This is a genomic window from Demequina maris (assembly GCF_000971155.1).
In the GTDB taxonomy this organism is placed as follows: Bacteria; Actinomycetota; Actinomycetes; order Actinomycetales; family Demequinaceae; genus Demequina; species Demequina maris.
The window spans coordinates 1-57,671 of sequence record NZ_BBLX01000011.1 but is presented as its reverse complement, the minus strand read 5'-3'; the positions used below and the strand labels follow the sequence as shown (position 1 = coordinate 57,671).

Here is a 57,671-nt window from a genome sequence, read left to right as displayed (position 1 = left end):
TGGAGCCCAGGACGCTCTGCTCGGCCTCGAGGTTCTGCGGGGGCAGACGGTCGAAGCTGTTGCGGGGTCCCGGATCCGAGCCGTATGCGGCCTCGAGCTCGTCGACGGACATGTAGCGCCTCTCCCTCCGGTCCCACCCAGTGTCGCGCCGACCTCAGACAGCCGGCTCAGACACGCGAATGTAGGGCCAGGCCGCGAGGCCGACAAATCGGCGCGAAGCCGTCCCGTGGATGAGCCGTGGACAACCTGGGGACAACCGTGGATGACCGGCGTCGACCCGTGGACAACCATGCGTGGCGAATGTGGACAAGGGTGTGGATGACTCGCGAGATTTCCACGTTGTGGGCGACATACCTGCCGATTTGAACGGGGCTTTGCTGTGGACAACTTTCGGCCGGAAGTCCCCGGCGTGTCGTGTCCCGGCGTGTCGCGCCGCTCCGTGCCGGAATGTCCGGGCGTGTCCGTTACGCGGCGGCGGGGCGGCGGTCGCGGCGGGCCACGACCCCGATGTCGGAGTGTTCTCGATGTGGTCCGACATGCGGGTCGGGACTAGCACGGCTGACGGATCGTCTCCGGATCGGTCCGCCATCGGGGTCGGAGATGCGACGAGGCCCGGGCCTCCCGAAGGGGAGACCCGGGCCTCGTGCGACCTGCCGGAGCAGGGTTACTTGGCGGCGACCACCTTGACGGTGACGTTCGCGGCCACGTCCTGGTGAAGGGAGACCTGCACCTGGTACTCGCCGAGCGCCTTAATGGGCTGGGCGACGTGGATGCGACGCTTGTCGACCGTGGCGCGGGCGCCGATCGCGTTCGCGATGTCGGCGGGCGACACGGCGCCGAAGAGACGACCGGACTCGCCGGCCTTCACCTCGACGACGACGGGGGCCGACTGCAGCGCGTCGCGCGCAGCCTGGGCACCCTCGATGGTCGCGATCTCCTTGGCGCGGCGCGCCTTGCGGAGACCCTCGATCTGCTTCTCGGCGCCGGCCGACCACGGGGTGGCGAGCTTGCGCGGAACCAGGTAGTTGCGGGCGTAACCGTCCTTGACGTCGACGACGTCGCCGGCGATGCCGAGGCCGGAGACCTCGTGGGTCAGGATGACCTTAGCCATGTGGATTCCCCCCGATCAGCGGCCGGAGCCGGAGTAGGGGAGGAGCGCCATCTCGCGCGCGACCTTGATCGCACGCGCGATCTCGCGCTGCTCCTGGACGGTGACACCGGTGACGCGGCGCGAACGGATCTTGCCGCGGTCGGAGATGAACTTGCGAAGCAGCGCGGTGTCCTTGTAGTCGATCCGCTCGACCTTGGCGGCCTTGAGCGGGTTGACCTTCTTGCGCGGCTTGCGGATGTCGTGCTTAGCCATGTTGAAGACTCCTGAGTGAAAAGTACCGATCAGAACGGCGGCTCGTCCGACGCCGGGGCGGTCGCCCACGGGTCGTTCGAGGAGCCGCCGGCCGGCGAGCTGCTGTAGCCACCGCCGGAGTTGCCGCCGCCGAAGCCGCCGCCACCACCGCCACCGCTGAAGCCGCCACCCTGGCCACCGCGCTGCGTGCGCGTGACCTTGGCGGTGGCGTAGCGGAGCGAGGGGCCGACCTCGTCGACCTGCATCTCCATGACGGAGCGCTTCTCGCCGTTCGCCTCCCACGAGCGGGACACGAGACGGCCGGTGACGATCACGCGCATGCCCTTGGTGAGGGACTCTGCGACGTTCTCGGCGGCCTCACGCCAGAGGGAGCAACGCATGAACAGGGTCTCGCCGTCCTTCCACTCGTTCGACTGACGGTCGAACGTGCGGGGGGTGGACGCCACCGTGAAGTTGACGACGGCCGCGCCGGAGGAGATGAAGCGAAGCTCCGGGTCTCCGGTGAGGTTGCCGACCACGGTGATCTGGGTGTCGCCTGCCATGTGTGTTCCCCTTGGTTTCGTGTATTCGCTGGTGAGAGTCGGGAGAGGCCCGGACCCTTAGTGGGCGTCCGGGCGGAGCAGCTTGGTGCGGAGGATGGTCTCGTTGAGACCCAGCTGGCGCTCCAGCTCCTTCGCGGTAGCGGACTCCGACGTGAAGTTCACGACGGCGTAGATGCCGTCGTTCTTCTTCTTGATCGGGTAGGCCAGGCGGCGACGGCCCCACACGTCGAGCTTGTCGACGGTGCCGGAGTCGCCGGTGATGACCTGAAGGTACTTGTCGAGCGACGGGGTGACCGTGCGCTCGTCGATCTCAGGGTCGAGGATGATCATCATCTCGTACTGACGCATCTATACCCACCTCCTCTGGACTCATGCGGCCACGGACGTTCCGTGGCAGGAGGGTGATGCAGTCGCGGACGTCCTCACCAGGTGGTCAGGGCTATCCGCGACATCACAGGATACCGTCCGCCAGGGACGATGCGCCAGTAGCAGGTCCCGGGGGTGGGGAGGGACGATGCGCGGGTCACCCGCGCGCGGCCCTGGACCGCGGCCCGGGGCGGGCCGGGCGAGGCGCCCTAGACTGGACCGGGCGAACCGGGAGGTATGTGTGGAGCAGGTGCTGGTCGTGGGCCTCGGCGGCGACATCGGGACGTACGCGTTCCAGCGGGCCGCGCACGAGCGGTTCGGCTGGGAGTCGATCGTGCTCGGGCCGCGGGTCACCACCTTCGGCCGCCACTCGACGCTCGCGCGCTGGATCGTCGAGCCCGACGTCTTCACCCCGGAGACGCTGCTGCGCCGCCTCGACGAGATCGCGGCCGCCCACCCGGACCACCAGCTCGTGCTCTTCACGAACCTCGACTTCCACGTGCGCCTGCTCGCCGAGCACCGCGACCGCCTGGACCCGCGCTGGCGCCTGCCGCTGCCGGACCTCGCGATGTTCGACGCGGTGTCGTCGAAGGTCGCGTTCGCCGAGGCGTGCGACGCGGTCGGGATCCGGACGCCGCTCACCATCGCGGTCGGCTTCACCCCCGAGGCGCTCGCCGCGGGCGCGGTCGCGCCGGCCGAGGCGATGGAGCGTCTACGCGGGTCGGGGCTCGACTACCCCGTGATCGGCAAGCCCGCCGACAGCGCCGACTGGTTCGAGGTGGACTTCCCGGGCAAGCAGAAGATCGACCACTTCACGTCCGAGGAGCAGATCGAGACCGTCCTCGGCCACCTCGCGGAGCGCGCGTACCCGAGCGAGTTCCTGCTGCAGGAGTTCGTGCCCGGCGACGAGACCTGCATGCGCTCGCTCACCGCGTACCGCGACTCGGACGGCTCCGTCACGCTGGTCGCCGGCGGCCAGGTGCTGCTCGAGGAGCACACCCCGGGCACGCTCGGCATCCCCGCCGCGATCCTCACGCACGTCGACCAGGAGGCCTTCGACGCCGCGGCCCGCCTGCTCGACCACGCCGGCTACTTCGGCTTCGCGAACTTCGACTACAAGGTGTCGAGCCGCACCGGGGAGAACGTCTTCTTCGAGGTCAACCCGCGCATCGGCCGCAACAACTTCTACGTCACCGCGGCCGGCGTCAACGTCGCCGAGATGGTGGCACGCGACCTGCTGCCCGGCCACGTGGACGGCGACGCGCCCGCCGCGCCCCAGGTGCCGCAGGACCAGGTGCTGTACTCGGTGGTGCCGTACCGCTTCCTGCTGCGCTACCTGCTGGACCCGGCGCTCAAGGCGAAGGTGAAGGCCGCGAAGCGCCGCCACGGCGTCCAGCACCCGCTGCGCTACCGGGGCGACGCGAGCCTCAAGCGCCGGCTATGGGTGCGGGCGCTCGACGTGCGCCTGGTGCAGAAGTACCGCCAGCACTACCCGCGGCCCACCGAGAGCGGGTTCTAGCCACGGCGCACGCGCCACGGTGATCATCGGGTGCGGAGGCGAGCCCGAGAAGTCGCACCAGGCGATCAACCGGGGCACGACGGACGAGCGCCGCGACCCCGCCGATAGGCTCGTGGCCATGACGATCCCCACGCCCCTCCGCGTCGAGGAGGTCTCCGACGAGCGGTTCCTCGAGCTCGCCCGCGGCGCCGACCACCCGGTCCCCATCGAGCAGGCCCCCGCGTGGGACGCCTACGACGCGGCCGTGCCCGGCCGCGAGCACCTGGTGCGCCTCGCCGTCCTGGGCGGGGACGATGCGCCGGTGGCCGTGGTCTCGCTGTCCCGCTACGAGGTGCGCGGCTTCCCGTACGTGTGGGCCAAGCACGGGCCCGTCCCGCTCGTGGAGCGCACCGCGGAGCACGAGAAGGCGATCCGGGACGCGCTCACGTCGGACATCAAGGAGCGCTTCCCGTGGGCGGTGTTCCTGCGGATGCACGCCCGCCACGCGGCGCCCGAGCTGCAGGAGCTCCTGCAGACCGTCACGTTCGACCACACGGTGTACATCGACCTGACGCCCGAGCCCGACGCGATCATGGCGACGTTCTCCAAGCGCGGCCGCTACAAGATCCGCAGAACCCTCAAGGACGAGGCGATGACGGTGACCGAGGAGACCGGCCTCAGCGCCGAGGCCTTCGGGGAGCTCTACGACATCTACCGCGAGACCGCCGAGGGCGCCGGCTTCGGGATCTTCCCCGCCGAGATGTACCTCACGATGCTCGAGGCGCTCGCGCCGCATGCCCGCGTCTGGGTCGCGCGCCGCCACGACACCGGCCCCGACGGCGACCTCGCGCCCGGCCGGGCCGTCGCCTGGGTCATCGCGGTGGTCCACGAGGACGGCGGCACCGACTACTACGCGGGCAACAACCTTGAGGCCCGCGACACCAACGCCGCGCTGCGCATCAAGTGGGAGATCCTCATGACGCTCAAGGAGGAGGGCGTGCGGGAGTACGACCTCTTCGGCGTGGGCTCGGACCGCGCCCCGCAGCTCATGGGCGTGCGGGAGTTCAAGCAGCAGTTCGGCGAGATCGTCGAGTGCGACGGCGCGTGGGACGTGCCGCTCAAGCCGCTGCGCTACCGCGCGCTGGTCACGGCGCTGCGGCTGAAGCGAGCCGTACGGGGCTGACACGCCGGCGTCGCACCGCCAGCACGACCACCGCGACCGCCGCCAGCACGGCCGCGCGGCACCCGGCCGCGAGCGCATCGTGCTCCGCTCGCCAGGCCCGCAGCGTGGCCCGCGCGGCCAGGCCGAGCGCGACCCCGACGGCCGCGAGTGCCACCGCCGTCAGCGCCGGGGTCGTGACCACGAACCACAGCGACGCGAGGGGCGCGTAGGGCGCGTAGGCGATCGGGCCGAGCGCGACCAGCGCGAGCGCGGCCGCCCACCAGGGCAGCGCGCGCCGCGAGCCCGCGACAGTCCCGAGCGCGAGGGCGGCCAGCGTCACGACAGCGGAGAGCGCCCCGACGCTCACCCGCCCGCGTTCCCGTTGCCGTTGCCCAGTCCGGCGCCGGGCAGCGGCGTCGCGGTGGGCTCCGGGGTGGGCTCAGCGGTCGCCGTCGGCGTGGGCTCCGGGGTGGGCGTGGTGACCGGCTCGGACGTCTCCGTCGGCTTGGGAGTGCTCGTCTTGGTCGGCTTGGGCTTGCTCGTCTCGGACGGCTCCGGCGACGGCGACGCGGTGGCCGTCGGCGACGGGCTCGAGTTCACGGCCTTGCCGACGTCCGCGCGCGGCGGGAAGTCCACCACGTCCATGCGGTCGAGGATCGGTCCCATCATGGACACCCAGATGTCGGTGGGCACGGTCGCGCCGGTGATCTCGGAGTAGCCGCCGAACGGGGTGATCGACTCGACCGAGCCGTCCTCGCCCACCTGGTACATCGACACGATGCCGACGATCTGCGGCGTGAAGCCCGCGAACCAGGCCGAGTTGTTGTCGTTCGAGGTACCGGTCTTGCCCGCGATCGGGCGCCCGAGGGCGCTCGCCTTGACGGCGGACCCGCGCTCGACCACCTGCTGCATCGCGTACGTGGTGTCCGCGATGACGTCCTTGGAGAACACGCGGTCCGCCTCGGTCTCGTGCTTGAAGGCGATCTCGCCGTCGGGGCCGACGATCTTCTGCACCATGTACGTGGGCTTCCGCAGGCCGCCGTCCGCGATGGTCGAGTACGCCTGCGCCATCTGCATCGCGGTGGGCGAGGCCGTGCCGAGCACGTTCGCGGCGTTCGCGTCGAGGCCCACCGTGTCCTCGGGCAGGCCCGCCTCGATCGCGGTCTCCATGGTCACGTCGGGGCCGACGGCCTCGTTGAGCTGCACGTAGTACGTGTTCACCGAGTTCGCGGTGGCCTCGACCATGTCGATCCAGCCGAAGTTCACGCCGGCGTAGTTGCGCACGGGGTTCTCGAAGCCCGGCAGGGTCATCGAGTCGTTGGACAGGTACTCGGTCTCGAGCGAGAAGCCGGTGGACAGGCCCGCGATCATCGCGAAGGGCTTGAACGTCGAGCCCGCCTGCGCGATGTCCTGCGTGACCGCGTTGCGCTGGATCTCGAGGTAGTCGGGACCGCCGTACATGCCGGTGACGGCGCCGGTCGCGGCGTCCACCGTGGTCGCCGCGACCTTGAGGTTGTCGGCGTGGTCCTTGGGCATCTGCTTGACGGCCTTGACGACGTTGGCCTGGTCCTTCTTCTTGAAGGTTGTGACCACCTGGTAGCCGCCCATCTCGAGCTCCTCCTGCGTGAGGTCGAGCGTGGCGATGGCCTCGTCGAGCGCCGCCCGGATGAGGTAGCCGTTGGTGCCGCCGAACGTGTCGGAGGTCGCGTACTCCACGGTCTCGGGGAGCTCCTGGGCGTCGCGCTCGGCCTGCGACAGGAACTCCGCCTCGACCATGCCGTCGAGCACGTAGTTCCAGCGCCGCTCGGCGTCCGACGGGCTGACCCGCGGGTCCCACGCGCTCGGCGCGGGGATGACGCCCGCGATCAGCGCGGCCTCGGACACCGTGAGCTCCTCGGCGGGCTTGCCGAAGTACGCCTGCGCGGCCGCCTCGATGCCGTACGCGCCGCGGCCGAGGTAGATGGTGTTCATGTAGTTGCAGAGGACCTCGTCCTTGGTCTGCTCCGAGTCGACCTTGAGCGCGAGCAGCGCCTCCTTGATCTTGCCCGGGATGTCCGTGGTGGTCTCGCCCACGTAGTAGCGCTCGACGTACTGCTGCGTGATGGTCGAGCCGCCCTGGGTCTTGCCCAGGACGATGGTGTTGTACAGCGCGCGGGCCGTGGCGGTGAAGTCGATGCCGGCGTTCGTGTAGAAGCTGCGGTCCTCCGCGGCGACGATCGCGTGCGGCACGTGGTCGGGCAGCGCCGAGCAGTCGATGATCTCGCGGTCGACCTCGCCCACCTTGGCCATCTCCTGCTTGCCGCCGGCCCAGTACACGGTCGAGGACTGCGCGAGCGCGACGTCGGACGCCGCGGGCACCTCGAGCCGCGAGTAGATGACCATGAGGCCGATCGCCCCGACGGCGACAGCCACCAGGAACGCGATCAGCGCGGTGATGCCGGTGATCTTGAGGATCCTCTTCCAGCGCGGCTGGTCGCCCTTGCCCTTGCCGTCCTTGCCCTTCGTGCCCTTGCCGCCGCCGTTCCCGCCGTTCCCGCCGCCCGTCGGCGCGGGGGACGATGCGGCGGTCGGCTGCACGCCCGTGCTCGCCCACGCTGCGCCGCCGTTCTGCGCGGTCCGGGTGCTGCGCCGGGTGGGCGCCTGGCCGGAGCGCGAGGGCTGGGCGGGGGTCGACGAGGTGCCGCGTGTGGAGACGCGCTGAGGGCTGCTGGGGCGTTCGGTCACGTGACCACCTTACGGATCGCTGGTTGGACGGCTGCGGACGCGGGCCGCGCCCGGGGGGCGTCGCCGCGACTGCGATCGCCGCATCGTCCAACGCGCGAACGTCGGCCGATGTCCCCGCGGCGCGGCGGATTCGCGCATCGGTGCGTCCTACTGTACGGTCTGCGATGTATCGGTGCGATACAACTGGTCGTGATATCGGCCCGCTGGTGCGGGCCCCGAGGAGAGAGGAGCCGCGCGTGGCCAAGACCGACGTCCTGACGCTCGCGATCCTCGGCATCCTCCAGGACCAGCCGCTGCACGGCTACCAGATCCGCAAGCGTCTGGGTGCCGAGCTGGGCCCGTTCCGGGCCCTCAGCTACGGGTCGCTGTACCCGTGCCTGCGCCGCATGGTCGAGGCGGACCTCATCGTGGCCACGGGCGAGGAGCCCGCGGTCGCGTCGCCCGCATCGTCCCGCCGCGCGCGCATCGCGTACAGCCTCACCGACGCGGGTCGCGCCCGCCTGGCGGAGGAGCTGGCCAGCGCCGGCGCGTCGTCGTGGGACGACGACGCGTTCGACGTGCGCTTCTCTCTCTTCGCCCACACCGACGCCGCCACGCGGCTGCGGATCCTCGAGGGGCGGCGCAGCCGCCTCTCCGAGCGGCTCGAGGAGGTCGCCGAGGGGCTCAAGCGGATGCATGAGCGCCACGACGCCTACACGGCCGAGCTCCAGCGCCACGGCCTCGAGCAGGTCGAGCGCGAGGTCGAGTGGCTCGACCGGCTCATCGAGAATGAACGATCCGCCCCCGGCGGTGACAACCCAGGCCCCACCCCCACGGGCCACTAGTCAAGGAGACAACAACCATGGCCAAGCTTCGTGCCGCCATCGTCGGCGTCGGCAACTGCGCCACGTCGCTCATCCAGGGTGTGGAGTTCTACAAGAACGCCAAGGCCGAGGAGACCGTGCCGGGCCTCATGCACGTGCAGTTCGGCGAGTACCACGTCTCGGACATCGAGTTCGTGGCCGCGTTCGACGTCGACTCGCTCAAGGTGGGCAAGGAGCTCGTCGAGGCGACCCAGTCGTCCGAGAACAACACCATCAAGATCTGCGACGTCCCCAAGACCGACGTCCAGGTCCAGCGCGGCGTGACGCTCGACGGCCTCGGCAAGTACTACCGCCAGACCATCGTCGAGTCCGACGAGACCCCCGTCGACGTGGTCCAGATCCTCAAGGACCGCGAGGTCGACGTCCTCGTCTGCTACCTCCCCGTGGGCTCGGAGCAGGCCGCGAAGTTCTACGCGCAGTGCGCGATCGACGCTGGTGTCGCGTTCGTCAACGCCCTCCCCGTGTTCATCGCGTCCGACCCGGAGTGGGCCGCGAAGTTCCAGGAGGCCGGCGTGCCGATCGTCGGCGACGACATCAAGTCGCAGGTCGGCGCGACCATCACCCACCGCGTGATGGCGAAGCTGTTCGAGGACCGCGGCGTGCGCCTCGACCGCACGTACCAGCTCAACGTCGGCGGCAACATGGACTTCAAGAACATGCTCGAGCGCGAGCGTCTCGAGTCCAAGAAGATCTCGAAGACCCAGGCCGTGACGTCGAACCTCACCGGCCCGCTCTCCGGCATCAAGGACGGCCGCGACGTGCACATCGGCCCGTCGGACTACGTGGCGTGGCTCGACGACCGCAAGTGGGCGTACGTCCGCCTCGAGGGCTCGGCCTTCGGCGAGGTCCCCCTCAACCTCGAGTACAAGCTCGAGGTCTGGGACTCCCCGAACTCGGCCGGCATCATCATCGACGCCATGCGCGCGGCGAAGATCGCCAAGGACCGCGGCATCGGCGGCCCGATCCTCTCGGCCTCGACCTACTTCATGAAGTCGCCGCCGGTCCAGATGGAGGACACGAAGGGCCGCGCCCAGCTCGAGTCGTTCATCGTCGGCGAGGTCGACCGCTGAACCGTCTCGACTGAGACCCGCTGAGGCACAAGGAAGCCCGGGCCCCCGCTGAGGGGGGCCCGGGCTTCCGGCGTTCTCGGCCGCGACGGGTCAGGCGCGCGCGGCGTCCCTGGTCAGCGCGTCGAGGATCGTGCCGATGGGCTCGGGGCCCGTCACGATCTCCCACTGGTGACCGGCGGTCCGGGGCCGGGAGATGCACGAGGCGATGGTCTGGGCGACGTCGACCCGCGGGATCGAGTACGGCTGGACCTTGTCGCCGATCGTGATGCACCCGGTGCCGGGGCCGTCGGTCAGGGCCCCGGGCCGGAGGATCGTCCACTGCAGCCCGGAGTGCCGCAGCGCGACGTCCGCCTCGCGCTTGGCGTACACGTACGCGGTCCACACGTCGCCGCGCTCGGGATCCGGATCCGTGTCCACGCCCATCGCGGAGACCTGCACGAAGCGCTTGATCCCGCGCAGCTTGGCGCCGGCCTGCGCCTTGAGGGAGCCCTCGAGGTCCACGGTGCGCTTGCGGGACGCGTTCCCGTCCGGGCCGCCGCCCGCGGCGAAGACCACCGCGTCGCAGCCGCCGAACGCGGTCGCGAAGTCGTGCTCCTCGGCGGCCTCGATGTCGAGGTGGCGAGCGATCGCCCCGAGGTCCGACAGGGCGCCGAGCTGTTCCTCCCGTCGCGCGAGCGCGATCACCTCGTGATCGCGGTGCAGGAGGATGGGGATGAGCCGACGGGCCACCTTGCCGGCCCCGCCCACGATCGCCACGCGTGCCGGGATGCTCATACGTCCAGCCTGGCCCGAGGCCTGCACCCCTGCAACCGGAGGCCCGCGACCTGCGCGCGCGATGGCCGGATCAGGCCTTGGGGTCCGGCCCGTACTTGTTGGGACCCTCGTTGCCCGGGATGCACGCCACGATGAAGGTGAGCAGCGGGAGGAACCAGCCGACGATCGACACGGCGCCCGGCCAGCCGATGTCCTGGTAGCGGCGGAACTGGATCGCGATGCCCGGCACGAGGAGCACCAGGCCGTAGAAGGACAGGGCGATCACCAGCACCCAGCCGAGGGTCGTGTAGGTGCCCGCGTCGGCGTCGCGGCCGACGGTCAGGGCGAGCGCGGAGACCACGCCGAAGATCACCACGTTGACGAGGACGAAGCCCCAGTACTCGCGGCGTCGCGAGCGCCCGGCGAAGTCCGTGTACCTGCGGAACGCAGTCACGAAGCCGTCCATGGTGGCCCTCCCCCTGCTAGCGGATGCTCCCACGGTAGCCACGTCGCGCGCGGCGCGCGCGGCGTGGCCGCGGAGGTCAGGCCTTGGGGTCGGGCCCGTACTGGTTGGGGCCGTCGTTGCCGGGGATGAAGGCGACGATGAGCGTGAGGAGGCTGACGAACCAGCCGATGATCGACACGGCACCCGGCCAGCCGATGTCCTGGTAGCGGCGCCACTGCAGCGCGATCGACGGGATGAGCATCGCGAGCGCGTAGATGCCGAGCACCACGAGGACGACGATCGAGAAGCCGCTCGGCTCCATCGTCTCGTAGTCGTAGCCCGAGACCAGCAGCAGGATGCTGAGGAGGATCGAGATGAGCACGTTGACGAGCACGAAGCCCCAGTACTCGCTCCGGCGCGACCGCCCGCTGAACTCCGCGTAGCGCCGCAGCGCCGTCATGTAACCGCCCATGTCCGCTCCCCTTCTCGTTGCGCCGGCGCTCGCCGGCGCGCCCACCCTAGCGGGACATGACAGCGTTGTCGCTGGTGCGCGCCGAGATCGGATCAGGCGGGTGCGGGCACGCCGCGCACGATGCGGGGGTCCGGTCCGAAGCGGTTGGCGCCGCGCTGGCCCTCGACCACGGCGAGCGCGAGGAGCACGATGCCGAGGCCCAGCGCGAGCAGGCCGAGCCACCAGGCGCCCATGCCGACGTCGTGCAGCCGACGCGAGGTCACGGCGAGCAGCGGCACCCCGATCACGAGCGTGTAGAGCAGGAGCACGCCGACGGCGCCGGTGAGCGGCCCCCACGACACCGAGTCGGGGTTGATCGCGGGGTCCTCGGTGGGACGGGCCGCGCCCTCGAAGGCGGCGAGCCACAGCGCGGAGGCGACCACCACGGTCACGACCCACGCGAGCGAGCCGAAGAGCTGGAACCACCAGAACTCGCTGCGGCTCGCGCGGCCGCGGAACGTCGCGTAGCGGCGGAAGCACGTCGCGACGGACTCGCCGAAGCCCATGCGGCCTCCCCTCTTCCTCCGTCACTCTACTGATGCCTCCCCCGGCATCCGGACCTCTACGCTGGGCACGTGACCCTGGCCAGCGACCTCGCACGGCTCTGGCGGGCCCGTGGCTTCCGCCGGCTCACGCTCTCGCGCCTGCTCTCGCAGGGCGGCGACGGGATGTTCCAGGTGGGCATCGCCACCGCGTTCTTCTTCGACCCGACCCAGGCGGCCACGCCCGCGGAGATCGCCATCGGCTTCGCGGTGCTCCTCACACCGTTCACCCTGGTGGGCCCGTTCGTCGGCCCGCTCATCGACCGCTGGCCGCGTCAGCGGATCCTCCTGGTCGGCAACCTGGTCCGGGTGGGGCTCGCCGGTGTCATCCTGGGCGTGCTCGCTCTCGACGGGCCGCTCTGGTCGCTCTACGCGCTCGCGCTGCTCACGCTCTCCGTCAACCGCTTCCTGCTCGCGGCCATGTCCGCCGGCCTCGCGAACGTGGTGCCGCCGCACGAGCTGCTCGCCGCGAACGCGATCATGCCGACCCTCGGCACCATCGCCGCGGCCGCCGGCGCCGCGATCGGCGGCGTCGTGACGTTCGTCGCGCCCACCGCGTCCGACGCCTCGCTCGCCTTCGCCGCGCTGGTGTCGGCCGCCGTCGCGTTCGCCGCATCGTCCTGGGCGGCGACCCTGCTCGGGCGCGACGAGCTCGGCCCCGAGAACCCCCTCGAGTCGTTGCGGCTCGGCGCGCAGGTGCGGGCGCTCGGCACCGAGCTCGCGTCCGGCGTCGCATACCTGTGGCGGCGCGTCACGCCGTTCCAGGCGCTGTCCGTGATGGCGGCGCAGCGGCTCCTCTACGGGATCATGTTCGTCGCGTCGATCCTGATGTCGCGGCACCTGCTCGGCGATCCGGACCACCCGGAGGAGTCGCTGGGCAGCTTCAGCCTGGTGCTCGGCTTCGCCGCGGTCGGATTCGGCCTCGCGGCGGTGGTCACGCCGTGGCTCGGGCCGAAGGTCGGGCGCCACCGCTGGATCGTCGGCTGCCTGGTGCTCGGCGCGGGCGGGCAGCTGCTGCTGGCCGCCTCGTCCGCCCGCTGGGCCCTGCTGAGCGCCGCGGTGATCATCAGCCTCGCGGTGCAGGGCGGCAAGATCGCGGTCGACACGATCGTGCAGCGCGACACCGCCGACGAGTACCGCGGGCGCGCCTTCACGCTCTACGACATGGCCTACAACGTCGCGTTCGTGTCGAGCGCGGCGGTCGCCGCGACGGTGCTGCCGACGACCGGCTACTCCCCGTGGGTGATGGCCGGGGTCGCCGCGGCGTACCTGCTGGTCGCGCTCGTCTACGCGCGGGCGCCCCGCGTGCCGGCACCGGTCGGGTGAGCCCGACGCCGCATCGTCCCTAGCGGATGGGGCCGCGCAGGGCCGCGAGGCCGCCGCTGCCCAGGTGCTCCTGGCCGATGAGGTGGTCGAAGACGATGTTCGTCTCGGTCGACGCGACGGCGGGGTCCATGCTCAGCTCGCTCGCGACGAAGTCGCGCAGCTGCGCGGTCGAGGTGCACGCGACGTGGATGAGGAAGTCGATGGTGCCGCCCACGAAGAACACCGAGAGCACGTTGGGCAGCTGGATGACCTTCGCGGCGTAGCTCTTGATCTGCGGGCGCGCCTGCGCGCGGAGGCGGACGGAGACGATGCCCTGGACCTCGAGGCCGAGCGCCGCGTAGTCGACCTCGATGTGGCTCGAGCGGATCACGCCGGCCTCGCGCAGCGCCTTGACGCGGCCGTGCGTGGTCGACGGGGCGACGTGGAGCCGGGCGGCGAGCGCAGCGTTGGGGATGCGCGCGTCCCGCATGAGCTCCCACAGGATGCGCTCGTCGAGCTCGTCGAGCCGAAGACCCTTCGGGCCGGGGCCGCCTCGGAGACTCTGCTCCATCGATCCTTCTCCCTTTTCCTCGAAATCGGCGTCTGCATTCACGATTGCTTGCCTGAACCGAAGTTCCTCCAAGAATTGTAGGGGTCGGGCGAAGAAGGTACGAGGTGCCCGGCCAGGAGCGGCGCCCCGGCGCCAGGGAGAGGAGCAGAGATGCGCATCGGCATCCCCGCAGAGGTCAAGGACAACGAGCGCCGCGTGGGCGCGACCCCCGCCGGCGTGCGCGAGCTCGTCACCGCGGGCCACTCGGTCGTGGTGCAGGCCGGCGCCGGCCTGGGATCCGCCTTCGCCGACGAGGACTACGTGCTCGCGGGTGCGTCCCTCGGGACCGTCGACGAGGCCTGGGCCGCCGAGATGGTGATCAAGGTCAAGGAGCCGATCGCCTCGGAGTACGGCTTCCTCCGTCCCGGGCTGCTGCTCTTCACCTACCTCCACCTGGCCGCCGACGAGCCCCTTACGCGCGCGCTGGTCGAGTCCGGCACCACCGCGATCGCGTACGAGACCGTCGCGCTCGAGGACGGCGCGCTGCCGCTGCTCGCCCCGATGAGCGAGGTCGCGGGCCGCATGGCGACGATGGTGGGCGCCTTCGCGCTTCAGTCGAGCCAGGGCGGCCGCGGCGTGCTGCTCGGCGGCGTGCCCGGCGTGCGTCCGGCCAAGGTGACGGTGCTCGGCGCCGGCATGTCCGGTCAGAACGCGATCGCGCAGGCGGTCGGGATGGGCGCGGACGTCACCGTGCTCGACCTGTCGGTGCCGCGCCTGCGCCAGCTGGACGCGCTCTACGCCGGTCGCGTCAAGACCGTCGTCTCCTCCGCGTACGAGGTCGAGAACGCGTGTCTCGAGGCCGACCTGGTCATCGGCGCCGTGCTCGTCGCGGGTGCCAAGGCCCCCAAGCTCGTGTCGCACGACCTGGTCGCGCGGATGAAGGCCGGCTCGGTGCTGGTCGACATCGCGATCGACCAGGGCGGCTGCTTCGAGGACTCGCACGCGACCACGCACGCCGAGCCCACCTACACGGTCGAGGGGTCGACCTTCTACTGCGTGGCGAACATGCCGGGCGCCGTGGGCAACACCTCGACGCTCGCGCTCACCAACGCGACCCTCCCGTACGCGGTGCGCCTCGCGAACGACGGCTGGGAGGTCGCCACCGCCAAGGACCCGGCGCTCGCCCGCGGTCTCGCGACGGTCGACGGCCGCATCGTCCACGGCCCGGTCGCGGAGATCTTCCCGCACCTGGCCGCGAAGGTCCCCGCCTGACCCAGGTGCCAACAGGCCCGGCGCCGAGGCTCGAGCCGCCGCGACGCGGGTCCCCGTCCCGACGGGGGTCCGCGTCGTCGCGTCGGGCAGGGCGGCCATGGTCGCTCTCACGCATGTCAGCGAGAGTTGAAATGCGGCGTCTCGCGCGCGGCCGGCCCCGTGCGACGGGCGGTCCGAAGCGGAGCTGTTTCAGCCTGAGCTGACACACGCGCGAGGGTCCACGGCCACGCACGCCCATCCGCACGCCCATCCGCGGGCGCGGCCATGGACGCAGGCACGGACCCGGACCCGACCCGCTCAGCCCTCGCGGGACTCCCACCAGGCCTTCAGCTCCGCCTCCGCGCGCTCCTCGCCCAGCGGCCCGTGCTCCATGCGCAGCTCGAGCAGGTGCTTGTAGGCCGCGCCCACCTCGCGCCCCGGCGTGAGCCCCAGGATCGCCATGATCTGGGTGCCGTCGAGGTCGGGACGGATCGCGTCGACCTCCTCCTGCTCGCGCAGCTCGGCGATCCTCGCCTCGAGGTCGTCGTACGCGAAGGACAGGCGGTCGGCCTTGCGGCGGTTGCGCGTGGTGACGTCCGCACGGGTCAGACGATGCAGCCGCTCCAGCTCGGCGCCGGCGTCGACGACGTAGCGACGCACCGCGGAGTCGGACCAGCGCGCGTCGGCGTAGCCGTGGAAGCGCAGGTGCAGGAACACGAGGTGCTCGACCGCCTTGATGGTGTCCTTGTCGAAGCGCAGCGCCTTGAGCCTCTTCGCCGCCATCTTCGCGCCCACCACCTCGTGGTGGTGGAACGAGACCCCGCCGCCGGGCTCGAGGCGACGCGTGGGCGGCTTGCCGATGTCATGCAGCAGCGACGCGAGGCGCAGCACCAGGTCGGGCCCGGGCACGGCGCCGTCGGCACCGGTCTCGAGGTCGATCGCCTGCTCGACGACGGTGAGGGTGTGGTCGTAGACGTCCTTGTGGTGGTGGTGCTCGTCCACCTCGAGCTTGAGCGCCGGCAGCTCCGGCAGCACCCGGTCCGCCAGGCCCGAGTCGACCAGCGCGGCGAGGCCCTCGCGCACGTGCGTGCCGAGCAGCAGCTTCACGAGCTCGTCGCGGACGCGCTCGGCGGACACGATCCCGATGCGTTCGGCCATGGCGGCCATGGCCGCGAACGTCCCGGGCTCGATCTCGAAGCCCAGCTGCGAGGCGAAGCGCGCGGCCCGCATCATGCGCAGCGGGTCGTCGCCGAACGACACCTCCGGGTCGATGGGCGTGCGCAGCAGCCCGCCGGCGAGATCCGTGAGGCCGTCGAACGGGTCCACGAACTCCATCGACGGCAGCCGCACCGCCATCGCGTTGACGGTGAAGTCGCGCCGCGCGAGGTCGCCGTGCAGCGAGGAGCCGAAGGCCACGACCGGCTTGCGCGTCTCGCCGTCGTACTCGTCCGCCCGGTAGGTGGTGATCTCGACCACCAGGTCGCCGCGGCGCCCGCCGATCGTGCCGAACTCGCGCCCCATGTCCCACGTCGCGCGCGTCCATCCCTTGAGCAGCCGCTCGATCTCGTCGGGACGCGCATCGGTCGCGAAGTCGAGGTCCGCGCTCGAGCGCCCGAGGAACGCGTCCCGCACGGGTCCGCCGACGAGCGCGAGCTCGTGCCCGGCCGCCTCGAAGGCGGCGGCGAGCTGCGCGATCTCCGGCGGCAGCGCCGCCCACAGTCCGGCGGCGCGGCGGCGCAGCACGTCGAGCGAGGGGGGTGCGGAAGGGCGGCTGGTCACCCGACAAGTGTCCCAGACGGGGCCGCGGCTCCCCCCGCGCAGGCCGCCTCCCGCCGGGCATGGCTCCCGGCGGGCCCCCGTCGGGTCGTTAGAGTTGGGCCATGCCCACGCCGCCCGTCCCGCGCCCCGGCCCCGTGCCGATGCCTCCGCAGGGAGCGGCGCTGAGGCGGCGCGAGAGCGTCGCGCACCGCGCGCCGCACCTGCCGGTGAGCAACGAGACCTCCGCTGGCGGCATTGCCGTGCGCGTCGAGGACGGCATCGCCTACGCCGCGTGCATCGGCCGCCGCAACCGGGCCGGCCGCCTCGAGTGGTGCCTGCCCAAGGGCCACATCGAGGAGGGCGAGACCCCCGAGATCGCCGCGGTCCGCGAGGTCGCCGAGGAGACCGGCATCGACGCGGACATCATCCAGCCGCTCGGGATCATCGACTACTGGTTCACCGGCGACGACCGACGCGTCCACAAGGTGGTGCACCACTACCTCCTCGAGGCCAAGGGCGGCATCATCACCACGGAGAACGACCCCGACCACGAGGCCGAGGTGGCCCGCTGGATCGCCGTCGCGGAGCTCTCGCGCGAGCTCGCCTACCCGAACGAGCGGAAGATGGCCCAGGCCGCGGCACGCCTGCTCGCCATCGCCCCGTGAGCGGCGGCACGATGCGCGGGTCCCGACGGCACGTGGCGCTGCGTCGCGCTCTGGCCGGCACCGCCGTGCTCGTCGCGACCGCCGCGCTCGCGCCCGCCGCCGCGATCGACGTGGTGCCGACGGGCGCCTCGACGCTCGCCGTCGGCACCATCGAGTCCGCGCCGACCCCCATGCTCCGTCCCGGCCAGTCGATGACCACCGTCGTCACCGTCGAGAACGACGAGATGGTCCCCCTCGACGACGCCCGCGTCCTGCTGCGCGTCACGCGCGAGCCGCTCGAGGACCGCGAGTCCCTGGTGGCGTACCTCGACGGCGAGGACGCGTCCATGGTCACCGTGGGCTCCGCGGACGTCGGCACGTCGACCGTCACGTCGACCGACGGCGGCCAGCCGACCCCGGTCACCCGGCTCGGCTCGGGCGCGTCCACCACGGTCTCGGTCACGTCGCAGGACAAGCGCCTGCCCTTCATCGAGGACACGTGGGCCGTCCACGGCGTCGAGGTGCTGCTGCGCACGGATACCGGCGACTCCACGATCCTCACGGGCGCGGTCACCTACGTCGACGCGCCGATGCCGGAGCTCCAGCTGAGCACCGTGGCCACGGCGTCCGGGCTGAGCGCCCGCGTGCGGTCGATCGCGGCGGCGACCGACATCGACGGCGTCACCCTCGCGATCGACGAGTCCGCCCTGGCCGGCCTGGGGACCGGCACCCTCGACCTCAGCGACCGCGACGTCATGCGTCTCCCCACCCAGGACCCCGACCTGGTGTCGCTCGCCCACGCGGACAACTCGGCGCTGCTCGAGTTCGCGCTCCGCACGTCCCTCACCACCGGAGTGAGCACCGCCGACGACACCCCGTGGCTCGCCGTGGTCGACCGCGCCGACCGGTCCACCGCGCGCCTCGTCGCGCGCGAGGGGGCTGAGGCGATCCTCATGACGAGCACGCGCGGAGCGTCCGCCGCCGAGGTCACGCCGGCCGTCTCGGTCACGCGCGCCGGCGGCGAGGACATCCCTCTGCTCACCCCTGACGCGACGCTCTCCTCGTACCTCGGCGCCGGCGCGACCACGGACGCGGGCGGCGTGGGCGCCGCGATCGCGGTGGGCGCCCTCACGGCGGCCGAGTCCGCCTCCCCTGTGCTGGCGTGGACCGGCGACGAGTGGTCGCCCACCGGGACCAGCGAGGCCTCGGTGCTGTCGGCGCTCATGAATGCGCCGTTCGTCGACGCGGTCGACCTCGCCGAGCTCGTCGCCGAGCCCGCGGGCACCACCGTCGATCTGCGGTGGAAGGTCGGCGCGGCCGACGACCTGGATGCCGCCACCATCGCGGGGCTGTCGAACCAGCTCGCCGACCTCACCGACCTCAGCACCGTCGCGGACGACCCCGACGCCTTCCTCGGCGAGCACGGCACGGCGCTGCTGCCGCCCGTCGCACGATCGGTCCGGGAGGATGCGCAGACCCGCCAGCTGCGGGTGGTGCAGGCGACCGCCGACGCCGACGAGACCCTCGAGGCGCTCCACGTCGCGATCGGCTCGGACGTGAACTTCATCGCCGACAAGGGCAGCCTGCCGGTGACGGTGGTGAACGGCCTCGACGTCGACGCCACCGTCGTGGTCGACATGACGTCCTTCTCGCCCAACCTGCAGATCCGCGAGACCCCGAGGGTCACGATCCCCGCGAACTCGAGCAAGACCGTCCCGGTCGAGGTCGAGGCCGTCTCGTCCGCGGACGTCAGCGCCATCACGGTCCTGCGCAACACCGACGGCATCTCGATCGCGACGCCCGTGTCGATGAGCGTGCGCGTGCGCGCCGACTGGGGCACCGCGGTCACCGCCGTGTTCACCGCCGGCCTCGTGGTGCTGCTCGTCATGGGCGTGATCCGCACCGTGCGCCGCGGCCGCAAGGAGACGCGGACCACGCGGGTGTCCGACAAGCCGGACCCCGAGGAGTGACGTGACCGAGGACAACGCGATGCCTCCCGGGGTCGAGGACCCGCCGCAGCCGCGCGTGCGCTCGCTCGGCCGCAACACGCTGGTGATGGCGTCGGGGACGCTCGTGTCCCGCGGCCTGGGCTTCATCCGCAACGCGATGCTGGTCGCGGCCATCGGCGCGACGGGCATCGCCGCGGACGCGTACGACGTCGCCAACAAGATCCCCAACACGCTCTACGCGATCGTGGCCGCGGGCGTGCTCAACGCCGTCCTGGTGCCGCAGATCGTGCGCGCGTTCGGGCGCCCCGGCGGCAAGCGCACGGTCGACCGCATCGTCACCCTCGGCGTCTTCGGCTCGCTCGGGCTCACCGTCCTCTTCACGCTCGCCGCGCCGGTCTTCGTCAACATCTACACGCAGGGCTGGGACGCCCCGCAACGGGACCTGGCGATCGCCTTCGCGTTCTGGTGCATCCCGCAGCTGTTCTTCTACAGCACGTACACGATCCTCGGACAGGTGCTCAACGCGCGCGAGCAGTTCGGTCCGTACATGTGGGCGCCGGTGCTCAACAACGTGGTGTCGATCGCGGGTCTCACCGTGTTCCTCGCGATGTACGGCGGCTACGCGACCCATGCCGGCCAGTTCGACGACTCGACCTGGTGGACCGCCCTCCCGACGTGGCTCATCGCCGGCACCGCCACGCTGGGCATCGCCGCGCAGGCGCTCATCCTGATCTGGCCGCTCGCCCGTGGGGGCTACCGCTGGAGCTTCGTCTGGAGGGGGCCCAAGGGGGAGCTGTCCGGCGTCACGAACGTCGCCGGGTGGGCGCTCGGCGCCGTGCTGCTGGACCAGGTGGGAGTGGTGGTCGCCACGCGCATCGCGAGCGAGGCGGGAGCCGTGGGCAGCGCGGCCGGCGACACCGCGGTGGCCGGCAACGCCGCGTACTTCAACGCGATGATGCTCTACCTGCTCCCGCACTCGCTCATCATCGTGTCGCTCATCACGGCCCTCGCGACCACCATGTCGCGGCACGCGGCGGCGAAGGACACCGAGAGCCTCCGGCTCACCGTGGTGCGCGGCATGCGCGTCGTGACCGTGTTCGGCCTGTGGTCGACCGCGGTGCTGATCGCGCTCGCGCCGGCCATCGTCCGCATCGCGCTGCCGACCGTCAGCGACGACGTCGTCCGCTCCGTCTCCTACGTGCTCATCGCGCTCGCGCAGGGCGGCGTCTTCCTCGCGCTTCTCGGTGTCTTCAAGAACGTCTTCTTCGCACTCGAGGACGCCAAGGCCGTCTTCTACATCCAGATCCCCGTCACCATCGCGTGGGTGGGCCTGATGCTGCTCCTGCAGCAGGCGCTCGACCCCTACTGGTGGACCGCGGGGGCCGCCTTCGCGTTGAGCCTCTCGAACGTCGTCGGCGTGGTGATGCGCGGCGCCGCCGTGAGTCGCCGCGTGGGCAGGCTCGAGCTGGGTGCGTACGCGTGGCTCGGCACGCGGGCGCTCGTCGCCGCGGGCGTCTCCGGAGGGGTGGGATGGTCCCTGCTGCGGTTCATCCCGGAGATCGACCTGGACGACAGGATGCACACGCTCCTCGTCTCGTTCGGCGCGCTCGCCGTGCTCATCCCGCTCATGGGCGTCCTCTACTGGGCGCTGCTGCGCGTGCTCCGCGTGCCGGAGGCCAGCGAGCTCGTGGCACCGCTGACGCGGCGTCTGCGGCGCACCGTACGATAGAGGCCGGACGAGACCCGGGGGTGCGGAACAGGTGAGATCGGGCACGATGCTGGGTGCGCGATTCACCCTGCTCGACGAGGTCGACCACGACATCCCGGGCATCGAGCGGCACCTCGCGGAGGACACGCGCCTCGGCAGGCGGACGGTGGTGGACATCGTCCACGGCTCCGCGGCGGGCGAGGTCCGCAAGGAGGCCATGCGCGCGTCGCGCCTGCGCGACCCGCGCCTCGCGCGCATCGTCGCGACGGGCCGCGAGACCGTCGACGGCGCCGCGGTCACCTACGTCGCGATCGAGCACGTGCCGGGCGCGGTGCTGGCGGACGTGCTCGCCCGCCACCGCATCGACGCGCGCCGGGCGATCGCGATCATCGGCGGCGCCGCGCGCGCCCTGGCGGCGGGACGCGCCGCCGGCCTGTCCCACGGCTTCGTGCGGCCCGGGTGCATCACGGTGACGTCCCGCGGACGCGTCGTCGTCGCCGGCCTCGGCGTCGACGGCGAGGCGGCGGCGCAGGCCGGGCTCGTGAGCGCGCCGTCCGAGGCGGACGATGCGCGGGCCCTGGCGCTGCTGCTGGTGCGGGCGCTCACGGGCATGGACCCCGAGGAGTGCACCCCCGACGATCTTCCGGACGGCCTCGCGCCGCCCGCCCGCGACCTCGCGGTCCGCGCGCTGCGGGGCGCGGCGCCCACCACCATCGCCGCGGTGGTCGACGCGCTCGTGTCCGCGGACTCCCGGGCGCTCATCGGCTTCGACAGCGCCGTCGACGGGCTGGCGCTCACCCCGCGGCTCGAGCGCGAGGCGGCCGAGCGCGCGGAGCGTGAGGCGGCGGAGGAGGAGCGGCGACGCGAGGAGGAGCGCGCGGCCGCGCGGGCCCTCGTGGAGGCGGAGACGCTCGCGGCGGCACGGACCGCGGTCGACGAGGCGCGCGCCTCGGAGCTCGCGGACAACGACATCCACGACAGCGTGCGCGAGGCGCTCGACGAGATCGCGGCCGAGGAGGCCGCGACCCAGGAGCTGGCGATGGCGGCCGCGCTCGCCGCCGAGCAGGAGCGCGCCGTGGCGGAGGGCCGGGCGGTGGCGCCACCGCCCGAGGCCGCGGATCGCCACGAGGCGGCCTTCGACACCCTCGAGATCATGGTCGCCGAGCAGAACCTCGTGCGCGAGCAGGGCACGTGGGAGCTCGTGCTGGCGGCGCTGCACCGGCGGTGGCCGCGGTCGGAGGGCATCGCCCGAAGCCTTCGCCGGGCCGAGGAGCGCGCCAACCGCGGCGGTCCCCTCAACGGCAGCCGCGTGGTGCTGACCGTCGCGATCGCGGGTCTCGTGCTCGCGGTCATGGTGGCGCTCACCTGGCTCGCGTCGCCCCTCGCGCCGGACATCGTGATCGAGGAGGACCCCTCCGGCATCCCGAACCCGGCGGTGACGGCGACCCTGTCGCCCGCGCCCGATCCGAGCTCCTGACCGCACCGAACAGGAGACGGGTGCCCCGGGGAACATCGTCCCCCTACCATCTGTTCATAGAACGCCGTCCCGGCTTGCCGGGAGCGACCCATCGATCGACTGAGGAACAACCGTGAGCGAGACCCGCAACGTCATCATCGTCGGTTCCGGCCCTGCCGGGTACACCGCCGCCATCTACGCCGCGCGTGCGGGCTTCCATCCGCTGGTGATCGCGGGGTCGATCACCGCCGGTGGCGCCCTGATGAACACCACCGAGGTGGAGAACTTCCCCGGTTTCGTGGAGGGCATCCAGGGTCCGGAGCTGATGGAGACGCTGCAGGCGCAGGCCGAGCGCTTCGGCGCCGAGGTGATCTTCGACGACGCGACCGCGCTGGACCTCGAGGGGCCGGTGAAGAAGGTCGTGACGGGCATGTCGGGCGAGTTCACCGCGAAGGCGGTCATCCTGGCCACCGGGTCGGCGTACCGCGAGCTCGGTCTGGACGATGAGAAGCGTCTGTCGGGCAAGGGCGTGTCGTGGTGCGCCACCTGTGACGGGTTCTTCTTCCGCGACCAGACGGTCGTGGTCGTCGGCGGTGGCGACTCCGCGGTCGAGGAGGCGACGTTCCTGACGCGCTTCGCTTCCAAGGTGTACCTGGTGCACCGCCGCGACGAGCTGCGCGCGTCGAAGATCATGGCCGACCGTGCCGCCGCGGACCCGAAGATCGAGTTCGTGTGGAACTCCGAGGTGCTCGGCCTGGACGGCGACGCGAAGCTCGAGGGCGTGCGCGTGCGCAACCGCGTCACCGGTGAGGAGTCCACGCTGGCCGCGACGGGCCTGTTCGTCGCGATCGGTCACGAGCCCCGCTCGGAGCTGGTCAAGGGTGTCATCGACCTCGACGAGGGCGGCTACGTGCAGGTCGTCGGCCGCACCACCGCCACGAACGTGGAGGGCGTGTTCGCGTGCGGCGACCTCGTCGACAACCGCTACCGCCAGGCCATCACCGCCGCCGGCTCCGGCTGCGCCGCCGCCCTCGACGCCCAGCACTACGTCGACTCGCTCGCGGACGTCGTCGAGGAGGTCGTCGCGGAGGAGGCCCCGGCCGCCGAGGAGGCCGCACCCGAGCTCCCGACCGCGCCGGTGCCCGCGACGGTCGACACGTTCCAGGCCGAGGTCATCCAGTCCGACGTCCCCGTGGTCGTCGACTTCTGGGCCACCTGGTGCGGCCCGTGCCGCGCGGTGGCCCCGCTGCTGGACGAGCTCGCCGAGGAGTACGCCGGCCGCCTCAAGGTGGTCAAGGTCGACACCGACGCGAACCCGCAGCTGGCGATGGCCTACGGCGTGACCTCGATCCCGACCATGAGCTTCTTCAAGGGCGGCGAGGTCGTGAAGTCCGTCGTGGGCGCGCGCCCCAAGCCCGCGCTCGCCGCGCTGTTCGACGAGGTCATCGCCTGACGCGCATCGTCCCTCTCTCTCCGGACGGGGGTCCAGCCGCATGACGGCTGGACCCCCGTCCGTCTGAGAGACTTGCCGCATGAGCGACGGCACGCCCACCCCTCGCGAGGGGACCCGCCTCGACCCCTGGTTCGGGTCGTACGCGCAGCGCGCGCATCAGATGCGCGCCTCCGAGATCCGCGCGCTCTTCGCCGTCGCCAGCCGCCCCGAGGTGGTGTCGCTCGCCGGCGGCATGCCCTTCATCGGCGGCCTCCCGCTCGAGGAGCTCGGCGAGATGACGCGCCGCATCATCGTCGAGCACGGCGAGGTGGCGCTCCAGTACGGCTCCGGGCAGGGCGACGTCACCCTCCGCGAGAAGATCCTCGAGGTCATGGCGCTCGAGGGCATCTCGGCACATCCGGACGATGTGGTGGTCACCACCGGCTCGCAGCAGGCGCTCGACCTGGTCACCACGATCTTCATCGATCCGGGCGACGTGATCGTCGCCGAGGCGCCGTCGTACGTGGGCGCGCTCGGCGTCTTCCGCGCGCACGAGGCCGAGGTCGTCCACGTCCCGATGGACGCGCACGGCCTCATCCCCGAGGCACTGGAGCAGACGCTCGGACGCCTCGCCGCGGCCGGTAAGCGCGTGAAGTTCCTCTACACCGTGCCCAACTTCCACAACCCGGGCGGCGTCACGCTGTCGCTCGAGCGCCGGCCCCAGGTGCTCGAGATCTGCCAGCGCTACGGCGTCCTGGTGCTCGAGGACAACCCCTACGGGCTGCTCGGCTTCGACAGCGAGCCGCTGCCCGCGATGCGCTCCATGAGCCCCGAAGGTGTCATCTACCTGGGGTCATTCTCCAAGACCTTCGCACCCGGATACCGCGTCGGCTGGGCGGTCGCGCCGCACGCCGTGCGCGAGAAGCTGGTGCTCGCCTCCGAGGCCGCGATCCTGAGCCCGTCCAACGCGTCGCAGATGGCGATCGCGACGTACCTCGAGCACTTCGACTGGCAGGGCCAGATCAAGAAGTTCCGCGAGCAGTACCGGGAGCGCCGCGACGCGACGGTGTCGGCGCTCGCCGAGCACATCCCCGAGGCCTCCTGGAACGTGCCCGACGGCGGCTTCTACGTGTGGGTCAAGCTCCCCGACGGGCTCGACGCGAAGGAGATGCTGCCGCGCGCCGTGACGGCCCGGGTCGCCTACGTGGCGGGCAGCGCCTTCTACATGGACGGCTCCGGGACGGACCACATGCGCCTCTCGTACTGCTTCCCCACGCCGGAGCGCATCCGCGAGGGCGTGAGGCGCCTGTCGACCGTGGTCGACGCCGAACTCGAGACCGTCCGCATCTTCGGCACCTCGGGAGGCGGCCGCGGCGATGCGGTCGACTTCCCCTCGCCCGACCTGTACTGACGAAGGGAACGTCATGCACGCACTCATCCTCGCCGGCGGCCTGTCGCACGAGCGTGATGTCTCGATCCGCAGCGGTCGCCGCGTCCAGGAGGCGCTGCGTGGCAAGGTCGAGAAGGTTTCTTTGCTCGATGTTGATACAGAATTGATGCCGACCTTGCGTGCCGGCCACATCGACGTCGTCTGGCCCCTTCTGCATGGTGCCACCGGCGAGGACGGCTCGCTGCAGGCGCTGCTCGAGCTCGTCGGCGTGCCGTTCGTCGGCACCGCCTCGGGCCCGGCCCGTGTCGCATGGAACAAGGCCGTGTCGAAGACCGTGATGGGGCGCGCCGGCATGGCCACCCCGGACCACGTCACGCTCCCGCAGTCGCTCTTCCGCGAGGTGGGCGCCGAGCAGGTGCTCGACACCATCGTGTCGCGCTTCGGGCTGCCCGTGGTCGTCAAGCCCGCCCGCGGCGGTTCCGCGCTCGGCGTCTCCGTGGTCCGCGACCGCACCGACCTCGCGCGCGCGATGGTCCACTGCTTCGCGTACGGGGACGTCGCGCTGGTCGAGCGCTTCATCGAGGGCACCGAGGTCGCGATGAGCGTCCTCGGCAGCGGGGACGATGCGCGGGTGCTGCCCGCCGTCGAGACCGTCACCGAGGGCGCGTACGACTACGACGCCCGGTACAACCCCGGCCGCGTCGAGTACTTCGCGCCGGCCCGCCTCACCGAGGCGCAGGCGCAGCAGGCGGCCGCCACCGCGCTGGCCGTGCACCGGTCCATGGACCTCCGCGACCTCTCGCGCGTCGACATCATCCTCGACCCCGATGGCCGCGCGCAGGTCATCGATATCAACATCGCCCCTGGTATGACCGAGACCTCGCTCTTCCCGCAGGCCGCCGAGGCGGCCGGCCTGGATCTGGGCGAGGTCTACGGCGACCTGGTCGTGGGCGCGGCTTCACGGGCCGCCACCGTCTGACGCGCCCCGGCGCGCCGGGCCCGCGAACGCGACCGGCCCACCCGGCCGGCGCATCGTCCCGCCGCAGGCCTCAGTCCTCGGGGGTGAAGACCCCGGGATCCTTCGGGTCGATCATCGCGACGATGCGGTTGAGGTCGTCGACGGTCGCGAAGTCGATGGTGATCGACCCCTTCGTACGCCCGAGCTTGACCTTGACGCGCGTGTCGAAGCGGTCGCCCAGGCGCCCGCCGAGATCGTCGAGGGCGGGCGTCCGCGCACCGGCGCGCACCGCTCCCCTCCGCGGCTTCGGCGTCTCGACGCCGAGAGCCACCGCCTCCTCGGTCGCGCGCACGGAGAGACCCTCCGCGACGATGCGCGTGGCGAGGTGCTCCATCGCCTCCGGGCTGTCGAGGCCCAGGAGCGCACGCGCGTGGCCCGCGCTCAGCACTCCGGCGGCCACGCGGCGCTGGACGGTGGCCGGCAGGCGCAGGAGGCGCAGGGTGTTGGAGATCTGCGGACGGGAGCGGGAGATGCGCGCCGCGAGCTCCTCGTGCGTGATCGAGAAGTCGTCGAGGAGCTGCTGGTAGGCGGCCGCCTCCTCCAGCGGGTTGAGCTGGCTGCGGTGGAGGTTCTCCACGAGCGCGTCGCGGAGCAGGTCCGTGTCGTCGGTCTCGCGGATGATCGCGGGGATCTCCGTGAGCCCGGCCTCCTTCGACGCGCGGAGGCGGCGCTCGCCCATGATGAGCTCGTAGCCGTCACCGGCGGGGCTGACGCGCACCACGATCGGCTGGAGGACGCCGATCTCCTTGATCGAGCCCACCAGCTCCGCGAGCTCGTCCTCGTCGAAGACCGTGCGCGGCTGGCGCGGGTTCGGCACCACCGCGTACGGGTCGATGTGCGCGAACGTCGCCCCGGGAACGGGGACCAGCTCGCCGTCCTCCGACACCTCGGTGATCGTGGGGATCGCCCCGGTGGTGTCGGAGAAGAACATGTCGTGCGGGCGCTCCGGCCCCGGCGTCTCGGGTTCGGTGGGGATCAGCGCACCCAGGCCGCGACCCAGGCCCCTCTTCGCCGGCTTGCTCACTTGCTCTCCGATCCCGCGGCGCCGCGCACCGCGATGTCACGGGCGATCGCCGTGTAGGCGACCGCTCCCGAGGAATGGGGGTCGTGCGTGATGACGGTCTGGCCGAAGCCGGGCGCCTCGGACACCCTCACCGAGCGCGGCACGGTCTGCTCGAGCGTCTGCGTCGGGAAGTGCGCGCGCACCTCCGTCGCCACCTCGCGCGCGAGGTTCGTGCGGCCGTCGTACATCGTCAGCACGATCGTCGAGACGTGGATGCCGGGATTGAGGTGCTTGCGGACCATCTCCACCGTCTTGATCAGCTGGGTCAGCCCCTCGAGCGCGTAGTACTCGCACTGAATCGGGATCAGCACCTCGCTGGCGACGACCATCGCGTTGAGCGTGAGGAGACCCAGGCTCGGCGGGCAGTCGATGAAGACGTAGTCCAGGTTCTTGCCGGGGCCGTCGAGCAGGCTCTTGAGCGCATCGTGCAGCCGGAACTCGCGTCGCACGACAGAGACGAGCTCGATGTCGGCGCCGGCGAGGTCGATGGTGGCCGGCACGCACCAGAGGGTGTCGACGTCTGGGCACCGCTGCGCCACCGTGTGCATGGAGACGTCGTCGAGCAGGACGTCGTAGATCGACGGCGTGCCCGAACGGTGCTCGACGCCGAGCGCGGTGGAGGCGTTGCCCTGAGGGTCGGCGTCGATCACGAGCACGTTGGCGCCCCGCTTGGCCAGCGCCGCGGCCACGTTCACCGACGTGGTGGTCTTCCCCACGCCGCCCTTCTGGTTCGAGACCGCGATCACGCGCGTGCGCGGGGGCTTCGGGAAGGTGGCCTCCTCGAGCGCGCGCCGGTGGCGCTCGGTCGCCATCATCTGCGCGGCAAGGGGGCTGCCGTGGTCCTCGTCCAGCCCGTCGAACGGATCCGATGTTTCACGTGAAACAGCGGCCTCACCGGCGGACTGCAGCTTCTCGGAGATGGTCGAGTGGTGCGACTGCTCGGTGGACACGCAGTTCCCTTCTTCTCCCGCGGACGAGGCCCGGGGCCTCCGTACGCTCGCCATGTTTCACGTGAAACATGGGCTCTGACACACATGCTCCCGCCATCGGCATCGAGGCGGGAGACCCTTCCCAGAGGTCACGACTCTACCCCAGCGAGGGCCCGATCCGACAGGCCGTCCGGGCCGTCTCGCGACCGGCCCGCGCTGTTTCTCCACCGGCCGCGAACTGTGGAGAAACGCCCCTTTCGACCCCGTTCCCCGCACGAATCGCTGTGGAGAACCCTGTGGAGGTCAGCTGTGGGAAAGCACCACGACGGTCGTGGGCTCGACCCCCGCGATGGTGCCGGCGGTGTGCACCTCTCCGCTCAGGCGGTGCTTGCGGAGCGTGTACTTGGCGCGCTCGAGCTCGTCGCCGGCGCTCCTGCCCTTGAGGAGGACGAAGCGGCCGTCGGGTGCGAGCAGCGGGCTGCACCACTTCACGAGCTTGTCGATCGCCGCTACGGCTCGCGCGGTGACGACGTCCGCCTCGACCGACTCGACGACCTCCTCCGCGCGCCCGCGCAGGATCCGCACGTTGTCGATCCCGCAGTCGCGGGCGGCCTCGAAGAGCCACTGGGTGCGGCGTTCCATCGGCTCGATGAGGACGTAGTCGCGGTCCGGGTCCATCGCGGCCAGGACCATGCCGGGGAGGCCGGCGCCCGAGCCGACGTCCGCGACCCTGCCCTCCCCCAGGAACGGTGCGAGCGCGGCCGAGTTGAGGATGTGACGCTCCCACAGGCGTCCCACCTCGCGGGGACCGATCAAACCCCGCTCGACGCCCTGGTCGCCGAGCAGCTCCGCGAAGGCGCGCACCCGCGGGTAGACGTCGCCGAAGTACTCGCGGACCTCGGCGGAGTCGTGCAGCGGGTCGTCGCTCAGGAGCTGATCGGTCATCGTTGTTTCACGTGAAACGTCAGGCCGGGAGGACCACGACGTAGCGCTGCGGGTCCTCGCCCTCGGACTCCGAGGCCAGGCCGGCCTCGAGCACGACGTCGTGGACGACCTTGCGCTCGAACGCGTTCATGGCCGGGAGGGAGACACGGGCACCGGACTCGCGCACCTTCGCGACCGCCTCGCGGGCCTGCTCCGCCAGACGCTCACGGCGACCCGAGCGGAAGTCGGCGATGTCGAGCATGAGGCGGCTCACCTCGCCGGTGTCAGACTGCACCGCCAGACGCGTGAGGTCCTGCAGCGCCTCGAGCACCTCGCCGTCCGGTCCGACCAGACGCTTGAGGTCCTGGCTCGGGCCGTCGGCGACGATCGCGACCTTGGCGCGGCCGGCCTCGACGGAGATGTCGATGTCGCCATCCATGTCGAGGATGTCGAGGAACTCCTCGAGGAAGTCCGCGGCGACGTCGCCCTCGGCCTCGAGCTTCTTGATGTTGTCGGTCATGACTCGTCCTTGGTGTCGTCGGCCGGCAGGGCCTGCGGCTTGCTGCCGCCACGATTCTTGCGCTTGGGCTGCTGGCGCTGGCCGGAGCGCTTGGTCTCCTCCTCCACCACGGCCTCCGCCTCGATCACGGCGGTGGGGTCCTCACCGCGGCGCTCGGCGCGCTTCGCCGCCTTGGCCGCGAGGCGCTCCTTGTGGATGCGCTCGGCCTCGGAGCCCGGCGTCGGGTTGTTGCGGATCACGTACCACTGCTGGCCCAGCGTCCACAGGTTCGTGGTGGTCCAGTAGATGAGGACGCCGACCGGGAAGTTCGGGCCGGTGATCACGAAGATGAACGGCAGCGCGTACATGAGGATCTTCTGCTGCTGCGCCATCGGGCCCTCGAGGGCGGAGGCGGGCAGGTTCTTCCGCGTGAGCTGGTGCTGCGTGATGAAGGTGGTCGCCACCATGGCGACGATCAGCAGCGCCGAGACGATCTTCGCGGACATGCCCTCGGAGTTGAAGAACGTCTCGCTGAGGTGCGCACCGAGCAGCGTCGCGTCGCGCGCCTGGTCGATCAGCTCCTGCGAGAGCAGGCCGATCGGGCCGTTGTCGCCGCCCAGGTTGTAGTTGAGGACGCGGAACAGCGCGAAGAAGATCGGCGCCTGGACCAGCATCGGCAGGCACGAGGCGAACGGGTTCGTCTTGTGCTTGGCGTACAGCTCCATCGTCTCGCGGCTCATCGCCTCGCGGGACGCCTGGTCCTTCTTGCCCTTGTACTTGTCCTGGACCTTCTTGAGGTCCGGCGCGATCATCTGCATCGCGCGCGACGCCTTGATCTGCTTGACGAAGAGCGGGATCAGCGCCGCACGGATGGTGACCACGAGGCCGACGATCGCCAGGGCCCACGTGACGCCGGACGCCGGATCCAGGCCGATGAAGCTCCAGATCTGGTGCCAGATCACCACGATGTTGGCGACCACCCACTCGAGCGGGTAGAGCAGAGTGTCCACTGTTGTCCTTAGATCGGCCGGGCAGAGGTCGGTTCGGTCAGCATCGCGGCATTATTCCTCGTAAGACGAAATAGCCGCTCCCCCTTCGCCGGGACGTCGTCGACGCCACCGTTGCTCCAGGGGTTGCAGCGCAGCAGCCGCCACGTCGCGAGACCGGATCCCACGACGGCGCCGTGCACCTCGATCGCCTCAAGGGCGAAGTGCGAGCAGGTGGGATGGTACTTGCAGCGCGCGCCGGTCAACGGGGAGATGGTCCGCTGGTATCCGCGGATCAGCCCGGACAGGGCGCTGCCGGCGACGGTCATCGTGCCGCCTTGGCGACGGCCTGGCGCAGCGCGCCGTCGACGTCGGTCTCGAGCTCGGCGAAGGTCGCGGTCGCGGCGGCGGGAAGCGCGCGGATCACGACGGACGTGCCCGCGGGCAGGTCGTCGAGACGCGACGCGGTGATCGCGCGCAGGCGTCGCTTGACGCGATTGCGGATCACGGCACCTCCTACCGCCTTAGAAACAGCGAAACCGGCCATGCGTCGAGCATCGCCGGTTAGCGCCACGTGCACCACGACGGTGCGCCGACCGCTACGGACCCCCGATCGCATCGCGGACCGGAAGTCCGCGGACGATCGCAGGCGCGCGTCGGCCGGCAGCAACCTCAGGCCGAGAGCTTGCCGCGGCCCTTGCGACGGCGCGTGGCCAGGATCGAGCGGCCGGCACGCGTGCGCATGCGCAGACGGAAGCCGTGCGTCTTGGCACGCTTGCGGTTGTTCGGCTGGAAAGTCCGCTTGCTCACGGGTCACTCCACAGGTTTTAGGGCATGGTCAAATCAGCGCACTAACGTTACGCGTAACCCATGACAAGGGTCAAATCGCGCCCCGGTCTTGGGGCGTGCGACCCGAACAGGATAGGCTCCACCATCACGGCCGGACGCCAGGTGACCGACACGCGGATACGCGGTAACGAACCGGTGTCCAGCCATGCACCGACTGTGAGAAACGCTGTGGAAAGTACTTGGGGGTGACGGCCAGTGGCGGCAGAGCCTGCCTCGGAGTCGATCGACGCAGTGTGGCGAGGAGCCCTCGACGTCCTGGCTGACGACGGCGCGCTGAGCGCGCAGAATCGATCGTTCCTCCGGCTCGTCAAGCCGCTCGCGGTCGTGGAGGACAACGTCTTCCTCGCCGTGGCCGAGGACTTCACCAAGAACTATGTCGAGACGACGCTGCGCGGTTCCGTGACGGAGGCCCTGAGCGACGTGCTCGGGCGCGACGTCCGCATCGCGGTGACGGTCGACGCCTCGGTGTCGCCGCCGGAGCCCAGCGAGGACGAGGCGGACGAGGCGCCGCGCCCGCAGATGCGCCGCCCGCAGCCGGAGCCCAAGCCGGTGGTCGAGGACCCGCACCTCAACCCGCGCTACACGTTCGACACGTTCGTCATCGGGCCGTCCAACCGGTTCGCGCACGCGGCGGCCCTCGCGGTCGCCGAGTCGCCGGGCAAGACGTACAACCCGCTGTTCATCTACGGCGGCTCCGGTCTGGGCAAGACCCACCTGCTGCACGCGATCGGCCACTACACCAGGCATCTCAAGCCGCAGACCCGCGTGCGCTACGTGAACTCCGAAGAGTTCACCAACGACTTCATCAACTCGATCCGCGACGACCGCTCGCTGAGCTTCAAGCGCACGTACCGCGAGGTCGACGTCCTCCTCATCGACGACATCCAGTTCCTGCAGGGCAAGGAGCAGACGCTCGAGGAGTTCTTCCACACCTTCAACGCGCTGCACAACGCCGGCAAGCATGTGGTCATCACCTCGGACGTGAGCCCGCGCAACCTCGACGGCATCGAGGAGCGCATGCGGACCCGCTTCGAGTGGGGCCTCATGACCGACGTCCAGCCGCCGGACCTCGAGACGCGTATCGCGATCCTCCGGAAGAAGGCGGCCGCGGACGCGGTGCAGGCGCCGTCCGACGTGCTCGAGTACATCGCGTCGAACATCACGAGCAACATCCGCGAGCTCGAGGGCGCGCTGATCCGCGTCACGGCCTTCGCGGCGCTGAACCGTCAGCCCGTCGACCTCTCGCTCGCGCAGGTGGTGCTCAAGGACCTCATCTCCGACGACGACTCGGAGATCACGGCCGCCGCGATCATCGGCAAGACGGCCGAGTACTTCGGCATCTCGATCGAGGACCTCACCGGCACCAGCCGCTCGCGCGTCTTCGTGACGGCCCGCCAGATCGCCATGTACCTGTGCCGGCAGCTCACCGACCTGTCGCTCCCCAAGATCGGCGAGCACTTCGGCGGCAAGGACCACACCACGGTGATGTACGCGGTCAAGAAGGTCGAGGACCAGATCGCCCAGCGCCGTCAGATGTACAACCAGGTCAACGAGATCCACGCGCGCATCAAGCAGTCGCGCGCCTGATCGGCTCCTGACGAACGATTCGGCCCCTCCCGCGTCCGCCACGACGCCGGAGGGGCCGAATCGTGCCCTGGGCGGCATCCTCGCGCGACGGGACGATGCGCGCGCCACCACGGGCCGCGGCCGCACCGGCCGGTCCGCACGCGTCGCCGTGGCGGGGCAGCCGTCCTGAGCCCTCCTGGACAACGATTCCGGGGCATCGGGACGATGCGCCGGCGCCCGGGCCGCGGAAGCCCGGAATCGTGCGTCAGGAGCCGTCGTGCCGGACCCATGGCCGTCGACGGCCTCCGCGGCCCTCACAGCCCGTCTCCGGGCCCATCCGGCGGCCTCCCCGGCCCCTCCCCGTCTCGTGCCGCCCTGACGCACGATTCGGGCCTCGGATCCGGGCGCCGCCACCGCCGGCCCGCCGACGGGCCGATTCGTTCGTCAGGAAGCGTCCTCGCGGGCCGTGGCGCCGCATCGTGCGCGCGCCTCCCGTCCCCGCGGACGGAGCTGCCCTGCCACGTCGCGGCGGCGTCGCCCGACGCCCGGCTCACGACGCGTCCTGACGCACGATTCCGGCCCTCCAGGCGGCTCGGGGCCCGCAACGACCTCGCGCCGGCCCGAAGCTCCGCCCCCGAATCCAGCGCGAAGGGGCCGATTCGTTCGTCAGGAACGCTCCTCCCGCGCATCGTCCCCGGGGTCATCCACGACTTCGCCGTGGCGGCGGCACGCCACCCGAGCCCGCCCGGGCGTGCCCCTCATCGGCCGTCATGGCCGTTCTGCGGCCTTTGCGGCCCCGTTCCCTCACAATTGTGGAAAAGTCTGTGGATGCCCGTGGATGACGTGCTCCGTCCACAGGGGACGCATTGTGAAGAACTACAGGGATCCTGTGGCCGGTCGACGGCTCGTCCCCGGGCCGTTCCGGCCATCCCCAGGTTCCGCCCTCAGGAATCACACATCCGGATTCCTGTGATTTCCAGCGCTGATGATCGGATTCCACAGAATCCACGGGCCCTAATACGACTACGAGCCCCTCTCTGATCCATTGTCCACATGACCTTCATCGAGGTCCGCGCCCCGCGGCCCGTCCGCCGCCCGGAGGCGCCTACCGGCAACGTCCGACCCGTGGCATAGTCTGTGCTCAAACCTGAGGAGCAAGCATGAAGTTCACCGTCGAGCGCGACGTCCTGGCGGACGCCGTCGCATGGACGTCGCGTGCCGTGCCGGCACGCCCCCCGGTCCCCGTTCTCGCCGGCGTCCGCATCACCGCGGACTCCGAGGGACTCGTGCGTCTGGCGAGCTTCGACTACGAGGTGTCCGCGCGTGGTGAGTTCCCCGCCGACGTCGAGGAGGCCGGCGAGGTGCTCGTCAGCGGCCGCCTGCTCCGCGAGATCGCGAACGCGCTTCCTCACAAGCCCGTGCAGCTGTCGCTCGAGGGCACCAAGGTCTCGGTGACCTGCGGCGCCTCGCGCTTCACGCTCGCCACGATGCCCGTGGACCAGTACCCGTCGCTGCCCGAGCTCCCCGAGCACTCGGGCACCATCGACGGCTCGACGCTGCAGCAGGCGGTCGCCCAGGTGACCTCCGCCGCGTCGCGCGACGAGACCCTGCCGATCCTCACGGGCGTCCGCGTCGAGATCGAGGGCTCGCACATCTCGCTGCTCGCGACCGACCGCTACCGTCTCGCGCTGCGCGAGCTCGAGTGGACGCCGTCGAAGCCCGACATCAGCGCCATCGCGCTCGTGCGCGCCAAGACGCTCGCCGACACGGCGAAGTCCCTGGGTTCCGGCGACGTCACGGTCGCGCTCAGCTCGGGTCAGGGCATGGACCTCATCGGCTTCGAGGCCGGCGGCCTCGTCACCACCTCCCTGCTGATGGACGGCGACTACCCCCAGGTGCGCCGCCTCTTCCCGGAGTCCAGCCCCATCACGGCGACCGTCCGCACCCAGGACCTCATCGACGCCACCCGTCGCGTCGCGCTCGTCGCCGAGCGCAACTCGTCGGTCCGGCTCGCCTTCGCGGAGGGCGAGGTCACGCTCGACGCCGGCCAGTCCGACGACGCCCAGGCATCCGAGGCCCTCACCGCGCACCTGCACGGCGACGCGATCACCGTCGCGTTCAACCCGCAGTACCTGCTCGACGGCCTGACCGCGCTCGGCACCGACTTCGTCCAGTTCGGCTTCACGCAGGAGACCAAGCCGGTCGAGTTCGTGGGCCTGTCCGAGCCCGGCGGCGAGGTCGCGGCGGACTTCCGCTACCTGCTGGTGCCCATCCGCATCGCCTCCTAGTGCGCGTCACCCACGTCCAGCTCGCCGACTTCCGCTCGTACCCCGAGGCAGACGTCGAGCTCGGACCGGGCGTCACCACGTTCGTCGGCCGCAACGGCCAGGGCAAGACCAACCTCGTCGAGGCGGTCCGGTACTTGTCCGTCCTTGGCTCGCATCGCGTCGCGAGCGACGGTCCGCTGATCCGCTTCGGCGCCGAGCGCGCCATCGTGCGCGCGAAGGTCGAGAAGGCCGGGCGGTCGCTGGGGCTCGAGGTCACGCTGAACCAGGGGCGGGCGAACACCGCGCGGCTCAACCGTGGCGCGGCACGGCCGCGGGACCTCATCGGGATCCTGCGGACCGTGCTGTTCGCACCCGAGGACCTGGCGCTCGTCAAGGGCGATCCGTCGGGCCGGCGGGCGTTCCTCGACGAGCTGTGCGTCGCGCTGCAGCCGGCCCTCGCCGGCGACCTCTCCGACTACGAGCGGGTCCTGCGCCAGCGCACCTCGATGCTGAAGTCGGCCCGCCACGCCCGCGGCGACCTCACCATGCTCGACATCTGGGACGAAAAGCTCGCGGAGCTCGGCGGACGCATCGTGGCGGCGCGGCTGCGCGCGGTCGCGGCGCTCGCGCCGCACGTCTGGGCCGCCTACCAGGATGTCGCTCCCGACGGCGGCGACTGTGCCATCTCCTATGCGACGTCCCTGGCAGATGACCTGCCGGAGGCGTCGGCCGAGATCGGCGAGCTGCTCCTCGAGCGCCTGCGGGAGGTCCGTCCCAAGGAGCTCGACCGTGGCGTCACCCTCGCGGGACCCCATCGCGACGACCTCGAGATCCGGCTCGCCGGCATGCCCGCCAAGGGCTACGCGAGCCACGGCGAGTCCTGGTCCTGCGCCCTGGCGCTGCGCGTCGGCACGTACGACCTGCTCACGTCGGACACCGGGCCCGACTCCGACGACGACGGCGAGCCGGTCCTCATCCTCGATGACGTGTTCGCCGAGCTCGACGCCGGCCGTCGCGCCGCGCTGGCCGCGAGGCTCGAGCGCGCGAGCCAGGTGCTCATCACCGCGGCCGTCGCGGAGGACGTCCCTGAGGCCCTCGCGGGCCGGGTCATCCCGGTGACGAAGGGCCGGGTGGGCGATGAGTGACGAGCGGCCGGACGATGCGGCGGCCGAGGCCGGCGAGGACGTCACCCCTGGCAGCACCCAGGATGCCGAGGATCCGCTGGTGCCCGGCGACGCGTCACGGCTCGCCCGCGAGGCGATGGAGCGCGCGCGTCAGGCCGCACGCCAGCGTGGCGCGCGCCGCACGAGCGCCAAGCGCGGCCGGGTCCAGCGTGAGGAGGCGCGACGCTCGACCCAGCCGTACACGAACGGCCGGGACCCGCAGCCGATGAGCGATGCGGTGGCATCGCTGCTGCGGCGCATGGGGTGGACGGAGCAGATCGAGGTGTCGTCGGTGACCGGCCGCTGGCGCGACGTCATCGGCGACCGGATCGCCGACCACTGCGAGCCGCTCGGCTTCGACGAGGGCGTGCTGACGGTGAAGGCCACGTCGACGGCCTGGGCGACGCAGCTGCAAATGATGTCGGGGCAGATCCGCCACCGGATCAACGAGGAGTTCGGGCGGGAAATCGTCAAGGAGCTCAAGGTGCTCGGCCCCACGGCCCGGTCATGGACCAAGGGCCCGCGCACCGTGAAGGGCCGCGGTCCGCGCGATACCTACGGGTGAGAACTCCCGCATCGTCCCCTCGCCCCGAATCGGACATTGTGTGACAGAACGCACATCGGATCTGGTGACACTAAGTGTCAGAACCCATCTACCCTTGATGAGGCCTCGGGGCCGGAGGCGAGCTGGGGGCGCCTCCGGGTCCCGAGCACCGCACCCGCCGGGGCGACGAGGGGGCGCTCCGGGGGTGCGACTCCGCCGAACGCCTTTCTGGCGGACCGACGACATGGGCTGAACGGCCTGTGAAACGCGCCAGATCGCCCCTCAGAGCCACTAGAATGGGCCGAGATAGGACGGGACTTGTGCAAAGTCCCGTCAGCGGCTTGAAAGGCGAATCTGTGGCGAATAGCGAGGAGCGGGCGAACGAGCCTGCCTACGGCGCCGAGAACATCACCGTCCTGGAGGGCCTCGAGGCCGTCCGCAAGCGCCCGGGCATGTACATCGGGTCGACGGGCGAGCGCGGTCTCCACCACCTGGTCTACGAGGTCGTCGACAACTCCGTCGACGAGGCGCTCGCCGGCTACTGCGACACCATCACCGTCACGCTCCAGGCGGACGGCGGCGTCAAGGTGCAGGACAACGGTCGAGGCATCCCGGTCGACATGCACCCCACCGAGGGCAAGCCCACGGTCGAGGTCGTCATGACGATCCTGCACGCGGGCGGCAAGTTCGGCGGCGGCGGCTACGCCGTCTCCGGCGGTCTCCACGGCGTCGGCATCTCGGTCGTCAACGCGCTCTCCTACAAGGTCGAGACCGAGGTCAAGCGCCAGGGCTTCGTGTGGCGCCAGCGCTTCGCCGAGGGCGGCAAGCCGCAGGGCACGCTCGTCAAGGGCGAGGCCACCGACGAGACCGGCACGCAGCAGACGTTCTACGCGGACCCGCTGATCTTCGAGACCACCGACTACGACTACGAGACGCTGCGCGCGCGCTTCCAGCAGATGGCCTTCCTCAACAAGGGCCTCAGCATCACGCTCATCGACGAGCGTCCGGAGCACATCGCGGCGGAGGACGATGCGGAGGCCGAGGAGCAGCCGACGTCCCGCACCGTCACGTACAAGTACGACGGCGGGCTCGTCGACTACGTCGCGCACCTCAACGCCACCAAGAAGGCCGAGCTGGTCCATCCCGAGGTCGTGTCCCTCGAGTCCGAGGACACCGAGAAGAAGATCTCGCTCGAGATGGCCATGCAGTGGACCAACGCCTACTCGGAGTCCGTGTTCACCTACGCGAACACGATCTCGACCACCGAGGGCGGCACCCACGAGGAGGGCTTCCGCGCCGCGCTCACCACGCTGGTGAACAAGTACGCGCGCGAGAAGGCGATCCTCAAGGACAAGGACGACAACCTCACGGGCGACGACGTCCGCGAGGGCCTCACCGCCGTCATCTCGGTCAAGCTCGGCGAGCCGCAGTTCGAGGGCCAGACCAAGACCAAGCTGGGCAACACCGAGGCGAAGACCTTCGTGCAGCGCGTGGTCAACGAGCAGCTCACGGACTGGTTCGACGCCCACCCGAACGAGGCGAAGGACATCATCCGCAAGGCGATCCAGGCCTCGCAGGCCCGCATCGCCGCGCGCAAGGCGCGCGAGGCGACCCGCCGCAAGGGCCTGCTCGAGTCCGGCGGCATGCCGGGCAAGCTGTCGGACTGCCAGAGCCGCAACCCCTCCGAGTGCGAGATCTTCATCGTCGAGGGCGACTCGGCCGGCGGCTCCGCCAAGGCCGGCCGCGAGCCCTACAACCAGGCGATCATGCCCATCCGCGGCAAGATCCTCAACGTCGAGCGCGTGCGCCTCGACCGCGCTCTGTCGAACCAGGAGGTCCAGGGCCTCATCACCGCGTTCGGCGCGGGCATGGGCGAGGACTTCGACATCTCGAAGGCGCGCTATCACAAGATCGTGCTGATGGCCGATGCCGACGTCGACGGCCAGCACATCCGCACGCTGCTGCTCACGCTGCTGTTCCGCTACATGCGTCCGCTCATCGAGGCCGGGTACGTCTACCTCGCGCAGCCGCCGCTGTTCAAGCTCAAGTGGTCGAACGCGGACCACGAGTACGTGTACTCGGACCGCGAGCGTGACGCGCTCCTCAAGGACGGCCTTGCCGGCGGCAAGAAGATCCCCAAGGACAACGGCGTGCAGCGCTACAAGGGTCTGGGCGAGATGAACCACGAGGAGCTCCGCGTCACGACGATGGACCCCGCCACCCGCACCCTGCTCCAGGTCACCATGGACGATGCCGCGCAGGCCGACGAGATCTTCTCGGTCCTCATGGGTGAGGACGTCGAGTCCCGCCGCAGCTTCATCCAGCGCAACGCGAAGGACGTGAGGTTCCTTGACATCTGAGACCCCCGAGATGGATCACGGACGGATCGAGGCGGTCGACCTCAACACCGAGATGCAGCGGTCCTACCTGGACTACGCGATGTCGGTCATCGTCGGCCGTGCCCTGCCCGAGGTGCGCGACGGCCTCAAGCCCGTGCATCGTCGCGTGCTCTACGCGATGTTCGACGGCGGGTACCGCCCCGACCGCGCGTTCTCCAAGTGCTCGCGCGTCGTCGGCGACGTCATGGGCAAGTACCACCCGCACGGTGACAGCGCGATCTACGACACGATCGTGCGCATGGTGCAGCCGTGGTCGCTGCGCTACCCGCTGATCTCCGGCCAGGGCAACTTCGGCTCCGCCGGCAACGACGGCGCCGCGGCCTCGCGGTACACCGAGTGCAAGATGGCGCCGCTGGCCATGGAGATGGTCCGCGACATCGACAAGGACACCGTCGAGTTCGAGGACAACTACGACGGCCGCGAGCAGGAGCCCACCATCCTGCCCTCGCGGTTCCCGAACCTCCTGGTCAACGGCTCGGCCGGCATCGCGGTCGGCATGGCGACCAACATCCCGCCGCACAACCTCACCGAGGTCGCGGACGGCGTGCAGTGGCACCTCGACCACCCGGACGCGACCCGCGAGGAGCTCCTCGAGGCGCTCATCGAGCGCATCCCGGGACCCGACTTCCCCACCGGCGCGACCATCCTCGGCCGCAAGGGCATCGACGACGCGTACCGCACCGGCCGCGGCCTCATCACGATGCGCGCCGTGGTGAACATCGAGGAGATCCAGGGCCGCATGTGCCTGGTGATCACCGAGCTGCCGTACCAGGTGAACCCCGACAACCTCGCGATCAAGATCGCGGAGCTCGTCAAGGACGGCAAGGTCTCCGGCATCGCGGACATCCGCGACCAGACGTCGGGCCGCACCGGCCAGCGCCTCGAGATCGTGCTCAAGCGCGACGCGGTCGCGAAGGTCGTGCTCAACAACCTGTACAAGCACACGCAGCTGCAGGAGACGTTCGGCGCGAACATGCTCGCGATCGTCGACGGCGTGCCCCGCACGCTGTCGCTCGACGGCTTCATCCGCCACTGGACGGCCCACCAGCTCGAGGTCATCCAGCGTCGCACCGCGTACCGCCTCCGCGAGGCCGAGCGCGAGGCCCACATCCTGCAGGGCTACCTCAAGGCGCTCGACGCGCTCGACGAGGTCATCGCCCTCATCCGCCGCTCGCCCACCGTGGACGAGGCGCGCACGGGCCTGATGGCGCTGCTCGACGTCGACGAGGTCCAGGCGACCGCGATCCTCAACCTCCAGCTGCGCCGCCTCGCGGCCCTGGAGCGCCAGAAGATCACGGACGACTACAACGCCCTCATGACGGAGATCGCGGACCTCCGCGACATCCTCGCGAACGAGGCGCGCCAGCGCACGATCATCTCCGACGAGCTCGCCGAGATCGTCCGCAAGTACGGCGACGAGCGTCGCACGGTCATCCACCCGTACGACGGCGACGTGTCGATCGAGGACCTCATCGCCGAGGAGGAGATGGTCGTCACCATCACCCGCGGCGGCTACGTCAAGCGCACGCGCTCGGACCAGTACCGCGCCCAGAAGCGCGGCGGCAAGGGTGTGCGCGGCGCGACCCTGCGCAACGACGACGTGGTCGAGCACTTCTTCGTCACCACGACGCACCACTGGCTGCTGTTCTTCACGAACCTCGGTCGCGTGTACCGCGCCAAGGCGTACGAGCTGCCCGAGGGCGGCCGCGACTCCAAGGGCCAGCACGTCGCGAACATGCTCGCGTTCCAGCCGGGCGAGGAGATCGCCCAGGTGCTGGACCTGCGCAGCTACGAGGACGCGGACTACCTGGTCCTCGCGACCAAGCGCGGCCTGGTGAAGAAGACCGAGCTCAAGGCCTACGACTCGAACCGCACAGGCGGCCTCATCGCGATCAACCTGCGCGAGGTCGAGTCCGAGGACGGCGAGCTCAAGTCGGACGAGCTCGTCTCGGCGCGGCTCGTGTCCGCCGAGGACGACCTCATGCTGGTGTCGCGTCAGGGACAGTCGCTGCGCTTCAACGCCAAGGACGAGGAGCTCCGCCCGATGGGCCGCGCCACCTCCGGTGTCAAGGGCATGAGCTTCCGCGGCGAGGACGAGCTGCTCGCGATGGACGTCATCCTCGCCGGCACGGCCGAGGCGACGGACGATGCGGAGGTCGAGACGGACGACGAGGAGACCCCCGAGGTCTCGGACGGCCCGTTCTCCTTCGTGGTCACGCGTCACGGCTACGCGAAGCGCACGAGCGCATCGGCCTGGAACCCCAAGCACCGCGGCGGTCTCGGCGTGAAGGTCGCGACCCTCACCGAGGAGCGCGGCGACCTGGTGGGCGCGATGCTCGTCGAGGACACCGACGAGGTGCTCGTCATCATGGAGTCCGGCAAGGTCGTGCGCTCCGCGGTGTCGGAGGTCCCCGTCAAGGGCAAGAACTCGATGGGCGTGATCTTCGCCAAGCCGGCCAAGGGCGACCGCATCATCGGCATCGCCCGCAACGTCGAGCGCAACCTCGAGGTCGACGAGGCCGAGGAGGGTGCCGAGGCGTCGGCCGAGGCCGAGGTCGTCGACGCGGCCCCCGAGGCGGATGCGCCGGAGGCTCCCGCCGCGGAGTGATCCCGAGCTGATCAGAAGGGGCCGGTCGCGTAAGCGGCCGGCCCCTTCCGCGTCTCGGCCGCCATCCGCCGCCTATCCTCGGGTGATGGACACGATGTGGTGGGTCCCGGACATCCTCGCGGGCTACGAGTCGGCGGACCTGGGTGCCCCGTCCACGGCGCCTGCGGGGAGGCCTGACGGCGCGCTCACCCGCACGCTCGTGCGCCGCGTCGCGGTCCCCGAGTCGCCGCGCGCCGTGGCGTTGATCGTCCACGGCTACAACGACTACTTCTTCGCCACGCACCTCGCGGACGCGCTCGTCGAGTCCGGGTGTGTGACGTACGCGGTCGACATGCGTCGCGCCGGCCGCTCGCTGCGGCCGGGCAACCAGCCGCACCACATCGCCCACATCGACGAGCTGGCCGACGACATCGCCGACGCCGCGACGGCGGCGTGTGACGATGCGGCGGCGCGGGGCCTCGGCACGCTGCCGCTGGTCGTGCACGCGCACTCGACCGGAGGCCTCGCAGCCACGGTCTGGGCGAGCGACCGACCGCACCCCGCCCTCGCCGGCCTGATCCTGGACGGTCCGTTCTACGGGCTCGTGCTGTCGGCGTCCCAGCGCGCACTGCTGGCCTGCATGCCTGCGGTCGCGCGCGTCCTTCCTCGGATGGTCGTGGATCCGGCGCGCTCGCCGTACACCGCCGGACTCCTCGCACGGGGCTGGACGTTCGACACCGCGTGGAAGGACCCCGAGGGCGTCGGCGCGACCGCGGGATGGCTGGCCGCGACCCACGCCGCGCAGAGGCGCGCCGCGCGGGGCCTGCCGATCGGCGTCCCGGTGCTCGTCGCATCGTCCGACTCCTCCGGCCCGGATCGACTCGACAACTCTCGGCTCGGGAGCCAGGACACGGTGGTGGAGGTGAAGGCGATCGAGCCCATGCTGTCCGGCCTCGGGGCCCGCGCGAGGCGGCTCGTGATCGCCGGGGCCGTCCACGACCTCGCCCTCAGCACGGCCGTCCCCCGCGCGCTACCTGGCGGCAGTCGGGAGCTTCGTCGACTCAGCGCTTCGCCCGCACCGCCGCGACGCACCCGCGATCTGACCCGGCGTCCCCGCCCGCGCGCACCTGAGAAGCCGCTGGTAGCGTGCGAATCGGGGGTGATCATGGGCGCCGGATTCGTGCTGACGGGGCTGCTGCTCGCGATCACGCTGGCAGGAGCCTCGGTGCTGCGGTGGCAGGCCAGGCCCGCCCACGCCGCCGGCCTCGCCGTGGCCTCCGTCGCCGCCATGTCGGGCGTCCTCGCGGCGAGCGTCGCGACGCTGCCCACGTCCGGTGCCGGCGAGCCGGGGGCGGCGCCCTCGGTCGCCGTCCTCGTGGCGGTCGACGACGACCCGCCCGCCGTCGCCGAGACGGCTGACGCGGTCGCCGATCCGCTGGAGTGGCTCGTCGTCCAGGGCCCCGAGGTCGTCGCCGCGATCCCCTGGCCGTTCGACGGCCAGGTCGAGGCGGTGCGTGAGGGCGTGGCGACGGCGGTCGACGTCAGCGAGTCCGAGCTCGAGGCCTACTACGCGGAGCACGGGCTGCTGGTGCGCGAGGGCAGCACCTTCGTGGTGCAGACCCGCGCGGGATGGCCCGCTCGCGTGAACCTCGCCGACGGCTACGTCACGGTGACGTTCGGCTGATCCGCCGGGGCACCGGGGCGTCCGTCACGCGGCCGGGGCGCCCGTGCTCTCGCGCGCGATCACCCGCTGCGACGGCGCGTCGGCCGTGAGCTGGTGGGTACCCGTGCCGTGGAGGAGGTCGCCGAGCGCGCCCGTCGGGATCAGGGCCGCGGAGCTGTAGGCGACCGTGGCGAGGGCGGGCACGGCGAACTGGGACTGCGGGGTGTCGTCCACCCCGATGATCGACAGGTCGGCGGGGACCCGGAGGCCGGCACGGTGCGCGCCCGAGAGCATCGCGAGGGCCACCTCGTCGTTGTAGGCGGCGATCGCGGTGGCGCCATCCGCCCGCGCGCGCTCGACCGCGGCGACCGCCGCCGCGACGTCGGTCGCCGCCTCCAGCCGTGACGCCTCGACGCCGAGCCGGCCCGCGGCATCCGCGACGCCCCGCCAGCGCTCCTGGTCCAGGGCCTCGAGCCCGGGTGTCGGCGGCGGCGCGTAGGCGAGCCGCGTGTGGCCGAGGGATGCCAGGTGCTCGACCTGCACCACCGCGGCGTCGTGCATGATCCGCGCGATGTCGTACGACTCGGGCATGACGCTGAGCAGGAGCGGCACGCCCAGCGAGGTGAGCTCCTCCGCCACGGGCGGCTCGAGCATCGCCATCGTGACGACGGCGCGCGGACGGGTCGCGCGCGCGAGGGCGAGCAGGTTGGCGTGACCGTCGCTCGACCGGCCGCCGAGCTCCACGATGGGCACGAGGCCCGCCTCCTGCACGGCGTCCGAGAGCTCCGCCGCCATGGCGCCGACGAGCGCGCCGAACGGCACCTCGGAGAAGTCGATGACCACGATCCCGGAGGACCCGCGCGCCAGCGCCGCGGCGGCCGCGTGCGGCACATAGCCGAGGCTGCGCGCCGCCTCGAGCACCCGCGCCCGGGTCGACTCGGTGATTGTCTGGCCGGGGGTGTCGTTGAGCACGTAGCTGACGGTCGCGGCGGACACGCCGGCGGCGGCGGCGACGTCGCTCGCCTTGACGCGGGTGGCCCCTGGCATACCCGCACCCTATCTTGCGCGCGCCACGCGAAACGTTTAGAGTGGCGCCCACAACTTAAGCGCATCAGCGATCCGGTCGGCGAGGACGCCGCCGGGAAGATGCGCCCCGAAGCTCGGACGGCCGCACCCCGGTCGCGCACCAGGGCCCGAGGCGCGCCCCACCCCCACCGGCGTCACACAAGGAGACATCGATGTCAGACATCAGCACCCTCACCCTCGAGGAGAAGGCGCGCCTCGTGTTCGGGGCCGACTTCTGGACGACGGTGGGGATCCCCGACAAGGGCATCCCCGCGGCGCTGCTCACGGACGGGCCGCACGGCCTGCGCAAGCAGGCGGAGGGCGCGGACCACCTCGGCATCAACCAGTCGGTGCCCGCGACCGCGTTCCCGACCGCGGCCGCGACGGGCTCGTCCTGGAACCGTGCGCTGCTGTCGCGCATGGGCGCCGCGCTCGCCGCGGAGTGCCGCCGCGAGGAGGTGGATGTCCTCCTCGGGCCGGGCGTCAACATGAAGCGCTCGCCCCTGGGCGGCCGCAACTTCGAGTACTTCTCCGAGGACCCGCTGCTCGCGGGCGAGCTCGGCGCGGCGTGGATCTCGGGACTCCAGGCGCTCGGCGTGGGCGCGTCCGTCAAGCACTTCGCGGCGAACAGCCAGGAGACCGACCGCATGCGCGTCAGCGCCGAGGTCGACGAGCGCACGCTGCGCGAGATCTACCTGCCGGCGTTCGAGCGCGTGGTCAAGCAGGCGCAGCCCGCGACCGTGATGTGCTCGTACAACCGCATCAACGGCGTCCGGGCGTCCGAGCACCGCTGGCTGCTCACCGACGTCCTGCGCGACGAGTGGGGGTACGAGGGCTACGTCGTCTCGGACTGGGGCGCCACGTGGGACCCGGTCGCGGCGCTCAAGGCGGGCCTCGACCTGACCATGCCGAGCACCGGCGAGGCGGGGCCCGCGACCGTCGTCGCGGCTGTCCGCGACGGCAGCCTCGACGAGGCCGTTCTCGACCAGGCCGTCCAGCGCATCGTCGACGTGCACGCGCGCCTGCGCGCCGCCCGCACCGCCGAGGCCCCGTTCGACGTCGACGCGCACCACGCGCTCGCCCGAGAGATCGCCGCGGACTCCGCGGTGCTCCTCGCCAACGAGGGCGACCTCCTCCCCCTCGCGCACGCGGGCGGCGAGATCGCCGTGCTCGGCCCCTTCGCGACCGCGCCGCGCTACCAGGGCGCGGGTTCGTCGCACGTGAACCCGACCCGCCTCGACGAGCCTCTCGCGGCGATCGCGGCGGCGACCGGGCGCGACGTCACGTATGCGCCCGCGTTCAGGCTCGACGGGGAGGGCGACGGGACGATGCTGGCCGCGGCGGTCGACGCGGCCGCGCGGGCCGAGGTCGTGGTGCTGATGCTCGGCCTGCCGGACGCCGTCGAGTCCGAGGGCTGGGACCGCGAGCACATGGACCTGCCGCAGGTGCAGCTCGACACCCTCGCGGCCGTCGCGGCGGCCAACCCGCGGGTCGTCGTCGTCCTGTCCCACGGCTCCGTGGTGTCGCTCGAGGACGTCGTCGGCAAGGCGCCCGCGATCCTCGACATGTGGCTCGCGGGGCAGGCGGGTGGATCCGCGCTCGCGCAGATCCTCTTCGGCGACGCCGAGCCGGGCGGGCGCCTGACCGAGACCGTCCCGTGGCGCCTGCAGCACACCCCCGCGTACGTGAACTGGCCCGGCGGCGACAAGGTGGTCCGCCACGGCGAGCGCGTCTACATCGGCTACCGCTGGTACGACGCGACCGACCGCGATGTGGCCTTCCCGTTCGGTCACGGCCTGTCCTACACGACCTTCGCGCACGAGCTGCTCGCGGTGGACGTGCCCGACGCCGGGGTCGCCGCCGCGACCGTCCGCGTCTCGGTCACCAACACCGGCGCGCGCCGCGGCTCGGACGTCGTCCAGGTGTACGTCGGCGACCCGGTGGCGGGCGTCGACCGCCCGGTGCGCGAGCTCCGCGCCTTCGAGAAGGTGACGCTCGACCCGGGCGAGTCCACGGTCGTCACGCTCGAGCTCGACGAGCGCGCCTTCGCGTACTGGGGCGCCGCGGGCTGGACCGTCGAGCCGGGCGACTACGTCATCGAGGTGGGCCGCTCGTCGCGCGACATCGTCGCCGCCCGCACCATCGCGCTCGACGTGCCTCCCGTGACCCCGGCCCTCGACATCGACTCCAACTACGGCGACTGGCTGGCGCACCCCGAGGGCGCCCAGGTGCTCGCCGAGGTCGCGTCCGCGGGCGCGTCCGAAGGCGGCGCCTCGCTGTTCGAGGACGAGGCGATGGCGGGGATGATGCTGCAGATGCCGATGGTCAAGATCGCCGACTTCACGGCGCCCGGGCGCGGCCGCGAGACGGTCGAGCGCATGCTCGAGGCGCTTCAGCGCGTCTCGGTCTGACCCGCCCGCGCCCACGCATGCGGAAGGCCCCGGGGATCTCCCCGGGGCCTTCGTGCTGTCGGCTGCGGTCGCCGGATCAGATGAACAGCGTGGTGCCGGACTCGTTCGCCTCTCCGAGGAAGGTCGCGACGCCGGCCAGCTCGACGCCGTCGAGCAGGTCGGACTGCGTCATGCCCAGCAGGTCCATCGTCATCGTGCAGCCGAGCAGGCGGGCGCCGTTGTCCTGCGCCGACTTGATGAGCTCGGGCAGCGACGGGACGTCGTTCTGCTTCATGACGTTCTTGATCATCGCGGTGCCCGCGCCGGCCATGTGCATCTGCGACAGGGTCAGCTTCTCCGCGCCGCGCGGCATCATGGCGCCGAACATCTTGTCCATCGCCTTCTTCTCGCGCTTCGGCGGGTCCGTCTTGCGCAGGGCGTTGAGGCCCCAGAAGGTGAAGAACATCGACACCTCGTCGCCCATGGCGACCGCGCCGTTGGCGATGATGAAGGCCGCGAGGACCTTGTCGAGGTCGCCCGAGAACACGACCATCGAGGTCTTGTTGCGGCCGCCGGCGGCCTTGCCCGTCTGGACCGGCTCGACGCCGCCCTTGCGGAACGTGCCGACGAAGCCGGGGCCCTTGGGGTCGAGGCTGACCAGCGTGTGGCCGTTCTTGGCGGCCCACGCGGGCCCGTCGAGCGCGAAGCCCGGGTCGGACACGGTGACGCGCACCTCGTCGCCCGCGTCGGCCTTCTTCATGGCGTCCGCGAGGCGCATGATCGGGCCGGGGCACGCGAGGCCGGTGCAGTCGAGCTCGGTCAGCTGGCCGGTCGCGGCGGCGACGGCCGAGGCGACCGACACCTTCTCCGCGTAGTTCTCCATCGGCGGCTGCGCCGAGTACTGGTCGGCCGGGTTGTCGTGGACGTGGCCGTACGTGGTCGATCCGCCGGACAGCGTCTTGACGTCCGTGAAGCCGTTCTGGACGAGGATCCGGTGCGCGAGGTACGAGCGGAAGCCCACCGCGCAGTAGAGGCGGATCGGCTGGTCCTTGTCGGTCCACGACTTGACGGCCTCGCGGAACGTGGCCAACGGCACGGACTCAGCGCCCGGCAGGTGGTGGATGCCGTACTCCTCCGGCGTGCGCACGTCGACGAGGCGCGCGCCGTCCTCGAGCGGCCACTCCTCCGCGTACCAGAGGGTGAAGTCGCCGCGGATGGTGTTGGCGGCGACGAAGCCGGCCATGTTCACCGGGTCCTTGGCGGAGCCGAACGGCGGGGCGTACGCGAGCTCCTGCTCCTCGAGGTCGAAGACCGTGAGGCCGGCGCGGATCGCCATCGCGAGCACGTCGAGGCGCTTGTCGACGCCGTCGAAGCCGCAGGCCTGGGCGCCGAGCACGGTGCCGTCGGTGGGCGAGAAGAGCAGCTTGATGTGCATCATCGCGGTGCCGGGGTAGTAGCCGGCGTGGCCCGACGGGTGGACGTGCACCACGCGGTAGTCGACGCCCGCGGCGTCGAGCTGGCGCTTGGTGGCGCCGGTGCCGCCCGCGACCATGTCGAAGACCTTGACGATGCTGGTGCCCTGCGTGCTCTTGTACTCGGTGTCGCGGCCGCAGATGTTCTCGGCGGCGACGCGGGCCTGGCGGTTCGCGGGGCCCGCGAGCGGGGCGAGGTACTGGCCGGGCAGCACGGGGTGCGGCGTCTCGACGGCGTCGCCCGCGGCGTAGATGTCCTTGTCGGACGTCTGCATGTGGGTGTCGACCTTGATGCCGCCGCGCTCGCCGAGCTCGATGCCCGCCGCCTTGACGAGCTCCACGGCGGGCTTGACGCCCGCCGCGAGGATGACGAGGTCGGCCTTCAGCACGGTGCCGGAGTTGAGCTCGACGCTCACCCGGTCCTCGCCGTCGTTGTCGGACAGCGCCTGGAAGGCGGCCGCGGCGGTCGACAGGTGCAGCCCGATACCGCGCATGCGGAGGTGCTGCTCGACCGGGGTGGCGATCTCGTGGTCGACGGGCGGGAGGATCTGGTCGGACAGCTCGACCACGTCGACGCGCACGCCGCGGTGGTGGAGGTTCTCCGCCATCTCGAGGCCGATGTAGCCGGCGCCGACGACGACCGCGGTCACCGTGCCGCGCTTGCCGGCCTTCTGGGCGGCGAGCGCCGCGTCGAGGCGGGCCTTGATGCGGTCCATGTCGCCGATGCGGCGCAGCACCTCCACGGCGGGGTGGTCGATGCCGGGCAGCGGCGGGCGCACGGCCTCGGCGCCCATGCACAGCGCGAGCTTGTCGTAGGACTCGGTGTACTCCTTGCCGGTGTCGACCTCGCGCGCGGTGACCGTCTTCTTCTTGCGGTCGATCGCGACGATCTCCGTGGCGATGCGGACGTCGATGTTGAGGGACTCGCGCAGGCTCTCGGGCGTCTGCAGCAGCAGGCGGGAGCGCTCGGAGATCACCTCGCCCACGTGGTACGGGAGGCCGCAGTTCGCGAACGAGACGTGGTGCCCGCGCTCGAAGACGACGATCTCCGCCGACTCGTCGAGGCGCCGCGCCCGCGCGGCGGTGGATGCTCCGGCGGCGACACCGCCGACGACGACCAGCTTCATGTTCCCTCCAGGGGGTCTCGAACCTGCCTACGACGATATCCCCCGGGGTATGCACACCTGGGGGTATCTGGTCCCGGTTGGACGATGCGGCGCGCGGGGGAGCGCGAGGCTCGCGGCGCGCGTTGGTACGGGTGGCGACCATGCCGGCCCACGCTGGTCCGCAGCGTCCATGCGTTCCAGCGTGGCACGCGGGGATCGGGCGCGCAGGGCGGGCCGGATCGGCCTCCCCGGCGAGTCGTCATTTGAAGTATTCAAAAGAAGGACGTACGCTGACCGTCATGACACAGCTCGACACGCACGGGATGCTCCGCGGAGCCGGCCTGCGCGTCACCGAGCCCCGGCGCGCGGTGATCGAGGCCCTCGAGGGCCTGCCGCACGCCTCGGCGGACGCCGTGCACGCGAGGGTCGCGCAGACCCTCCCGGACGTCTCCCTCCAGACGGTCTACAACGTCCTCCACGACCTCACCGGTCGCGGGCTCGCGCGTTCGATCGAGCCCGGCGACCACCCCGCCCGCTACGAGCTGCGGGTGGGCGACAACCACCACCACCTCGTCTGCACGCACTGCGGTGCGATCGCCGACGTGGACTGCGTGGTGGGCCAGGCCCCGTGCCTGACCCCCGACGACGACCACGGGTACGCGGTCGCCGAGGCGGAGGTCACGTTCTGGGGTCTCTGCGGCGACTGCAAGCACGCGGTCGCCGCGCCGTCCCCGGTCTCCATCCACCTCTGAACGCCGCAACCACGAAGGAGCGCTCCCATGTCGGAGAAGTTCACCACCACCAACTCCGGGGCACCGGTCGCCTCGGACCAGCACTCGCTGACCGTCGGCAACAACGGCGTCACCTCGCTGACCGACCACTACCTGGTCGAGAAGCTCGCGCAGTTCAACCGTGAGCGCGTGCCGGAGCGCGTGGTCCACGCGAAGGGCGGTGGCGCGTTCGGCACGTTCACCACCACGAACCCCGAGATCGCGAAGTACACGCGCGCCGCGCTGTTCCAGGACGGCGTCCAGACCGAGATGCTCGCGCGCTTCTCCTCGGTCGCCGGTGAGCACGGCTCGCCCGACACGTGGCGCGACCCCCGCGGCTTCGCGCTGAAGTTCTACACGACCGAGGGCAACTACGACCTCGTCGGCAACAACACCCCGGTGTTCTTCATCCGCGACGGCATCAAGTTCCCCGACTTCATCCGCTCGCAGAAGCGCCTCCCCGGCTCGCACATGCGCGACAACGACATGCAGTGGGACTTTTGGACCCTGCAGCCGGAGTCGGCGCACCAGGTCACCTGGCTCATGGGCGAGCGCGGCCTCCCCCGCTCGTGGCGCGAGATGCAGGGCTACGGCTCGCACACCTACCAGTGGATCAACGCCGAGGGTGAGCGCTTCTGGGTGAAGTACCACTTCAAGAGCCAGCAGGGCGTGCACGGCCTCACGATCGAGGAGGCGGGCCAGCTCGCGGGCTCGGACGGCGACCACCACATCCGCGACCTCTACGAGCACATCGAGGCCGGCGACTTCCCGCGCTGGGACCTCTACGTGCAGGTCATGCCGTACGAGGACGCCAAGACCTACCGCTTCAACCCGTTCGACCTCACCAAGGTGTGGCCGCACGGCGACTACCCGCTCATCCCCGTGGGCGTCATGGAGCTCAACAAGAACCCGGAGAACTACTTCGCGCAGATCGAGCAGGCGACCTTCGCCCCCTCGAACTTCGTCCCGGGCATCGGAGCGTCGCCGGACAAGATGCTGATGGCGCGCATCTTCTCCTACGCGGACGCGCACCGCTACCGCGTGGGCACCAACCACGCCGACCTCCCGGTCAACGCGCCGCACGCCGCCGACGCGAACGGCCACTCGTACGCCAAGGACGGCGCGATGCGCTACTCGTTCGCCTCGGCCGACACCCCGGTCTACGCGCCGAACAGCAAGGGCGGCGCGCACGCCGATGCCGCCCGTGCCGGTGGCGCGGGCAACTGGGAGTCGGACGGCGAGATGGTCCGCGCCGCCGCGACCCTGCACGCCGAGGACGACGACTTCGGTCAGGCCGGCACGATGTACCGCGAGGTCTTCGACGACGCGGGCAAGGCCCACATCCTCGAGCAGATCACCGGCCACGTCGGCGCGGTGAAGTCGGACGAGATCCGCGAGCGTGCGATCCAGTACTGGACGAACGTGGACGCCGACCTCGGTGCGAAGCTCCGCGCGAACCTCTCCGGCGAGGCGCCGGTCGAGGCCGGCGAGCCCGGCACCGGCGTGGAGCCCGTCTCCGTCTAAGCGGTCGAGCGAAGGCCCGGTTCCCCCGCGCGGGGAGCCGGGCCTTCGCCGTGCCCGCCGCCCTGGTCGTCCCTGATGTCGCATCCCACGCGGATCGGTGCGACGTCCGGGACCGCGCGCGCCCGGAGGTCGTATCGATCGGCGCATCGGCCGACATCCGGGCGCACGGGACGTCGCGCGACCCGCCCAGGTACCATGGCGGCGGCCGATGCCGGCCTCCCCCCATCCGACGTGCGCGTCCGCGCGCGCTCACGCCTGCCTTGGACGGAGTCCCCCATGCCCACCGCCGACCGCACCGCGACCGGAGTCCCCGAGGCGACCGGCTGGCGCTCGCTGCGCCGCTACGCGTCGCCGCGCCTGCTGCGCACCGAGCTGGTCTCGGGCCTCATGGTGGCCCTTGCGCTGATCCCCGAGGCCATCTCGTTCTCGATCATCGCGGGCGTCGACCCGCGGGTGGGCCTGTTCGCGTCGTTCACCATGGCGGTGTCGATCGCGTTCCTCGGCGGCCGCCCCGCGATGATCTCGGCCGCGACCGCGGCCGTGGCCCTCGTGGTCGCGCCCCTCGCGCGCGACTATGGGCTCGACTACCTCATCGTGGCGGTGGTGCTCGGCGGCGTCATCCAGGTGGTCCTCGGCCTGCTCGGCATCGCCAAGCTCATGCGCTTCATCCCGCGCTCGGTGATGGTCGGCTTCGTGAACTCGCTCGCGATCCTCATCTTCATGGCCCAGCTCCCCCACCTCGTCGACGTGCCGTGGGTGGTCTACGTGCTCGTGGCGGCGGGCCTCGCGATCATCGCGTTCCTGCCGCGCCTGACGAAGGTGGTGCCGGCCCCGCTGGTCGCGATCGTGCTGCTCACGATCGTCACCGTGTCCGCCGCGATCGCGGTCCCGACCGTCGGCGACGAGGGCGCGCTGCCCGAGGGCCTGCCCGGCCTCTTCATCCCGGACGTGCCGGTCAGCCTCGAGACGCTGCGCATCGTCTTCCCGTACGCGCTCGGCCTCGCGCTCGTCGGCCTCCTCGAGTCGCTCATGACCGCGAAGCTCGTCGACGACATCACGGACACCCACTCGGACAAGACCCGCGAGGCGTGGGGCCAGGGCGCCGCGAACGTCATCACGGGCCTGTTCGGCGGCATGGGCGGCTGCGCGATGATCGGCCAGACGATGATCAACGTGAAGGCCGGCGGCGCGCGCACGCGCCTGTCGACCCTCTCGGCGGGCATCTTCCTGCTCATCCTCGTGCTCGCGCTCGGCGACGTCGTCGCGATGATCCCCATGGCGGCGCTCGTCGCGGTGATGATCTACGTGTCGTGGGCCACGTTCGACTGGCACTCGATCCGCATCTCCACGCTGCGCCGCATGCCGCGCTCCGAGACCGCGGTGATGCTGGTCACCGTCGGGGTCGTCGTCGCGACCCACAACCTCGCGTACGGCGTCGTCGCGGGCGTGCTGCTCGCCTCGGTGCTGTTCGCGCGCCGCGTGGCGCACCTCGCGGAGGTCGCCGGCGGTCCCGTCGAGGACGGCGTGCGCCGCTACACCGTCACCGGCGCGCTGTTCTTCGCCAGCTCGAACGACCTCTACAGCCAGTTCGACTACGGCAACGACCCGGAGAAGGTCGTCATCGACATGACCGACTCGCACGTCTGGGACGCCTCGACCGTCGCGGCACTGGACGCGGTCGAGCACAAGTACGCGACGCACGGCATCGACGTGGAGATCGTCGGCCTCAACGAGGCGTCGCGCGACTTCCACGGCCGCATCAGCGGCCACCTCGGCGCCGGCCACTAGCGGGGACGATGCGGCGGGGGCCTACTCGGGTCGCGTCACCGCGGCCTTGACGAGGTCGCCCGCCGTCGCGTCCGGCAGGTATGCGCGCAGGATCGCGAGCGTGAGCGCCGGCAGCTGGGCCTCGTCCGGGTACATGAGGAACAACGGCCGGTGCTCGGGCTTGAACTTCGCCTTGAAGCGCTCGAGGCTCGTGAAGCCGTAGTACGGCTCCATCTTGTCCGCGAGGATGTCGAGGAGGCGCTCGACCGTGCCCTCGACCTCGCCCGAGTAGCTGAGCGGGGCCGCTGACAGCGAGATGAACTCGTAGCCGGCCTCCTTGAAGGCCACCGCCGACTCCGCGATGAGGAACTCCATGACGCCGCTCATGACGCCGTCGTCGAGCCGGCGCTTCATGATGTCGATGGTCCACCCGACCACGTCGCCCTCGCGGTAGACGGGCAGCCAGCTGGTCATGCCGTGGACGGTGCCGTCCTCGTCGACCGCCACGTGCATCTCGACGTTGGGGTCGGCCGCCTCGCGCAGGTCGCCCAGCGTGAAGCCCATCTCCGGCAGCGACTTGTCCCCCGCCCACTGCGCGGAGATCGCCTCGAGCTGGTCCTTGATGCCGCGGGGCGCGTCGGCGAAGCGGAACGTCCGCATCGTGACGCCCTCGCGCTTCGCGCGGTTGATCGCGGAGCGCACGTCCTGCCACGCCTTGCCGGTGAAGGCGAGCTCGGGCAGGCGCACCACCGTGTCCTCGGCCACCTGGATCGCCTTCCAGCCGGCCTCCTCGAAGCGCCGGCGCGCGTCGTCGCTGACCGCGAAGTACGCGAGGCGCCAGCCGCGCGAGCGGCAGAAGTCCGCGAACTCGGCGTGCGCCGCGGCCAGGTCCGCGGTGCGGCCCACGGGATCGGACAGGACGATCGCGGTGCTGCCCACCTGCTTGAAGCCGAGGCCGACGGTCCCCTCCTCGGACACCCAGTGGTCGATCCCGTCCCAGCGCGTCATGTAGCCGATGCTCGTCATCGCCTCGGTGTCCCGCTGGATCGCGACGAAGCGGTCGCTCACCGCCTCCTCGGTGGTGTGGCGGCGCGACGCCAGCAGCAGGGCGATGAGGAAGATCACGAAGGCGAGGAACCACACGACGCCGATCGCGCTGAGCAGGGTGCGGGACAGCGTGGTGGTGCCCTCGAGCCCCGAGGTGAGACCGAACACGCGCAGGATCGCCTCGCCGATCGCGGTGCCGAGCGTGGGCTCGGGGTCGATCTGCGAGCCGAGGGCCATGATCGCGACCACCGTGAACGTCATGAGGCCTGCGACGGTGAGGAGGCCGCGCCGCCAGATAGTGCGTCGGCTCGCGCGGTCCGCCTTGACCGCGAAGTGGCGCCGCCAGCCGAGCAGCAGCACCAGCAGCACCGCGTCGAGGACGAGGTCCATGACGATCGACGGGGTGCCCTCGCCGACGGCCACCACGATCACGCTCGCGAGCACCGTGAGCACGGTCATCACGACCACGAGCCACCACGCCCCGCGGCGCCCGCGGTGGAGCGCATAGGCGAACGCGAGCGAGATGACCGCGGTGCCGACGAGGCCGAGCGTGGTGAGGCCCGCATCGTCCGTGGCGCCTCCGAACTCGAGGATGCCGCCCTCGCCCGGCCAGATGCGGGTGAGCAGCTGGTGGAGGCCGCCGAAGGCGAGGATCACCGCGGCGGTGTCGCGCACCTCCTGCGGTCCGAAGCGCCAGTCGAAGGGCTCGCGCGCCCGCCCGACCACCCAGGGGCCGATGAGGATTCCGGCCCAGAACGCGATCGCGTGCGTGAAATCCCAGATCTCGGCCGCGTACAGGATCATCGCGATGCAGTACAGCGAGCCCACGAGCCGCACGCGGCGGCGCCACAGCAGGGGCATGCCCGCGGTCGCGGCGCCCAGCGCGCCGAAGCCGCCGTTGCTCAGGCCCACGTCCGGCACGTGGGCGAGGGTCTCGGCCCAGCCCACGCCGAGCGCGCCCAGCCCGAGCAGCAGCAGCGCGGTGCCGAGCACGGCGATGATGTGGGTGCCGAGCACCGCGAGCAGCATCCGCACGGTGCCGTAGCGCAGCTCGAGGAAGCCGCCGCCCACGCAGAAGGTGCCGAGGATGAGCGCGTACATCCACGGCTCGGGTGCGATCGCGGCGCCGGCGAGCAGGTTGATCCAGTGGCCGTCGGCGAACGCGTCGACGCCCCAGCCCCACCGGTCGACGAGGCCGGACTCCTCGGCGGGGTTCCACAGCGCGCCGGTGAGCGCGCCGACCACCAGGACGATGAGCGTGACGGCGATGGTGCCGGGCACGCGGCGGGCGAGATCGAGGGCACGCGAGAGCACCGACGGCTCCTCGGGGACGGGCGCATCGGAGGCCATGCGTTCACGCTAGTCCCGGGTTCGGGCTCCGGCGAGGCAGAATCGCGGCGCGTAAGCAGGGGGAATGACCTGCGGACGTGCCTCGGTTACCCTTGGGTAGATGCCCGCGCACCCACGCGTGGATGACTGGAACGCCATGCGCGCGTCAGATGACAGGGAGCAAGATGAACGCGGACGACCGCACCACCACGTCGACCCGCGGCCTGTACGCGCCGCGCACGGCCGAGCCGACCACCGGCCAGGTGCCCGCGCGACGCGCGTTCATGCCGGTCGGCGACAACGGTGAGGAGAAGGCCCCCGTGAGCGGCCAGGCCCCCACCCGGACCCCCGTCACCGGTCAGACGCCCACCGCATCGTCCGCCGCGCCCTCGACCGGCTCGATCCCGCAGCGCACCGCGCTGCGCCCGCAGTCGACCCCGGGCGGCATCCCCACGACGGCGCAGCCGGCCCCCGAGGCGGCGCAGCCGCAGGCGTTCAACCCGACCGGTGCGCCGGCGGCCGCCCCCACCACGGAGCCCACGCGCCGCGACGGCGCCGTCGGCGCCGGCACCGCCGCGATCGGCGCGGGCGCGGCCAAGGTCAAGGGCCTCGCGGGCCGCGCGGCCGAGAGCTTCAAGGCGGGCGACGACCTCGCCACCCCCACGAGCAAGGGCGGCCCGCGCAAGGCGCGCGTCCTGCTGTCGCGCATCGACCCGTGGTCGGTGCTCAAGCTCGGCTTCCTGCTGTCGATCGCCGCGGGCATCATGCTCGTCGTCGGCGTCTTCGTGCTGTGGAACGTCCTCAACGGCATGGGCATCTTCGCGCTCGTCAACGAGTGGGTCGTCAAGCTGTTCGCGCAGGACTCCGAGATCGACATCATGCAGTTCTTCGACCGCAACAAGGTCATGAGCGCGGCGATCCTCATCTCGGTCGTCAACGTGGTCCTGCTGACCGCGCTCGCGACCATCGGCGCCTTCCTCTACAACGTCGTCTCGTCGGTCGTCGGCGGCGTCTACGTCACCCTGACGGACGACTGAGCGGACCCCTGCCGCCGCGATTTTGTCTCGCGGCGGCGGTGCGGTATCGTTTAACGCCGCGGCGCTGACGTCGCAAAGGGGCCCATAGCTCAGGCGGTTAGAGCGCTTCGCTGATAACGAAGAGGTCGGAGGTTCAAGTCCTCCTGGGCCCACCACGGTGATTCGATGGCAGACACACGTCGCCTCATCGCCTTCAGATCGACTCCCGACCTGTGGGATGATGTCCATCTCCCACCTCGGGGCCTTGGCGCAATTGGTAGCGCACCTGCTTTGCAAGCAGGGGGTTATGGGTTCGAGTCCCATAGGCTCCACCACTCGAGGAAGGCCCCCGCCGATCAGGCGGGGGCCTTCTCGCGTCTCCGGGCTCCTGCGTGCGGTTCGGCGCGAGCCCGGCGTTCCATTGATGCACACGCGCTCGCACCGCG

Annotated in this window: 49 protein-coding genes and 2 tRNA genes (1 of these 51 running past the window's edge); 27 read left to right on the top strand and 24 right to left on the bottom strand. The window is 71.2% G+C overall.

From position 1 onward, the window contains the following. The 5 genes from dnaB to rpsF all read right to left on the bottom strand — a co-directional run. Nucleotides 1–112: the 5' end (the start) of a replicative DNA helicase gene (dnaB, locus tag AOM02_RS11910; protein WP_062299438.1), read on the bottom strand. 1,265 nt of this gene lie to the left of the window's left edge; the window shows 112 of its 1,377 coding nt (coding positions 1–112); it begins with the start codon at nt 110–112; its stop codon lies off the left edge, out of view. Between the two features lie 552 nt (nt 113–664). Next, nucleotides 665–1,111 (bottom strand): 50S ribosomal protein L9, encoded by a 447-nt coding sequence (gene rplI, locus AOM02_RS11905; protein WP_062299436.1) that lies wholly within the window; start codon nt 1,109–1,111, stop codon nt 665–667. Between the two features lie 15 nt (nt 1,112–1,126). Then, on the bottom strand, nt 1,127–1,363 hold the full coding sequence (rpsR, locus tag AOM02_RS11900; protein WP_062299433.1) for a 30S ribosomal protein S18: 237 nt from the start codon (nt 1,361–1,363) through the stop codon (nt 1,127–1,129). A gap of 29 nt (nt 1,364–1,392) precedes the next feature. Then, on the bottom strand, nt 1,393–1,905 hold the full coding sequence (locus AOM02_RS11895; protein ID WP_062299431.1) for a single-stranded DNA-binding protein: 513 nt from the start codon (nt 1,903–1,905) through the stop codon (nt 1,393–1,395). A 57-nt stretch (nt 1,906–1,962) separates the two neighbouring features. Continuing rightward, nucleotides 1,963–2,253, bottom strand: a complete 291-nt coding sequence (gene rpsF / locus AOM02_RS11890) for a 30S ribosomal protein S6 (protein ID WP_062299428.1) — start codon at nt 2,251–2,253, stop codon at nt 1,963–1,965. Nucleotides 2,254–2,512: 259 nt separating this feature from the next. On the opposite strand from rpsF, the gene AOM02_RS11885 reads away from it, so the two are divergent. Further along, nucleotides 2,513–3,790, top strand: a complete 1,278-nt coding sequence (locus AOM02_RS11885; RefSeq protein ID WP_228373843.1) for a carboxylate--amine ligase — start codon at nt 2,513–2,515, stop codon at nt 3,788–3,790. A 118-nt stretch (nt 3,791–3,908) separates the two neighbouring features. After that, nucleotides 3,909–4,952 (top strand): lipid II:glycine glycyltransferase FemX, encoded by a 1,044-nt coding sequence (locus AOM02_RS11880; RefSeq protein WP_156156212.1) that lies wholly within the window; start codon nt 3,909–3,911, stop codon nt 4,950–4,952. Here the strand turns inward: AOM02_RS11880 and AOM02_RS11875 are convergent. Continuing rightward, on the bottom strand, nt 4,915–5,298 hold the full coding sequence (locus AOM02_RS11875; RefSeq protein WP_062299424.1) for a hypothetical protein: 384 nt from the start codon (nt 5,296–5,298) through the stop codon (nt 4,915–4,917). The two genes, AOM02_RS11880 and AOM02_RS11875, sit on opposite strands and share 38 nt — an antisense overlap. After that, nucleotides 5,295–7,655: a transglycosylase domain-containing protein gene (locus AOM02_RS11870; RefSeq protein WP_156156211.1), complete on the bottom strand. Its 2,361-nt coding sequence runs from the start codon at nt 7,653–7,655 to the stop codon at nt 5,295–5,297. Before AOM02_RS11870 ends, AOM02_RS11875 begins: the two co-directional genes overlap by 4 nt. A gap of 236 nt (nt 7,656–7,891) precedes the next feature. Here AOM02_RS11870 and AOM02_RS11865 point away from each other — a divergent pair, with 236 nt between their 5' ends. After that, on the top strand, nt 7,892–8,479 hold the full coding sequence (locus tag AOM02_RS11865) for a PadR family transcriptional regulator (protein WP_062299420.1): 588 nt from the start codon (nt 7,892–7,894) through the stop codon (nt 8,477–8,479). A gap of 17 nt (nt 8,480–8,496) precedes the next feature. Beyond that, nucleotides 8,497–9,588: an inositol-3-phosphate synthase gene (locus AOM02_RS11860; protein ID WP_062299417.1), complete on the top strand. Its 1,092-nt coding sequence runs from the start codon at nt 8,497–8,499 to the stop codon at nt 9,586–9,588. A gap of 90 nt (nt 9,589–9,678) precedes the next feature. On the opposite strand, the gene AOM02_RS11855 is transcribed toward AOM02_RS11860, so the two are convergent. The 4 genes from AOM02_RS11855 to AOM02_RS11840 all read right to left on the bottom strand — a co-directional run bounded on the left by AOM02_RS11855 (nt 9,679) and on the right by AOM02_RS11840 (nt 11,803). Then, the gene (locus AOM02_RS11855) at nt 9,679–10,362 is read right to left on the bottom strand and encodes an SDR family oxidoreductase (protein ID WP_062299414.1); all 684 of its coding nucleotides are present in this window, start codon (nt 10,360–10,362) and stop codon (nt 9,679–9,681) included. A 70-nt stretch (nt 10,363–10,432) separates the two neighbouring features. Continuing rightward, nucleotides 10,433–10,795, bottom strand: coding sequence for a DUF805 domain-containing protein (locus AOM02_RS11850; protein WP_169746634.1), 363 nt, complete (start codon nt 10,793–10,795; stop codon nt 10,433–10,435). 88 nt (nt 10,796–10,883) lie between these two features. After that, a complete protein-coding gene (locus AOM02_RS11845) occupies nt 10,884–11,258 on the bottom strand; it encodes a DUF805 domain-containing protein (RefSeq protein WP_062299409.1) in 375 nt (124 codons plus the stop codon). Between the two features lie 92 nt (nt 11,259–11,350). Further along, entirely contained in the window at nt 11,351–11,803 is a 453-nt protein-coding gene (locus tag AOM02_RS11840) for a DUF805 domain-containing protein (RefSeq protein ID WP_062299407.1), read from the bottom strand. A 69-nt stretch (nt 11,804–11,872) separates the two neighbouring features. Here AOM02_RS11840 and AOM02_RS11835 point away from each other — a divergent pair, with 69 nt between their 5' ends. Further along, a complete protein-coding gene (locus AOM02_RS11835) occupies nt 11,873–13,165 on the top strand; it encodes an MFS transporter (protein ID WP_062299405.1) in 1,293 nt (430 codons plus the stop codon). A gap of 19 nt (nt 13,166–13,184) precedes the next feature. Here the strand turns inward: AOM02_RS11835 and AOM02_RS11830 are convergent, their stop codons facing one another. Continuing rightward, entirely contained in the window at nt 13,185–13,715 is a 531-nt protein-coding gene (locus AOM02_RS11830; protein ID WP_062299402.1) for an Lrp/AsnC family transcriptional regulator, read from the bottom strand. 150 nt (nt 13,716–13,865) lie between these two features. On the opposite strand from AOM02_RS11830, the gene ald reads away from it, so the two are divergent. After that, nucleotides 13,866–14,966 carry an alanine dehydrogenase gene (gene ald, locus AOM02_RS11825; RefSeq protein ID WP_062299400.1) on the top strand — a complete coding sequence of 367 codons (1,101 nt, stop codon included), beginning with the start codon at nt 13,866–13,868 and terminating at the stop codon, nt 14,964–14,966. A gap of 297 nt (nt 14,967–15,263) precedes the next feature. On the opposite strand, the gene AOM02_RS11820 is transcribed toward ald, so the two are convergent. Next, nucleotides 15,264–16,724 carry a CCA tRNA nucleotidyltransferase gene (locus AOM02_RS11820; RefSeq protein WP_062299397.1) on the bottom strand — a complete coding sequence of 487 codons (1,461 nt, stop codon included), beginning with the start codon at nt 16,722–16,724 and terminating at the stop codon, nt 15,264–15,266. Between the two features lie 101 nt (nt 16,725–16,825). Here AOM02_RS11820 and AOM02_RS11815 point away from each other — a divergent pair, with 101 nt between their 5' ends. From AOM02_RS11815 to AOM02_RS11785, 7 genes are all read left to right on the top strand, one after another. Continuing rightward, the gene (locus AOM02_RS11815; protein ID WP_062299394.1) at nt 16,826–17,368 is read left to right on the top strand and encodes an NUDIX hydrolase; all 543 of its coding nucleotides are present in this window, start codon (nt 16,826–16,828) and stop codon (nt 17,366–17,368) included. Beyond that, entirely contained in the window at nt 17,365–19,317 is a 1,953-nt protein-coding gene (locus tag AOM02_RS11810) for a DUF6049 family protein (protein WP_156156210.1), read from the top strand. The genes AOM02_RS11815 and AOM02_RS11810 overlap by 4 nt, the downstream gene beginning before the upstream one ends. A gap of 1 nt (nt 19,318) precedes the next feature. Further along, nucleotides 19,319–21,025, top strand: coding sequence for a murein biosynthesis integral membrane protein MurJ (murJ, locus tag AOM02_RS11805; RefSeq protein WP_062299388.1), 1,707 nt, complete (start codon nt 19,319–19,321; stop codon nt 21,023–21,025). Nucleotides 21,026–21,056: 31 nt separating this feature from the next. Further along, on the top strand, nt 21,057–22,481 hold the full coding sequence (locus tag AOM02_RS11800) for a protein kinase family protein (protein WP_169746633.1): 1,425 nt from the start codon (nt 21,057–21,059) through the stop codon (nt 22,479–22,481). 112 nt (nt 22,482–22,593) lie between these two features. Continuing rightward, nucleotides 22,594–23,913, top strand: coding sequence for a thioredoxin-disulfide reductase (gene trxB / locus AOM02_RS11795; protein WP_082105081.1), 1,320 nt, complete (start codon nt 22,594–22,596; stop codon nt 23,911–23,913). 79 nt (nt 23,914–23,992) lie between these two features. Further along, nucleotides 23,993–25,303: an aminotransferase-like domain-containing protein gene (locus AOM02_RS11790; RefSeq protein WP_062299382.1), complete on the top strand. Its 1,311-nt coding sequence runs from the start codon at nt 23,993–23,995 to the stop codon at nt 25,301–25,303. A gap of 13 nt (nt 25,304–25,316) precedes the next feature. After that, nucleotides 25,317–26,261, top strand: coding sequence for a D-alanine--D-alanine ligase family protein (locus tag AOM02_RS11785; RefSeq protein ID WP_062299380.1), 945 nt, complete (start codon nt 25,317–25,319; stop codon nt 26,259–26,261). A gap of 70 nt (nt 26,262–26,331) precedes the next feature. Here AOM02_RS11785 and AOM02_RS11780 read toward each other — a convergent pair whose 3' ends face one another. The 8 genes from AOM02_RS11780 to rpmH all read right to left on the bottom strand — a co-directional run bounded on the left by AOM02_RS11780 (nt 26,332) and on the right by rpmH (nt 31,511). Then, nucleotides 26,332–27,324 (bottom strand): ParB/RepB/Spo0J family partition protein, encoded by a 993-nt coding sequence (locus tag AOM02_RS11780; protein WP_062299377.1) that lies wholly within the window; start codon nt 27,322–27,324, stop codon nt 26,332–26,334. After that, nucleotides 27,321–28,313: a ParA family protein gene (locus tag AOM02_RS11775; RefSeq protein WP_228373841.1), complete on the bottom strand. Its 993-nt coding sequence runs from the start codon at nt 28,311–28,313 to the stop codon at nt 27,321–27,323. The genes AOM02_RS11780 and AOM02_RS11775 overlap by 4 nt, the downstream gene beginning before the upstream one ends. Before the next feature lie 282 nt (nt 28,314–28,595). Continuing rightward, nucleotides 28,596–29,237, bottom strand: coding sequence for a 16S rRNA (guanine(527)-N(7))-methyltransferase RsmG (gene rsmG, locus AOM02_RS11770; RefSeq protein ID WP_062299372.1), 642 nt, complete (start codon nt 29,235–29,237; stop codon nt 28,596–28,598). Between the two features lie 19 nt (nt 29,238–29,256). Then, nucleotides 29,257–29,736 (bottom strand): Jag family protein, encoded by a 480-nt coding sequence (locus tag AOM02_RS11765; RefSeq protein ID WP_062299369.1) that lies wholly within the window; start codon nt 29,734–29,736, stop codon nt 29,257–29,259. After that, nucleotides 29,733–30,725: a membrane protein insertase YidC gene (yidC, locus tag AOM02_RS11760; protein WP_062299367.1), complete on the bottom strand. Its 993-nt coding sequence runs from the start codon at nt 30,723–30,725 to the stop codon at nt 29,733–29,735. The genes AOM02_RS11765 and yidC overlap by 4 nt, the downstream gene beginning before the upstream one ends. Nucleotides 30,726–30,733: 8 nt before the next feature. Then, complete coding sequence (yidD, locus tag AOM02_RS11755) at nt 30,734–31,030, bottom strand: membrane protein insertion efficiency factor YidD (RefSeq protein WP_082099449.1); 297 nt, start codon at nt 31,028–31,030, stop codon at nt 30,734–30,736. Next, nucleotides 31,027–31,320, bottom strand: coding sequence for a ribonuclease P protein component (gene rnpA / locus AOM02_RS11750; protein WP_439644655.1), 294 nt, complete (start codon nt 31,318–31,320; stop codon nt 31,027–31,029). The genes yidD and rnpA overlap by 4 nt, the downstream gene beginning before the upstream one ends. Before the next feature lie 53 nt (nt 31,321–31,373). Further along, nucleotides 31,374–31,511, bottom strand: coding sequence for a 50S ribosomal protein L34 (rpmH, locus tag AOM02_RS11745; protein ID WP_062299363.1), 138 nt, complete (start codon nt 31,509–31,511; stop codon nt 31,374–31,376). A 234-nt stretch (nt 31,512–31,745) separates the two neighbouring features. Between rpmH and dnaA the strand changes: the two genes are divergently transcribed. From dnaA to AOM02_RS14385, 7 genes are all read left to right on the top strand, one after another. After that, nucleotides 31,746–33,137, top strand: a complete 1,392-nt coding sequence (gene dnaA / locus AOM02_RS11740) for a chromosomal replication initiator protein DnaA (RefSeq protein ID WP_062299360.1) — start codon at nt 31,746–31,748, stop codon at nt 33,135–33,137. Nucleotides 33,138–34,276: 1,139 nt separating this feature from the next. Continuing rightward, on the top strand, nt 34,277–35,404 hold the full coding sequence (gene dnaN / locus AOM02_RS11735; protein WP_062299357.1) for a DNA polymerase III subunit beta: 1,128 nt from the start codon (nt 34,277–34,279) through the stop codon (nt 35,402–35,404). Then, nucleotides 35,404–36,528 carry a DNA replication/repair protein RecF gene (recF, locus tag AOM02_RS11730; protein WP_062299354.1) on the top strand — a complete coding sequence of 375 codons (1,125 nt, stop codon included), beginning with the start codon at nt 35,404–35,406 and terminating at the stop codon, nt 36,526–36,528. Before dnaN ends, recF begins: the two co-directional genes overlap by 1 nt. Then, nucleotides 36,521–37,111 (top strand): DciA family protein, encoded by a 591-nt coding sequence (locus AOM02_RS11725; protein WP_062299351.1) that lies wholly within the window; start codon nt 36,521–36,523, stop codon nt 37,109–37,111. The genes recF and AOM02_RS11725 overlap by 8 nt, the downstream gene beginning before the upstream one ends. Nucleotides 37,112–37,386: 275 nt before the next feature. Continuing rightward, nucleotides 37,387–39,450: a DNA topoisomerase (ATP-hydrolyzing) subunit B gene (gene gyrB / locus AOM02_RS11720; protein ID WP_082099448.1), complete on the top strand. Its 2,064-nt coding sequence runs from the start codon at nt 37,387–37,389 to the stop codon at nt 39,448–39,450. Between the two features lie 10 nt (nt 39,451–39,460). Then, complete coding sequence (gyrA, locus tag AOM02_RS11715) at nt 39,461–42,097, top strand: DNA gyrase subunit A (RefSeq protein ID WP_082105078.1); 2,637 nt, start codon at nt 39,461–39,463, stop codon at nt 42,095–42,097. Nucleotides 42,098–42,182: 85 nt separating this feature from the next. Continuing rightward, a complete protein-coding gene (locus AOM02_RS14385) occupies nt 42,183–43,760 on the top strand; it encodes an alpha/beta hydrolase (RefSeq protein ID WP_169746632.1) in 1,578 nt (525 codons plus the stop codon). 24 nt (nt 43,761–43,784) lie between these two features. Here the strand turns inward: AOM02_RS14385 and AOM02_RS11705 are convergent, their stop codons facing one another. After that, nucleotides 43,785–44,786 carry a LacI family DNA-binding transcriptional regulator gene (locus AOM02_RS11705; RefSeq protein ID WP_062299342.1) on the bottom strand — a complete coding sequence of 334 codons (1,002 nt, stop codon included), beginning with the start codon at nt 44,784–44,786 and terminating at the stop codon, nt 43,785–43,787. 191 nt (nt 44,787–44,977) lie between these two features. Between AOM02_RS11705 and AOM02_RS11700 the strand changes: the two genes are divergently transcribed. Beyond that, a complete protein-coding gene (locus AOM02_RS11700; protein ID WP_062299341.1) occupies nt 44,978–47,215 on the top strand; it encodes a beta-glucosidase family protein in 2,238 nt (745 codons plus the stop codon). A gap of 76 nt (nt 47,216–47,291) precedes the next feature. Here the strand turns inward: AOM02_RS11700 and AOM02_RS11695 are convergent, their stop codons facing one another. Next, nucleotides 47,292–49,793 carry an FAD-dependent oxidoreductase gene (locus tag AOM02_RS11695; RefSeq protein WP_062299340.1) on the bottom strand — a complete coding sequence of 834 codons (2,502 nt, stop codon included), beginning with the start codon at nt 49,791–49,793 and terminating at the stop codon, nt 47,292–47,294. Nucleotides 49,794–50,071: 278 nt separating this feature from the next. Here AOM02_RS11695 and AOM02_RS11690 point away from each other — a divergent pair, with 278 nt between their 5' ends. The 3 genes from AOM02_RS11690 (at nt 50,072) to AOM02_RS11680 (ending at nt 53,854) form a co-directional block, all read left to right on the top strand. Beyond that, nucleotides 50,072–50,524, top strand: coding sequence for a Fur family transcriptional regulator (locus tag AOM02_RS11690; RefSeq protein ID WP_062299339.1), 453 nt, complete (start codon nt 50,072–50,074; stop codon nt 50,522–50,524). 27 nt (nt 50,525–50,551) lie between these two features. Then, nucleotides 50,552–52,066: a catalase gene (locus tag AOM02_RS11685; protein WP_062299338.1), complete on the top strand. Its 1,515-nt coding sequence runs from the start codon at nt 50,552–50,554 to the stop codon at nt 52,064–52,066. A 276-nt stretch (nt 52,067–52,342) separates the two neighbouring features. Next, on the top strand, nt 52,343–53,854 hold the full coding sequence (locus AOM02_RS11680; RefSeq protein WP_062299337.1) for a SulP family inorganic anion transporter: 1,512 nt from the start codon (nt 52,343–52,345) through the stop codon (nt 53,852–53,854). 21 nt (nt 53,855–53,875) lie between these two features. Here AOM02_RS11680 and AOM02_RS11675 read toward each other — a convergent pair whose 3' ends face one another. After that, entirely contained in the window at nt 53,876–56,230 is a 2,355-nt protein-coding gene (locus tag AOM02_RS11675) for a bifunctional lysylphosphatidylglycerol flippase/synthetase MprF (RefSeq protein WP_062299336.1), read from the bottom strand. Nucleotides 56,231–56,394: 164 nt separating this feature from the next. Between AOM02_RS11675 and AOM02_RS14145 the strand changes: the two genes are divergently transcribed. From AOM02_RS14145 to AOM02_RS11660, 3 genes are all read left to right on the top strand, one after another. Further along, nucleotides 56,395–57,246: a DUF3566 domain-containing protein gene (locus AOM02_RS14145; RefSeq protein WP_228372759.1), complete on the top strand. Its 852-nt coding sequence runs from the start codon at nt 56,395–56,397 to the stop codon at nt 57,244–57,246. A 78-nt stretch (nt 57,247–57,324) separates the two neighbouring features. After that, nucleotides 57,325–57,401 (top strand) — tRNA-Ile (locus tag AOM02_RS11665). Nucleotides 57,402–57,484: 83 nt separating this feature from the next. Then, nucleotides 57,485–57,560: transfer RNA gene (locus AOM02_RS11660), tRNA-Ala, on the top strand. The last annotated feature ends 111 nt before the right edge of the window (nt 57,561–57,671 follow it).

Coding starts and splice junctions, on each gene's coding strand:
- AOM02_RS11785 (WP_062299380.1), top strand. CDS start 25,317: ATGCACGCACTCATCCTCGCCGGCGGCCTGTCGCACGAGCGTGATGTC.
- gyrA (WP_082105078.1), top strand. CDS start 39,461: ATGGATCACGGACGGATCGAGGCGGTCGACCTCAACACCGAGATGCAG.
- rsmG (WP_062299372.1), bottom strand. CDS start 29,237: ATGACCGATCAGCTCCTGAGCGACGACCCGCTGCACGACTCCGCCGAG.
- rnpA (WP_439644655.1), bottom strand. CDS start 31,320: ATGCGATCGGGGGTCCGTAGCGGTCGGCGCACCGTCGTGGTGCACGTG.
- AOM02_RS11830 (WP_062299402.1), bottom strand. CDS start 13,715: ATGGAGCAGAGTCTCCGAGGCGGCCCCGGCCCGAAGGGTCTTCGGCTC.
- AOM02_RS14385 (WP_169746632.1), top strand. CDS start 42,183: ATGGACACGATGTGGTGGGTCCCGGACATCCTCGCGGGCTACGAGTCG.
- AOM02_RS11815 (WP_062299394.1), top strand. CDS start 16,826: ATGCCCACGCCGCCCGTCCCGCGCCCCGGCCCCGTGCCGATGCCTCCG.
- AOM02_RS11700 (WP_062299341.1), top strand. CDS start 44,978: ATGTCAGACATCAGCACCCTCACCCTCGAGGAGAAGGCGCGCCTCGTG.
- AOM02_RS11705 (WP_062299342.1), bottom strand. CDS start 44,786: ATGCCAGGGGCCACCCGCGTCAAGGCGAGCGACGTCGCCGCCGCCGCC.
- AOM02_RS11725 (WP_062299351.1), top strand. CDS start 36,521: ATGAGTGACGAGCGGCCGGACGATGCGGCGGCCGAGGCCGGCGAGGAC.
- AOM02_RS11855 (WP_062299414.1), bottom strand. CDS start 10,362: ATGAGCATCCCGGCACGCGTGGCGATCGTGGGCGGGGCCGGCAAGGTG.
- AOM02_RS11675 (WP_062299336.1), bottom strand. CDS start 56,230: ATGGCCTCCGATGCGCCCGTCCCCGAGGAGCCGTCGGTGCTCTCGCGT.
- AOM02_RS11680 (WP_062299337.1), top strand. CDS start 52,343: ATGCCCACCGCCGACCGCACCGCGACCGGAGTCCCCGAGGCGACCGGC.
- ald (WP_062299400.1), top strand. CDS start 13,866: ATGCGCATCGGCATCCCCGCAGAGGTCAAGGACAACGAGCGCCGCGTG.
- AOM02_RS11685 (WP_062299338.1), top strand. CDS start 50,552: ATGTCGGAGAAGTTCACCACCACCAACTCCGGGGCACCGGTCGCCTCG.
- gyrB (WP_082099448.1), top strand. CDS start 37,387: ATGGGCCGAGATAGGACGGGACTTGTGCAAAGTCCCGTCAGCGGCTTG.
- AOM02_RS11790 (WP_062299382.1), top strand. CDS start 23,993: ATGAGCGACGGCACGCCCACCCCTCGCGAGGGGACCCGCCTCGACCCC.
- AOM02_RS11840 (WP_062299407.1), bottom strand. CDS start 11,803: ATGGGCTTCGGCGAGTCCGTCGCGACGTGCTTCCGCCGCTACGCGACG.
- rpsR (WP_062299433.1), bottom strand. CDS start 1,363: ATGGCTAAGCACGACATCCGCAAGCCGCGCAAGAAGGTCAACCCGCTC.
- AOM02_RS11695 (WP_062299340.1), bottom strand. CDS start 49,793: ATGAAGCTGGTCGTCGTCGGCGGTGTCGCCGCCGGAGCATCCACCGCC.
- rplI (WP_062299436.1), bottom strand. CDS start 1,111: ATGGCTAAGGTCATCCTGACCCACGAGGTCTCCGGCCTCGGCATCGCC.
- AOM02_RS14145 (WP_228372759.1), top strand. CDS start 56,395: ATGAACGCGGACGACCGCACCACCACGTCGACCCGCGGCCTGTACGCG.
- dnaN (WP_062299357.1), top strand. CDS start 34,277: ATGAAGTTCACCGTCGAGCGCGACGTCCTGGCGGACGCCGTCGCATGG.
- AOM02_RS11765 (WP_062299369.1), bottom strand. CDS start 29,736: ATGACCGACAACATCAAGAAGCTCGAGGCCGAGGGCGACGTCGCCGCG.
- AOM02_RS11880 (WP_156156212.1), top strand. CDS start 3,909: ATGACGATCCCCACGCCCCTCCGCGTCGAGGAGGTCTCCGACGAGCGG.
- AOM02_RS11860 (WP_062299417.1), top strand. CDS start 8,497: ATGGCCAAGCTTCGTGCCGCCATCGTCGGCGTCGGCAACTGCGCCACG.
- yidD (WP_082099449.1), bottom strand. CDS start 31,030: ATGACCGTCGCCGGCAGCGCCCTGTCCGGGCTGATCCGCGGATACCAG.
- AOM02_RS11690 (WP_062299339.1), top strand. CDS start 50,072: ATGACACAGCTCGACACGCACGGGATGCTCCGCGGAGCCGGCCTGCGC.
- rpsF (WP_062299428.1), bottom strand. CDS start 2,253: ATGCGTCAGTACGAGATGATGATCATCCTCGACCCTGAGATCGACGAG.
- AOM02_RS11845 (WP_062299409.1), bottom strand. CDS start 11,258: ATGGGCGGTTACATGACGGCGCTGCGGCGCTACGCGGAGTTCAGCGGG.
- AOM02_RS11895 (WP_062299431.1), bottom strand. CDS start 1,905: ATGGCAGGCGACACCCAGATCACCGTGGTCGGCAACCTCACCGGAGAC.